This is a genomic window from Mycobacterium paraense (assembly GCF_002101815.1).
In the GTDB taxonomy this organism is placed as follows: Bacteria; Actinomycetota; Actinomycetes; order Mycobacteriales; family Mycobacteriaceae; genus Mycobacterium; species Mycobacterium paraense.
Window position 1 is genome coordinate 1 of the sequence record NZ_LQPM01000014.1, and the last position, 55968, is coordinate 55968.

The following is a 55968-nucleotide window of genomic DNA, read 5'->3' on the forward strand; positions in this document are numbered from 1 at the left end:
CCCCGACACCCCAGGCCCCGCCGCCCAACTCGGGTCCCTTCACGGGCGTCTACCGGGCCGACTTCGCGCGGATCACCAGCATCGAGGGCATGCCGCCGCCGGGTGCCGCGCCGACGACCGAGACGTGGGGCGTGAGCTCCGTGTGCCGCCCCACCGGGTGCGTCGCGACCGCGACGCGCCTCACCGGCGAGACCATGCAGGTACCGACGATGGTGCTGGACCAGGTCAACGGCAGCTGGCTGGCCGTGAGCGCCGGGTCGAGCACGTGCGGCAAGGCCGACGGTGAAATTTGGGAGACGTTCACGCTGCAACCGCGTCCCGACGGCACACTGGCCGGCGAGGCCACCGAAATGATGGCCAAGGGGTGCGCCAACAAACGAAGCGTGACCTTCACCCGCACCGGGGATGTCGACCTGAAGAGCGTGGCCGACCCGAACGCCCTGCCGCCGCGGGTGCCGTCGCCGGCGGAGGGGGTGCACGGCCACTACCAGGAGACGGGCACCCAGCCGAACGGTTACCACGAGCAGAACGACTTCGTGGTCCGCACGGACTGCCTCCGCACCGGCGACCGGTGCATGAGCTTCTTCCACAAGCCCCCGCTGTCGGCGATGGCGCTGGTATTCGACGGCGGCGCTTGGACTTACGACCGCGAGTTCGACATGCCGTGCACGCGGGGCGGCGCCATGGAGCACACCAGGATCATCGCGCACTTCCCGATGCCGCAGCCCCCGCAGGACCCGATCCCGGTGATCAGCGGGCGAGGCCACGAGGACGTGACGGGGCCGCCGTCGCCCTGCAAGAGCACCGACGTCGACGTCAAGTTCACGCGCACCGGCGACTAGGCCCGCGAGCTGCGCCGGGCAAGCTAGGGCCAATGGTCCCTACCCCCGTGGGGTATTTTGTGCCATCCTTCGAGCCATGACGGAAACACCCGAACCCACGATCGAACCGACCACCGTGACCGGGCCGCCCCGGCACGACTACCGATACGGCGCATCGAGCCGGTTAGGCCAGGCCGCGGCGTGGGTGGTCATCGTCGCCGGGACGCTGTTCGTCGTCTCGGTGATCCTGTTCTGGGGGCTGTTGTTCGGTTGGTCCTCGGGCAGCCACTATGGCTGGTACCGCGGGTATTACGGCGGCCACTCCGGGGGCTGCCCGATGATGGGGCCCGGCGGGATGGGCGGCATGATGGGCCCGGGCGGGATGATGGGCCCGGGCGGCATGATGCCGCCGCCGCAAACGCCCTCGGCGCCAACGCCTCCCACGCCGCGCCCCTAGCGCCGGGGGGCTAGCCGATCAGCTTCGTGAGCCAGGTCGGGTCCTGGTAGTTCACCGACTTGGTGCCGTCCCACACGAACGGGGTGCCCGTGGCATTGAGCCCGCTCAACGTCGCGTCCCCGGCCGCGGCCTTGGCCTTGGCGGTGGCGACATCGTCACCGGCCTTGATGCAGTCGATCACGCCGGCGTCGACGCCGACCGTCTTGGCCAGCTGGGCCAGCTCGCCGTCGGTGCGGTCCTCGGGGGCGTTCTCCGCTGGCTGGAAGTTGCTGGCGAACAGGCCGGAGTAGAAGTCGCTGTAGAGCTTCGGATCGTTCTGCGCCGCAACGCAATACGTGGCGGCCACCGCGCGCGTCGAGTAAGTTTTGCTGTGCGACTTGTCGTCGAGGAAGTTGAGCAGGTGATAGCGCACCGCCAGCTTCTTGTTGTTCACCGCGTTGTCGATGTCGCTCGCGTTCGACCGGATGAAGCTGCCGCACGGCGGGCAGATCGGTTCGTTGAAGACGTCGATCGTCGTCGGTGCGGTCGCGCTGCCGATGGACACGCCGTCGTCGAGCACTTTCAGCTCGACCGCGTCGGGCGGGGGAGGCGCCGGCGTCGGGGTGGACGTGGGCCGGGACGACGACGATTGCCAAGGATGGGCGGCAACGACGGCCAACACGCCGACGACGGCCACCACCACCGCCACGGCGGCGCCCACCCACAGCCACGGCTTGCGCCCGCCCCGGGGCGGCTGCGCCCATGGCGGTGCACCGGTGCTGCCGATATCGCCGGTGCCCCAAGGCGGAGTCCCGGGCCATCCCGTCGGCTGCGGCACCGGCCCACCACCGATGGCCGGCGACCCGGTAGCCGGGGTCGCGGGCCACACCGGGCCCTGGGGCGGCGCGTGGTTGGCCATGGCCGCCGGTACCGGCGCGTAGCCGCTGGGCTGCTGGCCGGCGAAGGCCGCGGGCAGCTTGGCTACCTGGCTGCGCTCCAGGATGTCGGTGGCGCGGTCCTGATCGGGCGTGGCCAGCGCCGCGTAGGCGGCGGCCGACAGGTCACCGCAGGTCGCGTAGCGCGCCGCGGGGTCCTTGGCCATACCCCGGGCGATCACGCCGTCGAAGGCCACCGGGATGCTCGGGCGCGCGACACTGGGCCGCGGGATCGCCTGGTTGAGGTGCCCCCCCATCACCCCGATCGTGTCGCCCGTGTACGGCGGGCTGCCCGTCAGGCACTCATAGAGCACGCAGGCCAGGGCGTAGATGTCGGCACGGTAGGTCACTTCGCCGTCGCTGAACCGCTCCGGCGCCATGTATTTGACGGTGCCCACCGTGGTGCCGAATGTGGTCAGCTTCTCGTCGGAGGTTGCGCTGGCGATGCCGAAGTCGACGAGGTAGGCGAAATCGTCGGCGCTGACGAGGATGTTCTCCGGCTTCACGTCGCGATGCATCACCCCGGCCGCGTGCGCGGCGTCGAGCGCCGAGCCGATCTGCCGCACGATCGCCACCGCGCGGGGCGGGGCCAGCGGCCCGAACCGGCTCAGCGTGGTGGCCAGGTTCTTGCCGTCGATGAGGCGCATGTCCACGTACAGCTGACCGTCGATCTCGCCGAAGTCGTGAATGGGCACGACGTGGGGTTCCTGCAGCCGCCCCGCGGTGCGGGCCTCGCGCTGCATCCGCGAGCGGAAGACCGGATCGCTGGAAAGCGTCTGCGACATCAGCTTGAGCGCCACGATGCGTTCGCGGACGGTGTCCTCGGCCTCGTAGACGTCGCCCATGCCGCCGCGACCCACCAGCCGCCGCAGCCGATACGGCCCGAACTGCGAACCCTCCCGCGAATCCGCGGTCGTGTCACTCATCGCCGACTCCTCACCCGGGGCCGCAATCACCTACCAGCGTGGCCTGCCAGGCATAAGGCTAATGGTTTCGGCAGCTTCCGGGCACGGTGAATACCGAGAAAGCCAGCGCATCGCGACTTTGCTGGGCGGGCCGCCCGCCGGCCGGACGGCGAGGGCAGCGGCTCAGCGGCATTCCTCGTCGCCGGCTTTGCGTTCGCTGAGACCCTCGCGGGACAGCGCCTGGACGAAGCCGTAGGCCTGCATCCCGGCGGGACCGGGATTCTTGACGATCCAGTCGTTGATCTTCCCCAGGGCGGTGGCCAAGTCGGCGCGCCGGACCCGGATCAGGTACGTCTTTCGGTCGTCGTGCGGATCGTCCAGGGATTCGGCGACGGCGACCGGGTTGCGGAACGCGTAGGCGATGCCGTGCACCGAGTCGTGGTTGAGCGCCCAGTGCAGCTCGCCGGGCCGCAGTCGGTTCACCGCCAGGTTGCGGTATTCGTCCTCGCCGTTTGATTCGCTCACGTGGCCGGTGATCCTCCGCTCCGGTGCCCGCGAGTGGTGGGACGACGATGGACTGAAGGTAGTGTCGCGCAGGCAAATCGATGAAAATATCCCAAGCTTTCATCATAGGAACCCGCGTGGCTCGCTGCATGCCGAGCGGCCCTCCAGCAATCGCGTCGGCACTGCCCTCCACCGCACCGGCCGACGTAGAGTTACCCGCAACGCTGTATCTGGCTATCTCCGCTGGCTGCGAGGACTCATGACCGAACGCATCGAGACCAGTCGCACTATCCCCGCACCCGCGGGCGACATCTTCGCGGTGCTGTGCGACCCGCAGGGCCACGTCGCGATCGACTCCTCGGGGATGCTCCAGGGCGCCGACGGCGACTCGGTGACGGGTGCCGGGGACAGCTTCGTCGTGCACATGGACCGCGAGGCGCTCAACGACTTCCCCCAATTGGGCAAGTACGACGTCACGGTCAGCATCGAAGACTTCGAGCGGGATCGCTTGATCTCCTGGACGGTGCTCGGCCAGATCCGCCCGCAGATCGGCCACGTCTACGGCTACCGGCTCGAACCCGCCGACGACGGCGCGTCCACCGTCGTGACGTCGTTCTACGACTGGTCGAACATCGACGCGAAGTGGCGCGACGCCGGGATCTTCCCGGTCCTGTCCGAGGGTGCGCTGCGGGCGACCCTGGGCATCCTGGACCGCACGGTCCGGCGGGGTTATCCCCGCGGCTGAGCCGTCAGCGGCGGTATTTCAGGAACAGGTAGTCGTCGTAGGCCAGTGCGTGCTCGAGGCGCATCGCCACCGGCACCGACAGCCGCGCGGGCGGCCGCACGCCGACCGGCTGGCTCCCGGCGAGCTTGGGCGCCAGGGTCACGCAGATTTCGGTGATGGCGTCGGCGTCCACCAGCTCGTCGAGCAGGGTCGGCCCGCCCTCGCACAGGATGCGGTGCATGCCGCGCTCGCGCAGCATCCCGACGGCGCGGCTGATGTCGACGGCGTCGTCGCCGGCCACCATGGCGTGCGGCCGTGGGCCGTCGCCGACGTCGTGCCGGGCGGGGGACCGTGCGCAGGTCACCAGGATCGGCGGCTGGTCGGGGTCGCCCAACAGCCTGGCCGGCAGCTCCCCGCTGCGGCTCACCACGGCGATCGGCGGCGGAATGGTCCGCCCTTCGGCGTGGCGTTGGAGGCGCTGCGCATCCGTGAGCCGCACGGGCCCATAGTTTTCGGCGCGCGCGGTGCCGGCGCCGACCAGGACGACATCGGCGAACCCGCGCAGGATTCTGAGCAGGTGCTGGTCGATGGGACACGACAGCGGGCCCGCGCGGCCACCGAAGGCGGCGGCGCCGTCGGCGGAAAAGATCATGTTGGCGCGCACCCCGTCGGGGGGATCGGCGTAGAACGACGCCAATTCGGTGATGTCGCCGACGGCGCCCACCCGAGCGGATTGGGTCACGTCAGGCCTCGTGGCCCGGTTCCAGGTGGCGCACGTCGCCGAATGACACCCACTCCTCCAGTTCCTGCGGCGGGCGGCCGTCCACCGGCTCCAGCAGATGCCCGACGTGGTCACCCAGGGAGAACCGATCCAGGATTTTGCCGGCGAACCAGGCGGCCGCGTCGTCGAGGATGGGCAGCTGCGCCGGTCCGCGATGCCACGAGCACCGCTCGAACTTGTCGACCGTGTCGCCGGTCTGGCTGCCGAAGAATTCCGCGACGTCGATGTGCTGGCGGTCGAACACGTGCACGGCCAGGTGGCTGGCCCCGGCGGCCACCCGGAATGTGTGGTTCCTCTTGGAAAGGCCGACCAGGAAACGCGGCGGGTGGATGCTGGTTTGGCTGGCGAAACCGACCAGGCAGCCGGCGTCGACGCCGTCGGCGCGCGTGGTCACCACGAACATCGGATAGTTCAGCAGCGCCACCAGCTTTTCGAATGCTTCGGTTCCGGACTCGGCCACCCGCTCAGTCTTCCCGTTCGGGTCGGTCCGGAATCGCCGCGGGGCACTTACGCCTGGCAGCAGGCCTCTTCGGCGTCGTCGGCGGCGGGTCCGAAGGTGTCGGAGTCGGCCAGCACGGTGTAGACCTCCCAGCGTTCGCCGCCGGGTCCGGTGACCCACACTTTGTCCTGGGTGGCGAAGCAGCAGGTGGTGTTGATCTCTTCCTCGGTGAAGAGTCCTTCTTCGCTCAGCCGGCCGATTTCGGCGTGCACCGCGTCGGTGGAGGGCACTTCGACGCCGAGGTGGTTGAGTGTGCCGCCGTGGCCCGGGTTCTCGAACAGCACCAGCTTGAGCGGGGGCTCGGCGACGGCGAAGTTGGCGTAGCCGGGCTTGACCTTGGTGGGTTCGGTGTTGAACAGCTTGGAGTAAAACGCGATCGCCTCGCCGAGGTCGTCGACGTTGAGGGCGAGCTGCACGCGGGACATGTTCATTCCTTTCTCCGGGTGGTCATGAGGGGGTGGGCAGGAGTTCGGTGACCAAGGCGTGGACACGTTCGGCGATCTCGTCGCGGATGGCGCGGACGGTGGCCAGCGGCTGGCCGGCGGGGTCGGGCAGTTTCCAGTCGCGGTAGGACACCCCGGGGAAATAGGGGCAGGCGTCGCCGCAGCCCATGGTGATCACGACGTCGCTGCGGCGCGCCGCGTCGGCGGTGAGGATCGCCGGGGTGGCGGACCTGATGTCGATTCCGATTTCGGCCATCGCTGCGATCGCGACGGGGTTGACCGCGTCGGCGGGTTCGGTTCCCGCCGAACGGATCTCGATGCGGTCGCCCGCGAGGTGCCTCAGCAGGCCGGCCGCCATCTGCGAGCGTCCGGCGTTGTGGACGCAGACGAACAGGACGCTGGGCTTGTCGGTCATCGGGATGGCTCCGCGAACAGCCGGTTTCGCAGCGCGAGGGACACGTACACGAGAGCGACGAGGACGGGCACTTCGATCAACGGCCCGACCACCCCGGCCAGCGCCTGCCCGGACGTGGCGCCATAGGTCGCGATCGCCACCGCGATGGCCAACTCGAAATTGTTGCCGGCGGCGGTGAACGCCAGGGCGGTGGTGCGGGCATAGCCGAGCCGCAGCAGCAATCCCAGGGCATAACCGCCGGCCCACATGATCGCGAAGTAGGCCAGCAGTGGGATCGCGATGCGCGCGACATCCCATGGCCGCGAGGTGATTTGGCGGCCCTGCAAGGCGAACAGGATGACGATGGTGAACAGCAAGCCGTACAGCGCCCACGGCCCGACGCGGGGCAGGAACCGGGTTTCGTACCAGTCGCGCCCCCTGGACCGTTCGCCCAGCCGGCGCGAGAGGTATCCGGCAAGCAGTGGGACGCCGAGGAAGACGAGCACGGATTGCGCGATCTGCCACGGGGAGACGGCGATGCCGGTTTGGGGCAAACCCAGCCAGCCGGGTAGCGCCGAGAGGTAGAACCAGCCCAGCGCGGCGAACATGGCAACCTGGAACAACGAGTTCAACGCGACCAGCACGGCCGCGGCTTCACGGTCCCCGCGCGCCAGGTCGTTCCAGATGATGACCATCGCGATGCAGCGCGCCAACCCGACGATGATCAGCCCCGTGCGGTACTCCGGTAGGTCCGCGAGCAGCAGCCACGCCAGCGCGAACATCACCGCGGGCCCGATCAGCCAATTGAGCGCCAGCGAGGTCACCAGCAGGCGGCGGTCGCCGGTGACCTCGTCGAGCCGGTCGTAGCGCACTTTGGCCAGCACCGGATACATCATGACGAGCAGGCCGACCGCGATGGGCAGTGAAATGCCTTGCAGGGCAACCGCGCCCAACGCCGATCCCAGGCCCGGTATGAGGCGGCCCAGCAGCAGCCCGGCGGCCATCGCCGCGGCGATCCACACCGGCAGGAACCGATCCAGCGTGGACAGGCGGGTGGTGACGGCGTCGGGAGCGGGCGCCGCGGTTTCGGTCACGAGCGGTCGTCCAGCCGGAGGACCGCCGAAAGCTGTTGTAACGCAGCGGGAATCACCCAGTAGTACACCCAGGTGCCGCGCCGTTCGCAGTCCAGCAGGCCGGCCGAGCGCAGCAGTTTGAGGTGATGTGAAATCGTCGGCTGCGAGACGTCGAACGTCGCCGATATTTCGCAGACGCAGGCCTCGCCGCCCGGGTGGCTGGCGACCAGGCTCAGCAGGCGCAGGCGCACCGGGTCGGCCAACGCCTTGAACATCGTCGCCAGGTCGACGGCCTGCGCCTCGTCCATGGCGACGGCACCGAGCGTCGGACAACATGCCTGCGTCTGATTCGACATTCTTCTATATAAACAGTCATCGAATCAGCTGGCAAGCCCCCGCGCCGAATCAGGCCCGATCTGCGGGCCGTGCCGCACGCCGAAGCGCGTACGCGACGACGCCGATGCCCAGCACGATCGCGCCCGCCAGCACCGAAGACAGCGGCATCGCGAATGCCAGGACCACGCAGCCGACCAGCCCGATCACCGGGATCGCGCGGGGCGGGCGGCCCTCGTCGGGCCGCAGGGTGAAGGCGGAGGCGTTGGCGACGGCGTAGTAGATCAACACGGCGAAGGAGGAAAAGCCGATCGCGCCCCGCAGGTCGACGAGGGCGGCCGACACCGCTACGACGGCGCCGATCAGCAGCTCGGCGCGGTGGGGCACCTGGAACCGCGGGTGCACAGCGGTCAGCGCGTGGGGGAGGTGGCGGTCGCGCGCCATCGCCAAGGTGGTGCGCGAGACCCCGAGGATCAGCGCGAGCAGCGAGCCCACCGCCGCGACCGTCGCCCCCACCTGGACCACGGGCGCCAGCCAGCCGATCCCCGCCACCCGCACCGCATCCGACAGCGGTGCCGCCGAACCGGCCAGCCGCCGCGGCCCCAACACGGCGAGTGCGGCGACGGCCACCAGCGCATACACGGCCAGGGCGATGCCGAGCGCGAGGGGGATCGCCCGCGGGATGGTGCGCGCCGGGTCGCGGACCTCCTCCCCCAAAGTGGCGATGCGCGCATACCCGGCGAACGCGAAGAACAACAGCCCCGCGGCCTGAATCACGCCGCCCACGGTGACTTCTGCGAGGCGCAGGTGGTCGGCGTCGACGCTGCGGGAGGTGAACGCGGCCGCCACCACCGCGGCCAGCACGGCCAGTACCACGGCGACGATGACGCGGGTCAGCCAGGCCGACTTCTGCACGCCGGCGTAGTTCACCGCCGTCAGTGCGACCACCGCGGCGACGGCCACCGCGTGCGCCTGTGCGGGCCACGCGTAGGCGCCGACGGTCAGGGCCATCGCCGCGCACGAGGCGGTCTTCCCGACGACGAAGCCCCAGCCCGCCAGATAGCCCCAGAACTCGCCGAGCCGCTGGCGGCCATACACATACGTCCCGCCGGAGGCCGGATACAGGGCGGCCAGCCGGGCCGACGAGGTGGCGTTGCAGTAGGCCACCACAGCCGCCAGCGCCAGGCCCACCAGCAGCCCCGAGCCGGCGGCGCGCGCGGCCGGGCCCAGCGCGGCGAAAATTCCGGCGCCGATCATCGAGCCGAGCCCGATGACCACCGCGTCGAACACGCCCAGGCTTCGCCGAAGCTGGGGGTTGGTGGCGTTCACAGTCGGTAACCTATCAAACTGATTTGATGTATTGTCCGAAGGGTGGCGGCGACGGATCCGGCGGTGGTTCCCCGGCTGATGCAGATGGCCTCGCATCCGGTGCGCTGGGCGCTGCTGACCGAACTGGCGGGCGGCGACCACCGGGTGCGCGAACTGGCCGCCGCGGTCGATGAACCGCAAAACCTCGTCTCGTATCACCTGCGGCTCTTGCGTTCGGCCGGCCTCATCGACGCGCGGCAAAGCAACTTCGACGGCCGCGACACGTATTACCGGCTGAACCTGACCCGGTGCGCGGGTGCGTTCGCGGACGCGGCGGCCGCACTTCATCCGTCGCTCGCGGCGGCTCCAGCGGCGGAGCCGGCGGGATCGGTGTTGTTCTTGTGCACCGGCAACAGCGCACGCTCACCGATGGCCGAGGCGCTGCTGCGCAGGAAGGGCGGGACCCGCGTCCGTGCCGCGAGCGCGGGCAGCCATCCCAAGCCCGCGCTGCACCCCAACGCGGTTCGGGTCATGCGCGACCAGTACGGCATCGACCTCGGCGACAGCCGGCCGCGACCGTTGACGACGGTCGCCCGGCGTCGCTTCGATCACGTGATCACGTTGTGCGACAAGGTCCGCGAATACGCCGACGAGCACGGCGTGGCCGCGACGATGCACTGGAGCCTGCCCGACCCGTCGGCCGCCGGCGGCGAACGGGCGAGCTACCCCGAATTCCGGCGCGTGGCAAGCGAACTGGACAGCCGCATCGAGTTCCTGCTGCCCGTTCTGGCCCGGGGGCGGTGAGCGTGGCGGTCGATCGACGTGGGTTCCTGAAGGGCGGTGGCCTGGCGCTGATCGCCGCGAGCGGCGGCGCCGGCCTCGCAACGGCCGCGTGCTCGCGGGGCGCGCCGCCGTCCCCGCCCAACGGCAAGCCGGACTACACCCTGCGGATCGGCACTTCGACCGTGGAGTTGGCACCGGATCACATCGCGTCGACCCTGACCTATAACGGTCAGTTCCCCGGCCCGCTGCTGCGGTTCAAGGAGGGCCAGCGGACGTGGGTGGACATCTTCAACGACACCGATTCCCCCGAGCAGCTGCACTGGCACGGCCAGCACGTGGGCGTCGACGTCGACGGCTCCGCCGAGGAGGGCACGCCCGACATCCCCGCCCACGGCATGCGCCGCATCTCCTTCGTCCCCGGTCCGGCGGGCTTCCGGTTCTATCACACCCACGTCGTCCCGCGCTCCGACCTGTCCCGCGGCCAATACAGCGGCCTGGTCGGCCCGGTCTACATCGAGCCCCGGCAGAACGCCGGCTCCTACGACCAAGAGATCTTCTTGACGCTCAAGGAATTCGACCCCACCTTCAGCCGGGGCGGCGACATGGCCAGCGACTTCCTCGCCGGCGAGCAGGATCCCGATCTCCGGGACAGGGGCGAATCGGCGATGAAGGCCTCGCTCGACCGCGGCGACCCGCGTGGCTACGAGGTCAGCTACGGGGCTTTCGCCATCAACGGGCGCATGCTCGGCCACGGCGACCCGATCCGCGTCCAAACGGGTCAGCGGGTGTTGCTGCATGTCCTCAACGGCAGCGCCACCGAGTCCCGCAGCCTGGCGTTGCCCGGGCATGCGTTCAATGTGGTGGCGCTGGACGGCAACCCGGTGCCGAACCCCGCGTCCGTCCCGGTGCTGTGGCTCGGTGCGGCCGAACGCATTTCGGCGGTGGTGACCATGAACAACCCGGGCGTGTGGGTGCTGGGCGACCTGTCCGACGACGACCGCGGCCACGGCATGGGCATCGTGGTGGAATACGCCGGGCGCGGCGGAGATCCGCAATGGGCGCCGCCGCCGCCGTTCAAGTGGGATTACCGCCTGTTCGCGCAGCCCAGTCCCATGCCGCCCCCGGCGCCCGACCGCACCATCGAGATGCTGATCGAGAAGCGCAACGCCGCCGACGGCGGCTTCAACCTCTGGACGTTCAACGGAACGCCCTTTTCCATGGACACCAACCGGCCCGTGCTCGACGTGCAACGCGGCAAGCGCCACCGGCTGCGCTTCCGCAACGCCAGCGACGACCTGCACCCGATGCACCTGCACCGGCACACTTTTGAAATCACCCGCATCGCGGGCACGCCGACCGCCGGCGTGCGTAAGGACGTCGCGATGCTGGGCGGCTATCAGAGCATGGAGATCGATTTCGTCGCCGATCAACCGGGGCTGTCCCTGCTGCACTGCCATCAGCAGATCCATATGGACTACGGGCTGATGCTGCTGCTCAACTGCAGCTGACCCGCGAGACTCTACGATTTGCCCATGGCGCTCGACGCCGGCCAGGTGTTTGCCGGATACACGATCCTGCGGGTGCTGGGTTCGGGCGGCATGGGCCGGGTCTATCTGGCCGCGCACCCGCGGCTGCCGCGGGAGGACGCGCTGAAGGTGTTGCCGCCCGAGGTGACCGCCGATCCGCAGTACCGGGAACGGTTCGAGCGCGAGGCGGAGCTGGCCGCCGGCCTGTCGCATCCCCACATCGTGGGCATCCACGACCGCGGTGAATTCGAGGGCCAGTTCTGGATCTCGATGGAATACGTGGCCGGCACCGACGTGGCCCGGCTGCTGCGCGAGCGGTTCCCGGGCGGCATGCCCGCCGACGAGGCGATGACGATCATCGCCGCGGTCGCCTCGGCGCTGGACTACGCGCACCATCGCGGACTGCTGCACCGCGACGTCAAGCCCGCGAACATTCTGGTCACCGACTCCGACCAACAGGGGCGCCGGATTTACTTGGCGGACTTCGGCATCGCGCGGCGCATCGACGATGCGGCGGGGCTGACGTCGACCAAGATGGCCGTGGGCACGGCGGCCTACGCGGCGCCGGAGCAGCTGATGGCCGGGCCGGTCGACGGCCGCGCGGATCAATACGCCTTGGCGTGCACGGCTTTTCACCTGCTGGCCGGCGTCCCGCCCTATGCGGGCCCCAACCTCGCGGTCGTGATCGGCCAGCAGGTCAGCGCCCCGCCGCCCTCGATCGGCGCGCACCGGCCGGAGCTGGCCGGGCTGGACCCGGTGTTCGCCACCGCGATGGCCAAGGACCCCGCCGGGCGCTACGGCAGCTGCGGGGAGTTCGCCGAGCGGCTGCGCCAGCACCTCGGCGCGGCCGGTTCGCATCCCCGACCGGCGCTGGAGCCGACCGCGCTCGCCTTGCCGTCAGAGGCCGTATCGAAGCGGCGGCGGGTCCGGCGCCCGGCGGTGGTGATCGGCGTCCTGGCCGGCGTGCTGCTGCTGGTCGCCGGTGGGGTGATCGCGGGCCTGAAGCTCACCGCGCAGCGCCACACCGACCCGGCGTCGGGCCCCTTCACCGGCACCTACCGGACCGACTTCGGACCGACCATCGCCCTCGACGACACTCCGGATTCGGCTGCGCCCCCGGCGCTGACGAGCACCTACGGCATCCGATCGGTGTGCCGTGGCCAAGGCTGTGTGATGACGGCGCAGCGCCTGGGCGGCGCGTCCGTGACGGTCCCGACCCTGGTGTTCGACCGGATCGGTGAGACCTGGGTGTCGGTCTCGCTCGGGTCCGACACGTGCCGCGACGCTCCCACCGAGTTCTGGCAGGTGTTCACGCTGCGAGCCGATGCCGGCGGAAATCTCTCCGGTGACTTCACCGCGACCGCCGCCAATGCCTGCGCGACCAAGCGCACCGTGACCTTCACCCGCACCGGCGACGTCGACATCAAGGCCATCCCCGACCCGGCCGGCGTCCCCCCGCGCGTCGTATCGCCGGCGCAGGCGCTGCGCGGGCACTACCACGTGACGTGGACCCTGACGAGCGGGGAACCACTGCAGCAGTTCGACACCGCCGTGACCACCCATTGCCTGCGCACCGGTGAGCGATGCATGAGCTACTTTCACGAACCGTCGAACGACCTGCCGCTGGTCTTCGCTGACGGCAAGTGGACGTGGAACGTCGACGCCACCAGCACGTGCCCGCGGTCGGGGGACACGACGCACATGAAATCCAGCGGCGAGTATCCACTGCCGCAACCGCCCACGGACCCCATCGCGAAGCTCACCGGGCGAGGTCACCAGGAACAGAGCGCGCCGTGCCCACTCAACGCCGACTTCGACGAGACGTTCACCCGCACCGGCGACTAGCGTGGCCCCGGCGGGTTTGCCGCCAGGCGCGGCGCGGCGTCCTGCGCGAATTGCATGTGCCGCTGCCGCTTCAGCATTTACGATCTGCCCATGTCGCTCGAAGTCGGCCAGGTGTTTGCCGGATACACGATCCTGCGGGTGCTGGGCTCGGGCGGCATGGGCCAGGTGTTTTTGGCGGCGCACCCGCGGCTGCCGCGCGAGGACGCGCTGAAGGTCCTCGCCGCCGACTCGACCGGTGATTCCGAGTTTCGGGCCCGGTTCCTGCGCGAGGCCGACCTGGCGGCCGGCCTGTCGCACCCGCACATCGTGGCGATCCATGACCGGGGCGAGGAAGACGGCAGGCTATGGATCTCAATGGATTACGTGGCCGGCGCGGACGCGGGCCGGCTGCTGGGCGAAAGCCACCCCGGTGGAATGCCGCCCGAGTTGGTGGTCGCCATCGCGACCGCCGTCGGCTCGGCGCTGGACTACGCCCATCAACGCGGGCTGCTGCATCGCGACGTCAAACCGGCCAACATCTTGTTGACCGATCCCGACGGGCAGCAGCGGCGGGTGTTTCTCGCCGACTTCGGCGTCGCACGGCGCGTCGACGACGCCACCGGGCTGACGGCGACCAACATGACGGTGGGCACGGCGGCCTACGCGGCGCCCGAGCAGCTCAAGGGCGAGCCGATCGACGGGCGCGCCGACCAATACGCGTTGGCGTGCACGGCTTTTCACCTGCTGACCGGGGCGGCGCCCTACGTCGATTCCAATCCCGCCGTGGTGATCAGCCAACACATCGGCGCGCCGCCGCCGTCGATCGCGGCCCGGCGGCCGGAGCTCGCCGCGCTGGATCCGGTGTTCGCCACCGCGCTGGCCAAGAGGCCGGACGAACGATTCGCCAGCTGCCGCGGATTCGCCGACCAGCTAGCCCGCGCGCTGGGGGCGGACCCCTCCGGGGGCGGTGCCGTTCCGTTCCCCGACACCCAACCCGCGATGGACGCCACCATCCCCGCCATGCGACCCGCGAGCAAGCGGCCCGGGGGGCGACCCCGCGCGCTGATCGGCGCCCTGGCCGGCGTCGGACTGCTCGTCGTGGCGGGTGGTGTGTTCGCCGGAGTGAAACTCCTGCACCACCACGATCCCGGACACGCGGCGGCGCCCACCGGCGCCCCGCCAAGGCAGCAACCGCCGCCCAACACCGGCCCGTTCACCGGTGTCTACCAGGCGCATTTCGGGCCGGGCGGCACCCTCGACGATGTCCCGGCGGCGGCCGCCAAGCCGACGACCGACACTTACGCGGTGCGCTCGGCGTGCGGGTCGACCGGCTGCCGGGCGACCGCGTCGCGCCTCAGCGGGGAGCTGAGGCTCGCCTCGAGCTCGGTGTTCGACGAGGTGGACGGGCGCTGGGTGGCCGTCAGCCTCGGCTCGGACAAATGCCGGGACGCCCCGGCCGAAGTCTGGCAGGTCTTGACGCTGCAGCCACAGCCCGACGGGACTTTCACCGGCGAATACCGCGGGGCCTCCGAAAACGCCTGCAACGAAAAGCGGACGGTGACCTTCACCCGCACCGGAGACGTCGACGTCAACACCCTGCCCGACCCGAACACGCTGCCGCCGCGGGTCGCGTCGCCGGCCGAAGCCCTGCACGGCCGCTACCACGTCACCCGAAAATTCAAGAAGGCCGTCGCGCCGCAGCAGGGGGATCAGGCGGTGGTCACCGACTGCCTGCGGGGCGGCGACCGGTGCATGAGCTATCTGCACTCCAAGACGATCGACACGCCGCTGGTCTTCGCCGGCGGAACCTGGAACCTGCACGTCGAGCACGACGACAACGACCCCGGCTGCGGCGGCCTGGTCTACGCGAAGGCCACCGGACAGTATCCGCTGCCGCAGCCGCCGCAGGATCCCATCAAGTCGCTCACCGGGCACGATCACCTCGACGAATCCGGCGGACCCAACTGCCAGTGGAGCCTGGATTACGACGAAACGCTAACGCGCACCGGCGATTAGCGGTTTCGGCCGCGCGACGGTCGCGGACGACACGAGCGGGAAGTCGGGTCGAGCCTTACAGTGAGGCATGTCGCATCCGCTGGACCCCGGCGCGCCGCCCCCGCACCCGGGTGCATATCCGCCCCCGTACCCCGTCGGTCCTTACCCCGCGCCGTACCCGTCGGGCGCTTATCCCCAGCCGTACCCGCCGGGCCCGTACCCGCCGCCGGTCTACCCTTACCCGCCGCCCCGCCCGACCACCAGCGGATTCGCGGTGGCGTCGCTCGTGTGCGGGATCGTGGGCGGCGTCCTGCTGAGCGTCATCTTCGGCATCATCGCCCTGGGCAAGACGAGACCCGGTCGGCAGCGCGGCCGGGGGATGGCGATCGCCGGTCTCGCGCTGTCCGCGCTGTGGGCGGTGGTGATCGCCGTCGCGATCGCTTTCGTGGCCCTGTCGCCGACCCACACCGTAAGCGCTCAAGACATCAAGGTCGGGGATTGCTTCGCCGAGCTGCCGACCGGAAACCGGATCGCCTCGGTGAACACCGTCAGCTGCGACCGGCCCCACGCGGCCGAGGTGGCCGGCGTCGTGACCATTCCCGACGGACCGTTTCCCGGGGACGCCGGATTCAGCGCGTACAACAAGGAATGCAAGGAGACGCTGGCGTCGTACTCGGCCACGGCGCTGCTGGACCCGGGCGTCGACTTGGCGGTCATGAAGCCCACGCAGGATTCGTGGCAGCACGGCGACCGGGCGATGGTGTGCGTCGCGACGTTCACGAACAAGCGAACCGGTTCGATCAGGAGCTGAGCCCGCTATCGCAGCGGCTGGTTCTCGCGCACCCCCCGATACATGCCCCACCGGACGATCCATGGCATCACCACCCGATCGACCGACCAGGACGGGAAGCGCAGCGACTGACCCGTGGGGAAGAAGACCTCGAGCCCGTTGGGCTGAATGCCCAACAACGAGCCCCACCGGCGCCCCGGGGTGCGGAAGGCGCGCAGGTCCCGGCCCGCGAACTCGGCGCGAATGTTGCGGGCTACCAACGCATCCCCGCGATTGCGGGCGGAGCTGCGCAGCGGGTCGGTGGCCGCGACGTCGCCGACGGCGAAGACGCCCCGGTGGCCCGGCACCCGCAGCTGCGGGGTCACGCGCACGAAACCGCGTTCGTCGAGCAGTTCAGGCGGCAGCCAATCGGTGTTGGGCCGCGCGCGGCCGATGGCCCAGAGCACGGCGTCGGCGGAACTCGGCGGCTGCCCGGTGCTCCAGTCGACCGGTTCGCCGGTGATCGCGTCGCCCGAGAAGCCGTCGGGAACCCGGGCGCGATGGCCGGCGTGCAAGCCCACCCCGAGGTCGGTCAGTCGGCCGCGGACGCGCTGCCAGGTGGCCGGGTGATATTCGCCCAGCGCGCGCTCCCCCGGGAAGTACAGGTCGATCCGCTTGCCCGGCCAGGTCGTGGCCAGGTTGACGGCGCTGCTCACCGCCGCCGCGCCGCCCCCGATGACCATCACCGACTCTGCGGCGGACAACCGGTCGTGGGCGGCGCGCAGGTCGGCGCCGATCTCGGCGGGTGACTGCAGCGTCGGCCGACGCCAGAATCCGTTGCTGACGCCGGTCGAGATGACGAGCGCGTCGTACTGCTCGGCGAGGGGGGCGCCGTCCGCGCGGCGGCCCAGCACGGTGCGAGCCGTCAGATCCAGGCCGGTCAACGTGGCCTGCTCCGTCCGCACCCCATCCAGGCGGCGGAACCTGTCGAACGGAATCCAGTAGTCGCGGGCCCAGTCCTCGGGGCGGGACAGCCGGACGCCGAGTTCTTGACCGCTCACCAGCGCGGGTTTGCTGGAAATCCCGACGACGTCGGCGTGCCGGGCGAGACGGATCGCGGCCAGGACGCCGACGTCGCCCAGCCCCGCGATGACGACGCGCTTGCGGTTCATGTCAAGGCCCTTCGCCCAGGTCGGCAAACTGTAACACGTTCTACCGGCGGGCCATTGGGCATGGCTCACCCGGAAGCCGCATCAGTAGCATTAGCCAGCGGCACCTCCGACCGTCGAAAACGTGCCAGCTGACGGGTATCGGCATACCGCAATGGCACCGAAAGGAACGGCTCACATGACGACACACGCCGACGCCCATCACCACACCCCGCAGCTCATTCCGCGCCGGCTGCTGCGGGCCGGTCAGGTCCACCACCCGGCGGTCCTGGGCGAGGCGAGGAGGCGCAGCGCGAGCGTCCAGCTGCGCCTGGCCGACCGGATCACCGCGTTTGCCGGATCGATGAACTTCGTGTGGCTGCATGCGGCTCTGTTCGGCGTGTGGATGGTGTTCCTGGAACGGAACCCGTGGCCGACGCTGACGCTCGCGGTGTCGCTCGAGGCGATCTTTCTGTCCACCTTCGTGATGATCGGTCAGAACCGGCAGGCCGCTTTCCAGCAGGCGCGGGCGGACCATGACTTCCAGACCCAGGAAGTGGAGCTCAAGACCGACCTCGAGCTGACCCGCCAGATTCATCTGCTCACCGAGGAGCTGCATAAGCGCATCATCGGGAAGCCCGGTCCGCACGGATAACCAAAGGCGTTGCGGGGCGGGCGGTTACGAAGCTGGCGGGGGAGCAGATGACGGAACTTCAGGCGACGGTGCGGCCACGGTTGGACGCCGCGCTGCGCGCGGCGGTGCGGGCGTCGGCCCCCCGCCCCGCCGCGGCCCGGCGGGCCGCCAGGGATCTGCGGCGAGGCCTGTGGCCGGCGGTCGGCGCCGAGATCCGTTGGGCGTTCACGCCGCCGCGCACCTGGCTGATGGGAGTGCTGGCCAACGTCGTCTTCGCCGCGACGTGGTTGTTGGTGCAGCCGCTCACGACCGGCCGTCACCACTCGGACTGGGTGATCCTGATCGGCACCTACTTCTCCTCGTGGGTGCTCGCCGATGTGACCACCACCAACCTGCTCGGCGCCGACCATTACCGCGTCCGGCAGGCGTTGTCCGACGGCGTGCCGTTCTGGCGGATCATGCTGATCAAGAACCTGGCCCTGCTGGCCATCGTCGGCCTGCCGACCCTGGTGGCGGCGATGGCGCTCACGCTCTGGTTGGAGACGCCGGGGCGCCTCGGGGTGACCATTCCCACCGTCGCGGTGCCCATTGTGTCCTGGCTGGGGGTCGGTAACCTCATCTCGGTGTTGCACCCGGTGAGCGTCGAGCCGCTGATCCGGCGGTGGCGCCAGCGCGGCGATCGTCTGCGCACCGGCTGCTGGCTGCTGGCCCTGTTGCTGCCGTATGCGCTGTATTACGTCGCCGACCCGATGAACGGGGTCGAGCACCGGGTGTTGTGGACACAGGTGCCGAAAATGATCTGGCCGGTGTTCGGACGGGACACGAAGAGCTTCGTGCACCTGGCGATCGCCACCGGGGTGTATCTCGTGGGAACCGCCGCCGCCCTGCTGTGGGTGCGTAAGCGGGGGTTGCAGATCAGGTGACGCTGAGCTGGCGAAGTCGGGCGCTGCCCACCGTCCTGCGCCTCACCCGGGGGCGGCCGTACCGAAGCGCCGAAAGCGCCCGCGAGCACATCGAGGCGCGGGCGTCGATGCCGCAGGCGTTCGGGCCGCCGCCCCGCTTGCGGTCCGACCTTGACGTGCACATGGAGATCCGTTCGGACTGGCCGATTTTCACCTTGACATCGAAGAACGGCGCCACGCCGCGTGGCACTGTCTATTACCTCCACGGCGGCGCCTGGGTCAACGAAATCGCCTCGCAGCATTGGCGATTGGCGGCACAGATCGCGGCGGAGGCCCGGTTGCAGCTGGTCGTGCCGATCTACCCGCTGGTGCCGTTCAGCACCGCGGCCGAGGTCATGCCGATGGTCGCCGAGCTGGTGGCCGAGAAGGCGGCCTCCGACCACAGCGTCTGTTTGGCAGGGGATTCCGCCGGGGGACAGATGGCCCTGTCCGCCGCGTTGATGCTGCGCGACGAGCGCGGCCTGGTGTTGCCGCGGACGGTGCTGATCTCGCCGGTCCTCGACGTCTCGCTGGCCAACCCGTTGATCGGCGCCGTCGACGATCCGTGGCTGACCCGCGCCGGCCTGCTGGAATTCGCGTCGCGCTGGCGCGGCGACCTGCCGACGACCGACCCGATGGTGAGCCCGCTGAACGGTGACCTGAGCGGCCTGGGGCCCTTGACCGTCTTCAGCGGCACGCGCGACATCCTCAACCCCGACGCGCGGCTCCTCGCCTCGAAGGCCGCGGCGGCCGGCGTCGACATCGAATATCACGAACGACAGGGCCTGGTGCACGTCTACCCGCTCACGCCGACTCCGGAAGGTCGCGCCGCGCGGGCCGTCATCGTCGAACGTTTAGGCGAGAACTGAAAATCCGCCGACGCGAAAGTCAATGCCCGCAGGGCGAATCGAAAGCTTTGGCCGCCGCCATCCGGCGCACCGACGCTTCGATGTTGGGCATGCTCAATTCCCCGGCGTTGAGCGCGGACACCAGCCGGTCGAGTACCGCCGGGACCGCGGTGGTGCTCACCCACAGCGCGGTGTCGTTGCCGGCCTGCAGGGCCTTGAGCACCGCCTCCGCGATCCCGTAGCGATCGGTGATCGCTCGCATGCTCGACAGGTCGTCGGTGAACACCGGCCCGTCGAATGGCGGCCCGCCGTAACCTTTTCCGTTGCGCAACAACGAGATCGCGGCCGCGCTGAGGCTGGCGGGGTCACTACCGGTCAGGCCCGGAACCTGCATGTGGCCGACCATCACACCGACCGGCGCCTGCGATACCAGCGTGCGATAGGGCGCCAGGTCGACGCCCTGCAAGTCGTCCAGCGGCGGGGTGACCACGCCCATCGCGTGTGAGTCACCCGACGCGTGGCCGTGCCCGGGAAAGTGCTTGAGCACCGGCAGCACGCCGGCGTCCCGCAGGCCGCGCGCGTACGCGCCCGCGTACTTCGTCACCACCGCGGGGTCGTCGCTGAATGACCTGTCGCCGATCACCGTGTGGTCGGGCGCATCGGTGACGTCGACGACCGGGGCGAAATCGATCGTGATGCCGAGTTGGCGCATCCTGCGGCCGCGGTCCAGCGCCAGTTGGTAGGCCTGATCGGCCGATTCACTGTGGGCCAGAGCGCGGGCCGACGGTGCCTGCCCGAGCAGGGCGGGCGCCGACAACCGCTCGACGCGCCCACCCTCCTCGTCGACGCTGACCGCCAGGTGCAGCGGGCCCGCCGAGCGGGCGATCTCGGCAAGCGAGCCGTCGGTCAGCATCGACAGGTTGGTCCAGCTGGCGATGAAGATGCCGCCGACGTGCTGGTTGGCGACGACCGCGCGGGCGTCGGCCGCGTCGGTCACGCCGACCATCAGCAGTTGGGCGAGCTTGTCCCGGTTCGACATCGACGCCAGCAACCGCGTCGTGTCGCAACCAGCCGGCGGGGCCGCGACGGGGCCGGGCGGGGCCGAAGCCGGCGAGGACGCGGGCCGGTGGGTCCGCTCCAGCCGCAGGCCCACGATCACGCCACCGGCCACCACGGCGATGGCGACCAGGCAGGCGACGACGACCGCGCGCGTGGACGGCCGGCGCGACCGGCCAGGCGCGGGCGCGCCATCGATTGCCGCGTCGGCCGAATCGGGGCGATCGTCGGTTCCTTCGGCGGGATCGGTTGGCCGATCAGTTGTCATCCAGGTCGCCCATCAGGTCCTATTCGCGGGTTTACGGCAGCGACTATTCTCGCTCTCACGGGTGCAGCTCGGTCAACCGGGAGGATCGGCCCATGACGACACCCCACCAGCCCGGCTGGTATGACGACCCACGGGATCCCGACGCCCAACGGTACTGGGACGGCCGGGGCTGGACGCCGCACCGCCGGCAGTGGTCCCCGCCCGGTCCGGAAAGCCCGGGCGTGGCGGGGCAGGTGGCGCACGACCGGCCCCCGGCGGTCGAGGGCTTCGCCGCCAGGATGTCCGTCGCCGCCTGGATTGTGGTCGCGGGGCTCGTCGTCACAGCGATGTCGACATTCCTGCCGTTTGCGACCGAGAGCGTCCGATTGTTCGGAGAAACGCTGGGCTCGCGCGAAATTCCCGCCAACGGCACGGCGAAGTTTGTCGTCATCGCGTTGGTCGCCGTCGCCGCCGCGTTGGCGTTTCCCGTTCTGCCGGGATCCCAAATGGTGGTGGGGCGACTGATCGGGCTCAGCGTCGTGGTGGGCCTGCTCGCCGGCCTGACGATCGTCTGGTTCAACACGGTGGCCGCGGAGAACGACAAGGGCTTGGGCGTCGTGCAGATCAAGCCGGCAGTGGGGGTGATGGTGTACGGGGCGGCGGTCATCGTCACCGCCGTGGGGGTCGTGCGGCTCTGGATCGAACGGGCAAAGACGTCCCGGTCAACGGTCCACAACCAGGGAGCCTGGCCCCCGGGTTGTTAATCTGGCGGAGTGGACGAGACCAGCGAAAACCCGGCCAAGGCCGCGCTTGCGGCCACAAGCTGGGCCCTGCTGGGGATGATGTCCTACGAAGAGGAAGTCTCCGGCTATGACCTCAAGAAGTGGATCGACTGGAGCGTCGACCTCTACTACTGGAGCCCGTCCTACAGCCAGATCTACACGGAGCTGAAGAAACTCGAGGGCCTTGGACTGGTCACGTCGCGCGTCGAGCACGACGAGGGCACCCGCAGCCGGCGGCTCTACAAGATCACCCCGGCCGGGATGGACGCCATCATCGAGTGGACCAACCATGCGCCGGTCGATCCACCGGTGCTCAAACACAGTGTGCTGCTTCGGGTTACGTTCGGCCACCTGAGCAATCCGGGCCGGCTGAAGGAAATACTGCAGGAGCACGTGGCGTACGCGGAAGCCAGGCACCGCAAGGCGGTGGAAGATGCGGACGGGGCCGAGGTCGAACCCGCCTGGGCGTACTCGGTGATCGCGTTGCGCTGGGCGGCGAAGTATTACGCCGCCGAGCGTGAGTTCGCCTTGGAATTGATGAAGGAAATCGACGAGGCGGACGGCATCCTGCAGAAGGCTGCGAAGGGCGGCTTGGGCAAACCGCGCCCGAAGCCCGGTTATTGGCGCGAGGTCGAGAAGCAGGTCCAGGCCAAGCGCGAATCCGAGTAGGGCCGCCTAGTCAACGCCCGCCGCGTCACGGGCCGCGACGTAGCCGTACACGAGTCCCTGGGCGATGGTGGCCCCCGCACCGGGATACGTGGTGCCAAAGGCGTTGGCGGCGGTGTTGCCGATGGCGTACAGCCCGGCGATAACCCCGCCGTCTTCACCAAGCACCCGTGCCCGCTCGTCGGCCTTGAGCCCGCCGCAGGTGCCCAGATCGCTGAGCACCATTTTCACCGCGTAGAAGGGGCCTTTCAGCAACGGGCGCAGGTTGGGATTCGGCCTGACCGTCGGGTCGCCGTAGTACCGGTCGTAGGCGCTGCGGCCGCGACCAAAGTCGGGATCCTGACCCGCGGAGGCGTTTTGGTTGAACCGCGTCATGGTCTCGACGAACTCCGCCACGGGAACCCCCATCCGGTCGCCCAGCTCACCGAGGCTGTCGGCGCGCACCGCGATGCCGGCGTCGTACCAGCGCTGCGGGATCCGCATCCGCGGAAACAGTTCGGCGCCAAAGACATAGCTGTTGCGGTACTGCTGGTCGAAGACGATCCACATCGCTTCGACGGGGTTGCCCGATCGCTCCATCGCCAACAAACCCTGGCCGAACGACATGTAGTCCGCCGACTCGTTGGCGAACCGGTGGCCCTGCTGGTTCACGATCAGGCAGCCGGGCAGCGACCTTTCGGCCAGCATCACCGCCGGTGCCTTCCCGGGCAGCGGCGCGATGGCCGGAAACCACCACGCCTGCTCCATCAAATCGATGTCGGCGCCGGCTTCTTGCCCCGCGCGGATCCCGTCGCCGGTGTTCGATTCGGCGCCCAGGCTCAGGTGTGCGCCGAGCGACTCCGACTGGAACTTCCACCGCATGTCCATGCTGTGGTCGAACCCGCCGGTGGCCAGCACCACGCCCCGCCGGGCCGTCACGGTCACTTCCCGTCCCCCATGGTCGACGACCGCTCCCGTCACCCGGTCGCCGTCGCGGTCCAGGCGCAACAGCTTGGTGTCCGTCCACACCGGGATGCCGGCGCGCAACACGCCGGCGAACAGCCCGGCCATCAGGCCCTGGCCGCCCGCCGCGTAGCGCCGGCCCAGCAGTCGGCCACCGAAGCCCTGCGCCACCCGTTTGCCGAACGTGGGAATGCCCTTGCGGGGGACCCGCGCTACCAAATTCATCCAGCGGTAGTCGGCGCCGGTGGTGGGTATCGAAACGCCCGCCTCCAACACGCCGGGCCGCAGCCGGGTGCGATATTCACCCAGCACCGAAGTGTCGAACGGGCGGCATTCGCAGGTGCGCCCCGCGGCGCTGCCGCCGGGCTCCTCCGGGTGGTAATCGGAATAGTCACGGGCCCAGAACAGCCTCAGCGGGGTGGTGCGACGGAGCAGCTCCACCACCGCGGGCACATGCGTGACGAAGGCGGCGGAGCGTTGCCGGGGGGCGGAGCCCGCCACCACCGAGTCCAGGTAGGTGGCGGCGCGCTGAGCGGTGTCGTCGGCGCCGGTATCCCGCAGCACCGGGGAGGCGGGTAACCAGAGGGCGCCGCCGGATCGGGCGGTCGAGCCGCCGACATAGGACGACTTCTCGACGATCAGCACCGACAGCCCCAGTTCGTGCGCCGCCAGTGCCGCGGCCATGCCGGTGCCCGACCCGACCACCAGCAGGTCCACGGTCGTGTCGGCCACGGGAAGCCCGGCCGGAATCGTCGTGCTGTGCGCGGTCACTCGAGAACGGTATGCCGGGGCGGCACGACAGCGGAAGAGCCGTCCTGATCAGTGGGAACATCCCGACCCACGAACCGGGTAGGGGAGTTCAATCGCGCGTATGACGGCGCAGTCCGATATCGACGAAATCCGGCTCATCGAAGCCGATGCCGCTCCCACCAGATTCGCCCGCGGCTGGCACTGCCTGGGCCTGATAAGGGATTTCGGGGACGGCAAGCCGCACGCGGTCAACGCGTTCGGGCGGAAGCTGGTCGTCTTTCGCGGCGGGGACGGAAACCTCAACGTCCTCGATGCCTACTGCCGCCACATGGGCGGCGACCTGTCACAGGGCACGGTAAAGGGCGACGCGATCGCATGCCCGTTCCACGATTGGCGCTGGGGCGGCGACGGGCGCTGTAAGCAGGTGCCGTACAGCCGGCGCACACCCAAGCTGGCCCGCACACAAGCGTGGACCACACTGCAGCAGGACGGCATGTTGTTCGTGTGGAACGACCCGGAGGGCAAGCCACCCCCGCCGGAGGTCACGATCCCCCGCATCGAGGGGGCGACGAGCGACGACTGGACCGACTGGCATTGGTACACCACCGTCGTTCAGAGCAACTGCCGCGAAATCATCGACAACGTCGTGGACATGGCGCACTTCTTCTACATTCATGGGTCGCTGCCGACGTATTTCAAGAACATCTTCGAAGGTCACGTGGCGACGCAGTACATGAACGGCGGCAGCCGGCCCGACCTGGGCGGCCCCGAGGAGACCACCATGCTGGGAACCACGTCGGTGGCGTCCTACTACGGCCCGTCCTTCATGATCGACGACCTGACCTACCACTACACCGACGGTGACGCCAAGACGATCCTGATCAACTGCCATTACCCCATCGACGCGAATTCCTTTGTGCTGCAATACGGCATCATCGTCCAGAAAGCCGGCAACCTGTCGGGCGAGCAGGCCATGCAGACCGCGATCAGTCTCGGCGACTTCGTGAAGCTCGGTTTCGAGCAGGACGTCGAGATCTGGCGGCACAAGGCGCGCATCGACAACCCCCTGCTGGTCGAGGAGGACGGCCCGGTATACCAACTTCGGCGCTGGTACCAGCAGTTCTACGTCGACGCCACCGACGTGCAACCGGACATGGTGGACCGCTTCGAGTTCGAGTTGGACACGACCCGGCCGTACGAGGCCTGGATGAAGGAGGTCGAGTCCAACGTGGCCGCCCGGGAAACCATCGCGGGCTCGGTGTGATGCCCGCGGACTCGAGGCGGGACAACCGGCTCGACGAGATGCCGATGGCGGCGGTGGTGTGCCGGACCTGCGGCGCGCACGTGCTGGCCCGCAAGAGCAGTTGGAATCAGACCAGCGTGCAATGGAACGCCGACGCGACGGCCCGGTGCCCCGAGCGCGCCGAGGCCCAGAAGATGTCCGATCACGGTAGGGGAGTATTCCTCGCGTGCACAGCGCTGAGCGAGTCCATCCTCGATGCGATCCGGCGCGGCGACTTGGTTATCGTCGACGAAATGGCGCGAGCGGCAACGTAATCGCCCGCGCGCGTGCTTCAGGCGTGCGCCCCGCCGTCGATCCGGATTTCGGTGCCGGTGATGAATGCGCCGTCGTCGGAGGCGACCATGGCGATGACCGATGCCACCGCGCCCGGGTCGCCCAGGATGTCGTTCTCCTCGCCGTGCAGCAGCGGCGTCTGCTTGGCCCACAAGCCCAGGTCGTATCCGTCGGGCATCTTGTCCAGGGTGCTCAGCGCCAGCGCGGTGGCCACCCCGCCGGGCTGAATGTTGACCGCGCGCAGCCCCCGCTTCGAGTACTCGAGCGCCAGCGAGTGGGTGAACGACAGCACCCCGCCCTTGCTGGCCGCGTAGGCCGCCATGTAGGGGTGCGCGAACGACGCCGCGGTGGAGGTGAAGTTGACCACCACGCCACGGCCGGAGTCCAGTAGCGCGGGAAGCGCCTGGCGGGTCATCAGGAAGGTGCCCGTGAGGTTGATCGCCAGGGTCGCGTTCCAGTCGGCCAGCGTGTGCTCGTGGGTGTTGGCGCAGCGCTGGATGGCGGCCGCGTTGATCAGCACTTCGAGGCCGCCGAGTTCGGCAACGGCGGGGTCCACGGCGGCCCTCACGGCGTCCTCGTCGGAGATGTCGAGGACAACGGTGGTGAGGCGGTTGCCGGTGCCGGCCGCGTCGGCCGCGGCTGCGGTGCGAGCCAGCCCATCCGCCGAGACGTCGTAGGCGATGACGGTGCCGCCCTCGTCGAGTAACCGGGCGACGGTGGCCTGTCCGATTCCGGAGCCGGCTCCGGTCACGATGGCACGCCTGTCCGCGAAACGATCCATCAGCAAAGCCATTTCGCTCATGCCACCTGGAAGGCGCTGATCGGGGCTTCCTCGGGGTAAACCGCCGGACCCCCGAGGTCGTAGGCGGCGTTCAGGGCGCTGATGAACGCCGGATCGTGCAGCGGTTCGCCGGGGATGTCGAGCTTGATGCCCCTGCGCCCGAGGTCGTCGACCATGATGTCGATGGCCTTCTCGATCGTCAGGTCGTCGGAGCCCTCCATGTTCTTCTTCAGCTCGTCGTGGTCGGCGAACACCTCCGCGGACCAGTGCACCAGGAACCGCAGTTCGTCGGTGTGGTGGCGCGCGATCACGTCGTCGCCGTTCTTCAGCAGCCAGTGCTCGCGATCGCCCGGGTCGCCGGCGAACACGGTGTCGAACGTCAGTCCGGCCGGAATCTGTTGGTCCAGAGGCCCATTCGCCTCGCCGCGGTGCACCATCATCTCGTTCTGTACGACGACTCCGCGGTTGTAGACGGGCGGCAGCACCCGCTTGGGCGCTTGCAGGGGGCCGTCGGGCCAGTAGGTGAAGCCGCTGCCCGCGTCCAGTGAGAACCAGGTGATCACCTGCGCCATCTTGATCAGGTAGTCCTGGAACAGGCCGGACTTACCCATCACGCTGGTCAGCCACGTGGGCGCGTTCTCGTGCCGCACGCCGCGAAAGCTCGGCGAATCCAGGTGCCCGGGATCGCGATTCGCGCACGGCCCGTTGATGTTGAACAGCATCAGTTGCGGCTTGGCGTACTGCGCCTTCCAGTAGTTCTTGGCCAACTCCACAAACTCGGCGTGGTAGAAGCAGTCGTGCAGTTCCGGGTACAGCACGGCGCCGTAGTTCGCCAGATAGCCGCGGAAGGTCGGGGTCAGAAACAGATCGAGCGACGGCGTAAAGCCCTCCGGGAAGACGCCGCTCATGGTGGCGATCAGCTCGTCGGCCGACGCGAAGTGCTGGGCGATGATCAGCCTCCACGGGCCCTGGGTGCGAACCACATCGAGCAGCCGCTCCCGCTGGTCGTCCGTATAGACGTCCTCGATCTCCCGGGGCGGTGCGGCCGGCCGCAACACGTCGGAAAGCTCCATCCGCCGCTCGTCGGTGAGCATCAGCTGTCTCCTTTGCAGTCCTGGATCGATTGATTGTGCGCAGGCTCAGCGCGACGCGGGCTGCGGCTGCCCGGTGATCGGGAGGTCAAAACGCAACGGATGGCTGAATTTGGCGCGCAGCAGCGCCCCGATCTCCGCAATGGCCAGCCGGCCGCGCGCGGTCGCGTCGGAGCGCATCAAAAAGCCGTGATACATGCCCGGATAGCGGGCGGTGATCGTCTGCACGCCGGCATCGCGCAACCGGTCCGCGTACCGCTCACCCCAGTCCCGGATGGGATCGCAGCCGCCGGTCACCACGATCGCCGGCGGCAACCCGGACAGGTCGGAGGCGTAGGCCGGGACCAGATAGGGATCGCTGGGCGCACCCGCGTCGCCGTCGGCCAGCGCGTGCAGGTAGTCGATGTCGTCGCGCGCGAGCAGCGGCGCATCCGCGAGCGCGGCAATGGAAGGAACGGACATGTCGCGATCCAGCCCCGGATACAGCAGCACCTGCACGCAGACCGCCGGCCCGCCTCGGTCACGGGCGGCGAGCGCGATCCCCGCCGCCAACGAGCCGCCCGCGCTGTCGCCGACCACCGCGAGCCGCTCGGGGTCGACGCCCAATTCGGCGGCGTTGCGCGAAACCCATGCGGTGGCCGCATAGGCGTCGTCGAACTGCGCCGGCGGCGGGAATTCGGGGGCCAGCCGGTAGTCGACCGCCACGACCGTGGCACCCGACGCCGCCGCCAGCTCACGAGCCAGCGGTTCGAACGAGTGGTTGGAACCCATCACGAGGCCCCCGCCGTGCAGATAAACCAGCACGGGGCCACCGGTATCGGTGGTGGGGCGGTAGATCCGAACTTCGATGTCGCCGCCGGGACCGGGAATGGCGGTCTCGGTGACCGCGGCCATGTCGGGCATCGCGCCGGGAAGCGGGGCGGATTCCAGCCCGGCGCGCACCGCGGACAGGCCCCGTTGCCGCATCGGCGCGATGGGACCGAACGAGGCCACCCGCGCCGCGGCGTCGGGATCCAGCGCGGGCGTCACCATCTCACGGCGTTCCCGTGTCGAAGCGGCTGTCGGTGCGCAACGCCGGGGCCTGTTGCGAGGCAAGCACGTTCGCGCGCTCGGCCATCGCCGCGCCGACCGCGCCGGGATGGGTGTGCAGATAGAAGCGGCCCTCGGCGGCCTGGTCGAACAGCATCTCGGCGGCTTGACGTGGATCCATGGCCGCGGCCTTGACGTCGAGCATGGCCGAGCGCTGCGCCTCGGCGGCGGTGACGTCACCCGAGCCGTGGGCGTCGACTCCGCCGGCCGACTCGAAGATGTTCGATGCCACCGGTCCGGGGAGCACGGCCTGCACGTGAATGTGATGACCGTGCCCGGTCGATTCGACCTCCAGATACAGGCACTCCGTCAACGCCAGCACCGCGTGCTTGCTCACGATGTAGGGGGCCTGCAACGGAATTGCCACCACCGCGCCGACCGATGCGATGTTCCACACCCATGCGCGCTGGCCGGCGGCCATCATCTTCGGCAGGAAAGCCCGCACGCCGTAGAAGACGCCGCTGACGTTGATGTCGATGACGCGCCGCCAGTTGGCCACCGGCGTGTCCCACAGGTAGCCGAACTGTTCGACGCCGGCGTTGTTGACCAGCAGCCGCACCGGGCCGACGTCCCGGTAGACCCGCTCGGCAAGCTCGTGCACGGCCTCGGGGTTGCGCACGTCGCAGGCGACGTCGACCGCCGATCCGCCCGCGGCGCGCAGTTCGTCGGCGACCGATGCGGCCGCCGCGTGGTCAATGTCGGCCAGCACCACCGTCATCCCGAGCGAGCCGGCGTGGCGCGCCAGGCCGGCACCCAGGCCGGAGCCGGCCCCGGTGACGACGGCGATCCCGCCGGAAAATGCGTCCCCGGCGCTCACGAACCCGCGGCGCTGTCGGCGGCCAACTCCGCCAGCGGCACCGAGTTGGTGGCATCCAGGACGACGTCCATCTCGGTGAACTGAAGCCCGTCGGCCCCGCGCCGGACGCCGACGTTGACGACCCCGCTGGACACCGCGAACGGCACGAAGTTGGCGATCTGGTTGACGAAGATGTAGAACCGCGCCCGGGTCACGTCACCGTCGCTGCCGGTGCGGTGCACGTTGGTGGCGTGGTGGCGCAGCGGGTACGGGCTTTGCTTGCGGTGTTCCGACAGCCATTCCATCACCTCGTCGCGGCCGTTGAGCTCCGGTGACATCAATTCCTCGAAAGGGCTTGCGCCGGAGTCGCTTCGGGTCAGGTAGTGCACGTTCTCGGCGTAGCTGGCCGCCATCTCGTCGTAGTGGGCCTCGTCGTAGTGGTACCAGAAGCCGGCGATGAACTCCTGCAATTCGGGCAGCGTGATGTCATGGGCCATGGCGCTAGTCAACGCCGGGGGTGGCCGGGCCGACAGGCCGATGCCCGGTCAGTGGAACATGGTCTGGTAGTCAGGCCCGTTCCGGCGCGAACACGCCGGATGCGAAGCGTTCACGCAACAGGCGTTTGAGCAGCTTGCCGCTCGGGTTTTTCGGCAACGAGTCGACGAAGAAGATGCGCTTGGGCGTCTTGAATCCCGCCAGGTGGGCCCGGCAATGCGCGACGAGGTCTTGTTCGGTCAGCGTGACGCTGTCGCGGGGAACGACGGCGGCCACCACGGCCTCCACCCACACCGGGTGCGCCAGGCCGAACACCGCGACCTCCTGGATGCCGGTGTGCCGGTACAGGACCTCCTCGACCTCCCGGCTGGCGACGTTCTCCCCACCGGTCTTGATCATGTCCTTCTTGCGGTCGACGACGTGTAACAGGCCGTGCTCGTCGTAGCAGCCCAGATCGCCGGAGTGGAACCAGCCGCCACGGAAGGCGTCGGCGGTGCGTTCCGAGTCGTCGAGGTAACCCAGCATCAGATGTGGGCTGCGGTGGGCGATTTCGCCGACGACACCGGCGCCGACCGGGATGTCGTCGGCGTCGAGGATCGCGGTTTCGACGTTGGCGACGGGGCGTCCGGCCGAACCGGCGTGTGCGTCCTGTTCCTCGGGGCCCAGTGCCGAGGCCAGCGGGGCCATCTCGGTCTGGCCGTAGAAGTTCCACAGCCTCAGATTCGGCAGCCGCCGCCGCATCTCCGCCAGGACCTCGACCGGCATCGCCGAGGCGCCGTAATAGCCCTTGCGCAGGCTAGAGAGGTCGACCGCGTCGAACACCGGCGAGCGCAGCAGCGAGATCCACACCGTCGGGGGAGCGAAGTAGTTGGTGACGCGGTATCGCTCGATCGTGCGCAGCACCGTTTGCGGGTCCGGTCCCCGCAGGATGATGCTGGTGGCGCCGAGGTAGATGTCGGTGGCCAGGAAGTTGTCCAGCTGCGCGCAGTGGTACAGCGGCAGCGAGTGGATTTCGACGTCGTCGTGGGTCATCTCGCCCGCGACGATGGTGCTCACGTACTGCCACATCAGGCTGCGGCTGGTATGCACGGCCGCCTTGGGGTGCGACTCGGTTCCGCTGGTGTACATCAGCCGGACCGGCTGGTCGTCGCCGATGTGCGGGCCGGGGGCCCGGGAGTCGGTGGAAAGCCAGTCCGCGAAGTCCGCCCAGCCGGGTGGGGCGCCGCGCCCGGCAGGCGCCAGCGCGACCCGGACTTCCACCACGCCACCGCGCCGCATCGCCTCTTCGGCCGTCGGCGCCAGCTCGGATTCGACGACAAAGCCGCGGACCCGGCTATGACCGAGGATGTAGGCGATCTCCTCGGCGGTCAGCATGAAGTTGATGGGGACCAGCACCACCCCGGCGCGCGCCGTGGCGAACGCCAGCACCGCATACTGCCAACAGTTGTGCGCCAGCAGCGCGATGCGGTCGCCGGGCCCAAAGCCGTTGTCGTGCAATGCCGCCGCGGCGCGGTCGACCAGGTGGTCGAACCCGGCGAAGCTCAGCGCCACGTCGCCGTCGATGACCGCGGTCTTGTTCGGGTGCCGGCGGGCCGAGCGGCGGGGGACATCGCCGAGCCCATGGCTGCGCGCCCGCGCGACGATCGCGTCCAGCTCGTGGGGCTGCATGCCCGCCACGGTAGGCGGCGGCAAGGAGTCGCCGGCCGCCGGTGTCCCGCTGAGTAGACACGGACCCGCACATCCGGGCCGACCGATTCGATACTCGTTGACATGAGCGCTGACGAACTGCGGGCGAACCTGCGCCAGGCGGATCCCGGCGTGCTGGTTGCGGTGCTGGCGCAACTGACCGGCGACGCGGCGGTGGTCGACCGCTTCGCACCGAAGATCTCGCATGTGCCGGACCCACCGGAGCAGGCCGGCGTGACCGATCCCGAGACCGCCGCGGCGCTCGTCGAGGCGGTCGTCGCCGCTCTGCAGTCGCCCCGCCGCAGCGACGCGGTGCCCGCCGACGACCTCGACCTCTTCGCGCGCATCGCGCCCGTCGGCCTGGGCGGCACCGTCGGCCCCGAGTATCTCGGATTGCTGCTCGAGCAGGGCGGGTTCCAGCCGTCGCAGCCCGTGCTGCCGCGCACCGCCAAGCTTCCCGACGGCTTCAAGGTCGTCATCATCGGGGCCGGTATCGCCGGGATCACCGCCGCCCTGGCCTGCGCGGACGCGGGCATCGAATACGAGATCATCGAGCGGCACGACGAGGTCGGCGGCACCTGGTACACCACAACGTATCCCGGTATCGGCGTGGACACCCCGTCGGCGTACTACTCCCTGTCGCGCGACATCAACGGCGATTGGTCGAGTTACTACCCGATGGGCGCGGAGTACCAGGCCTACCTGGTGTCGGTGGCCGACAAAAACGACGTGCGCACGCGCACCCGGTTCGGCACCGAGGCCGAAGCGCTGTGGTGGGACGAACAGCGGCAGCAGTGGCAGATCCATTCGGTGGGACCCGACGGCACCCGCGACGTGAGCTACGCCAACGTGGTGATTCCCGCCGCCGGTTATCTCAACCGTCCCCGCTGGCCGGATCTGCCTGGCCGCGAGGCGTTCTCGGGGATCTCGCTGCACTCCGCGCGGTGGGATCCCGATCTCGATCTGACGGGTAAAAGGGTTGCCGTCATCGGCGCCGGGTGCACCGCGGTGCAGATCGTCGACGCCTGCGTGGACAAGGTCGCGCACCTGACGGTGTTCCAGCGCCAGCCGCACTGGGTGGCCCCGCGGCGGCGCGCGTCCGACGCGGTACCGGAATACCAGCGGTGGCTGGGCACCAGGCTGCCGTACTACGCGAATTGGGTTCGACTCAAATCGTATTGGGGAACGGCGGACAACAACTACCCGGTGATTCTGCACGATCCCGACTGGGCGGCCGAGCACCTGTCGATCTCACCGGCCAACGACGTGCTGCTGCAGATCTGCCTGGGCTACATCGATCGGGTGTTCGGCGCCGGCAGCGACCTCGCGCGCAAGGTCACGCCGGACTTCGCCCCGTACGGCAAGCGGATCATCCGCGATCCCGGCGGCTATTACGCGGCGCTGGCGCGCGAGCATGTGGACGTTGAGGCCGGCGAGCCGGCCCGGGTCAACGAGGCGGGAATCGTGACGGCCGACGGCCGGCAGATCGACCTCGACGTCATCGTCTACGCGACCGGCTACTACCTGGATTTCCTTTCCACCGTTGATATCCGGGGCCGCAACGGGCGGCGGCTGACCGAGGAGTGGGGCGACATTCCGCGGGCCTACCGGGGCGGGATGGTGCCCGGCTTCCCGAACATGTTCATTTCCTCGGCACCCAACTACAGCCCGGGGCACGGGGCGGGCCACAACTTCGGTGTCGAGGTGATGGTCCACTTCGTCATGGAATGCCTGCAATTGATGGCGCTGCGCCAGGCGGCCACCATCGAGGTGACGCAGGACGCCTACGATCGCTACGTCGCCGACCTCGATGCGACCATGGCCGGTACCGTCTGGTGCCACACTCCCTCCGCGCACACCTACTACCGCTCGGGCGGAGGGCGGATCGTGACCGCCTTCCCGTATCGCCTGGTCGACTTCTGGCGCGACCATCGCGCCCCGGCCGAAGAGGATCTCGCCCTGCGATGAGCCGATTGCTCTCCGGTAAAACGGCTTTGGTGACGGGCAGTAGCCGGGGAATCGGCCGGGCGATCGCCCGGCGGCTGGCCGCCGAGGGCGCCACGGTGGCGGTCACCGCGCGCTCGCACACGCCGTCGGTGTCGACGCGGTCCGGAACGCGTTCCGCGCTGCCGGGCACCATCGGCGAGACGATCGGTCTGATCGAGGCCGCCGGGGGGCAGGCGTTCGGCGTCGCGGCCAACCTGGAGGACGCCGGGCAGCGTGACGGGTTGGTCGACACGGTGCTCGATCGCACCGGGCGCATCGACATCCTGGTCAACAACGCCGGTTTCGCCGACTACTCGCTGGTCGAGCAGATGAGCCTGGAAACGTTCGACCGCACAGTCGAGCACTACCTGCGCGTGCCGTTCGTCCTGACGAAATCCGCCGTGCCCCAGATGCGCAAGCAAGGCGCGGGCTGGATCGTCAACGTCGGCTCGGTCACCGGCCTGGCGCCGGTGCGGCCGTACCGGGAGTACAACAAGATTTCGGGCGACGTGATCTACGCGTCGATGAAGGCCGCCCTGCACCGGTTCACCCAGGGGGTGGCCGCGGAACTGCTGGACGCGAATATCGCGGTGAATTGCGTCGGGCCGTCGACGGCGGTCCGGACACCCGGTGCCGCGCAGCTGATTCCGGACACTTTCCCGACCGAGCCGGTGGAGTACCTGGCCGAGACGGTGCTGGCGATGTGCCACCTGCCCGCCGCGCAGCGCACCGGGTTGGTCGCGTTCAGCCTGCACTACCCCTGGTCGCAGCGGTTGCCGGTGCACAGTCTCGACGGCGCGAAGGTGTTGCCGCCGTTGCAGCCGCCGGCGACCGCCAACCCGAATATCTCGCCGACGGGAATCTGACCCGACGCCCGCGCCCGCGTGTATCGCCGATCAGGTTGCTCGGCGCTCGGCCGCTCTGGCCAAATCGGCCGCCATGCGGGGCATGCTTGCGCGCAGCAGCAACCACAGCGCCGGGCCCGCAAGGGCAATCCGCGACCGGAACGTCGCCCGCCAGACGATGAGCGATCCGCCGGCCCGCTCGTGGATGTGCACATCGGCGCGATGGTCGGTCACCGGGATGCCGGACACGATGCGATACGCGTGGTGGTGCGGCCCGTCGTCAACCAGGATCTCCTCCCGCATCGTCAAGCCGCTGACGGCGATTCGGCGGACGGCCCCGACGCGGGTCCCGGAATCGGCCGGCTTCTCCCAGCCCGCACTGCGCGCGCCGGAGAGCCACTCCGGCCACCGCTCGACGTCGATGAGAACGTCGTAGACCGCCTCGGGCGGCGCGGTGCATGCCCGTTCGAACCGAATGGAGTGACGCATTGCGGTTATCCGGCCAGCCGCAGGACGGCCGCGTCGCTCCGACAGAAACTGTGGCAGACGCGTTCGCGCACAACGACGTCGGGACATTCGGGATCGAACCAGCGATCCACCACCGCCCAGTGGATCGGATGCACCAGATAGGGCCCCATCAACCCCTCCTCGTCGGTGAAAAGTTGTTCGAACACGTGGGTCCACGCCGATGCGCCGGTGGACTCCTCGACCCTGCTCAGTTGCCAGTCGGTGATGGTGCGCACATACCGCGGCATGCGTCGCAGGTCGGCCTCGAAACGGGCGACGGTGGCCGGATCGGTGCCGGCCCGCACGCTCAACAGCAGCGCCCGGTACACGGTTCCCGGCTTTCGGGCCCGCTGCACGGGCAGTCCCGAGTAGGCGGCACCGTTGACGCGGCCGACCGCGGGGTCGTCCAGCGCCCGGCCGAAACCGGCCGCGGCACAATCCCATTGGCCCTTGGAGGCGAACCGGAGGTGGGCCAGGATGTCCCCGCCGTTGCGCGAACCGGGCAGCGTGGGTTCCACCACCCAACGCAGCGCGCCGGCCCCGGAAGCCGCGCCGCGCAGCGCAGCCACCATCCGGTCGCGGTCCGGCTCGGCGACGTCGATCAGCCGGGTCACGCTATACATCGCAGAGACCGTCCACGTCGGCGGCCGATGCCGCGAACGACCGGCACCGCTCGACCAGCAGGGCAGCGGCCCCGGTCCACCACCGGTCGAGCGCCGGATCCGTCCGGCCTTGCCACGTCATCTGCCACCACGCCTGTGCGCTCGCCAGTGTCCAGGTGATGGTGATGGTGTTGACAAGCTCTTCGGATTCGCCGAACCAGATGGGCGGGCTCACCAGGACGTCGCGCAGCGTCATGCCGCGTTCGCGCGCGCCGGGGGCGTACTCGGCGAGATAGGTGTCGACGAACCGCCGCGCACAGCCCGGCTTGGTGACCACGCGGTCGATCACGAAGACTTCGCCGTCAGCCATGACCCGACCGTATGCCACGCACGGGACGGCGCCCGCCCGGTTCCCGACCATCGGGAAGAGGCCGTCGAGATCCGCCCTGGCGCATCGATTCGCGCACCTCGACGCGCTATCGCCGCAGGACACCGGCCAGCGCGTCAGCAGCCTCCTGCCGCGCCCGGTGAGCGAGGTCGAGCATCGGCATCGTCATGAAGCCGTGGATGCCGCCGTCATAGCGCAGTTGCACGGTGGGCACACCGGCGGCCTCCAATGCCGCGCCGAACGCCAGTCCCTCGTCGCGCAGTGGATCGTGTCCGGCGATCACCATGACGGCCGGGGCCACGCCGCGTAGGTCGGCGTTCAGGGGTGTGGCATACGGGTGCGCGCGGTCGCTCACCGACGGCGCGTACTGCTCCCAATACCACTGCAGCGCCGGCGTCGGGTTGTAGAACCCGCGCCCGAACAGCCGATAGGACTCGGTGTGGAAGTTCGCCGCGATCACGGGATAGATCAGCAGTTGGGCGGCCAGCGCGGGGTCGCCCCGGTCGCGGGCCATCAACGCGGTCACGGCGGCCAGGTTCCCGCCTGCGCTGTCACCCCCGACGCTCAGGCGGTTCGGGTCGCCGCCGAAGCCTGAGGCGTTGCGCGCCGCCCATTGGGTCACGGTGTACACGTCCTCGGCGGCTGCCGGCCAGCGATGCTCGGGCGCCAGCCGGTAGGCCACCGAAACGACAACGGCCCGAAGGCGATTCGCCAGATCGCGGCACAGCGCGTCGTGGCTGTCGAGATCGCAGAATACGAAGCCCCCGCCGTGGGCGTAGACGAGGATCGGCAGGCGTGGGTCCTCGGCGTCGGGCCGGTAGAGGCGTATCGGGATGGCGCCGCCGGGTCCCTCGACGGTGTCGTCTCGGACCCGGGCGACGGGCTCGGGCCGGAACGCCGGCACGAACCGCGCCCGAATGACGGACCTGGCCTCCGCCCCGGTCATGGTGTGAACGGGCGGGAAGCCGGCGTCCAGCTCCCCGATCAGGGGAGCGATCTGCGGATCGAGGGTCACGCGTACTGCAGGGCGGGCCGCGTTGCGGGTCGCAGCGGGCGCAGCGGCTGCAGGGTCGGCGCGACCCGCTGCGGGCCGTCCTCGACGTTGCGCCAGATGCGCATCGCGGTCATGCGTACGGGGGCGGTCAGTCGCTGATCGAACATCATCCGATTCATCGGGCCGCACACCGAGACCGCGGCCATCGCCTGGGTCGCCTCGTCGGGACCCCCGATCGGCGCTGCGACGCAACCGAATCCGAGCAGCGACTCTTCCCGTTCGAACGCCACGCCGTGGGCCCGCACCTTGGCCAATTCGAGGGCCAGCTGGGTGCTACTGCAGATGGAATACTTCGTCTTGCGGACCTGCAAATCCAGCTCCGCATCTTCGCCGCGGTAGGCGAGGATCGCCTTGCCGACGGCGGTGCAATGCGCGGGTTGACGACCGCCCACGCGGGTCGGAATCCGCTGGTCGCCGATCTTGTCGAGGTAAACGACGTCCGGTCCGTCCAGGACCGCCAGGTGCACGGCAAGCCCTGTGGCGCGGTGCAATTCGCCCAGCAAGGGGCCGGCCGCCCGCACCAGGCGGTCCTGATGAACGGCCAGCGAGCCCAGCTCGACCAGCCGCATGCCGAGCTCGTAGTCGCGGCCGCTGCGGCGCAGCCAGCGCAGCTGGACCAGGCGCTCGAGCATGCGATGCGCCGAGGAGCGGGGCAGGCCGGTGCGCCGCACGATCTGCGCCAGCGTCAGCCGGCCCGGCCCGTCGAATGCGTCGAGCACCAGCGAGATTCGGTCGATGACTGCCGTGGGGGTTTCGGCGCTCTTAACGGCTGAAGTCATCGGTCCTCCGCTGTTATAACTGGCTGGCATATTCCTATTAGGAATAGTTTCTACCACACCGCTGTGGCTGATGTCACGCACCGCGTAGGGGTCGCCTGTCAGCCCCGGAAGACGTCGAGCGGGCCGACGTGCGCCCGATTGGTTTTGATCCGTTCTTTCAGGAGCCATGACCCGCCGGGGCGGCGCTGCCACGTGTCGGTGTAGTCACCCAGCGTGTAGAACCGCGACGAGGGGTCGCCGTCCGACCTCAGGTGGACATCGTGGACATAGGCACGACTGATCGCGATGTCGCCGTCGACGTCGATGACAACGTTGCCCAGCAGGTGCTGGGTCGGGCCGCAATTGTCGAGAAACCCACGGATCAGCTCGATGATCGCCCCGCTTCCACGCAGGCGTCCGGTTCCTAAGTCGCCTTCGGCGTCGTCGGCCAGGATCTCGGCCATGGCGGTCCAGTTGCGATCGTCCATCGCGCGGGCGAACTGCTTCAGCGTTCGCTCGATGTCTCGTTCATCGAGCAGGGCTTGTAGTCGGTCACCGTCCATGGCCCGTTCCTTCGGGAAATTGTCGGAAGCCCGCGCCCGGCACCGGAAAAGGGCTCAGCCCTTGGCGGCGGAGCGGCCCGCGCGGCGGCCGTAGAAGCTGCCGTCACCGAGCGAGACGCCGCTGGCATAACCCCACGCCGCAAGTCCCGCGGTCGAACGGCCGGCCGCGAACAGCCCCGGGATGGGTTCCCCGCTGACGTGCAGGACCGCCGCGTCCAACGTGGTGGCCAAGCCACCCAAAGTGAAACCGCCGGTGTTCTCGCGCAAGTCGATGGCGCCGACCGGGGAACCGATCGGCTTGACCCACTCGGGCTTCTTGTGCAGGAGCGGGTCCTCGCCGCGGGCGGCGGCCTCGTTGTAGGCGGCGACGGTGGCCTGCAACGAACCGGGCGCCAACCCCATGTCGTGCTCCAGGTCGGCCACGGTGTCGGCGACCCAGGTCGGTTGCCGCAGCATGAACTGGGGCGACCACGAGGCCAGCGCCTCCTGCTGCGCGTCGTCGTCGATGATCAGGTACGCGGTGTTGTCCTGCTGATAGAGGGTGAGCTGCCCGATCCGCCCCGGGTAGGTGTCCTCCGGGACGTAACGCTGGCCGCGGCCGTTGACCAGGATGCCCCGTACGAGTTGCTGCGGGTCGATGAAGATCGCGACCTCGGTGGCGTCCATGTGGGCCAGGTCGGCGCCCAGCGCCTGCGCCATCCGGATGGCCTGCCCGTCGTGCTGCTCGATGGACGCGGCGGGGCGTCCGGCGATCCGCGGCGCGTATCGCGCCACCATCGCGTCGTTGTAGGCGAAGCTGCCCGTCGCGAGCACGACGCCGGTGCGGGCCCGGACCGTCATCTCGCTGCCGTACTGGCGGGCGTGCATGCCGACGACCCTGCCGTCGGATTCGACGATCAGGCGCTGCACTCGCACGTCGTAGAGCGCCCGCGCGCCGGCCGCGGTGGCGGTCTCGACGAGCGGCTTCATCAGCATGTAGCCCGCGCTGGCCTCGCCCTGCTTCTTGTTCGACATCTGCGGGACGTGGCCGCGCGGGGCCGGCGTGGCAATCGTGTTGAACGGGTACGCGTTTTCGCCGCCGCTGTACATCAGGCCTTGGTCGCCCATCGGTTCCCAGCCCGGCTCGGAGAAGAACTCCGCCTTGAACGGCACGCCGCAGCCGACCAGCCAGTTGAAGTGGGCGACGCTGCCGGCGCAGTAGTCGGCGATCCGGTCCTCGTCGGCGCCCGGACCCATCGCGACATTGAGGAACGCCGCCATGTTCTCGACGGAATCGGTGAAACCACAGGCCTTTTGCAGGGGAGTGCCGCCGCCGAGATAGATGAAGCCGCCGGCCATCGCCGCCGCGCCGCCCCAGGACCCGGTGCGTTCCAGAACCAACACGTCGGCGCCGGATCGGGAGGCTTCCACCGCCGCTGCGGCGCCGGCGACCCCGTAGCCGGCTATCACGACGTCGGCCTCCTGATCCCATGACGAGATGGCGGACGCCGGGATGGGCGTCACGTCCCGCTCGGGTGTCATGGCTTCATCGCGGCAGGCATGTCGCCGGTCCACTGGTGGCCCCAGTAGCTGTCGGCGGTGATTTCCTCGGCGGTGTAATAGGTTTCGTCGACGCGCATGCCGTCGGTGCCGAACTCGATGTCCCAGTCGCCGGGGGCGCGGACGTAGAACGACACCATCTTGTCGTTGGTGTGGCGCCCCAGGGTGGACGACAGCTGGAAGCCCTCGGCGTTGACGCGGTCCAGGGCCTGCCCCACCGCATCGAGGCTGTCGACCTCCACCATGATGTGGACCAGCCGCGGGTCGCGCTGATGCATCGCGGGGACGATCGCCATGCTGTGGTGGCGTTCGTTGATGCCGAGGAAACGAACCCGGATCGGGCCGAACTCCTTGGGCAGCGGCACCCGGAACGCGCCGCGGGAACGGAACCCCAACACCTCGGTGTAGAAGTCGAACAGGCCGTTCGGATCCATCGCGGGCACCACGACATGGCCCAGGCCCTGGTCGCCGGTGACGAACCTCGCGCCGAACGGCGTGATCACCGGGCTGTGGTCGAGCACCGCGCTGTGGAACACCTCGACCGTCGTGCCGGCCGGGTCGTCGAAGGTGATCACCTCTTCCACCCGGCGGGTCTCGGCGTCCTCGGTGGACAGCTGCTTGAACGGCACGCCGGCCCCGTCGAGTGTCGCTTTGACGCGTTGCAGGGCCGGGCGGTCGCGGACCTCCCAGCCGATGGTGAGCACCCGGTCGGTCTCGCCGGGAACGACGATGAGCCGGGCCGCGCGCTCGTCCATCCGCAGGTACAGCGCCGACGGGTCGGGTCCCTTGCCCTCCGCGAAACCCAGGACGCCGAAGGCGAACTGGCGCCAGCGCTCGATGTCGTTGGTCGAAATGGTGATGTAGCCAAGGCTTTTCAGGTCGGTCATGGCTACTCCTAGATCAGGGCCCGCAGCGGACCCTCGGGCGGATCGATGCCCAGGGAACTGAGCGCCGACGCGTGGTAGGTGGTGCCGGGCACGTGAATGGCATGCAGATGGCCGACGTGCACATCGCGCCAGTAGCGCTGCAGCGGCTTGTCCATTCGCGCCGCGTTGCCGCCCGAGCGGGCGAAGATCTCGTCGACCGCCGCGACCGCGCGCCACACCGCGCGAACCTGCGTGCGGCGGCCCGCCGCGCGGTCGGCGAAGGACACCTCCTTGCCGGCCGCGACCATGTCGTAGATGCGATCGGCGTTGGCCAGCAGCTCCTGGCGGGCCGCGTTGATGTCGGCCGCGGCCTCGCCGATGGCGTGCATGACGTAGGGGTCGTCCTTGATCGCGGTACCGGTGGCGCCGACGCGCTCGCGCTGGTAGTCGAGGTGCGCGGCGAGCGCCCCCTCGGCGATGCCGATGGTGGCCGCCGAAATGCCCAGCGGGAACATCGTCGACCACGGCATCAGGTACAGCGGCTCCGTCATGCCGGCCTCGCGCTGGGCGGTGCCGTCCATCACCTTCGTCGCGTCCATGGTCCGGTAGGCCGGCACGAACGCGTCCTTGACGATGACGTCCTTGGAGCCGGTGCCGCGCAGCCCCACCACATTCCACGAGTCCTCGACGATCTCGTAGTCCTTGCGCGGCAGGATCATGTGCAGCATCTGCGGCGGCATGATCGGGATGCCTTTGTCGTCGCCGAGCATCGCGCCCAGGATGATCCAGTCGCAGTGGTCGGTGCCGGAGCTGAACTGCCAGCGGCCGTTGAAGATGTAGCCCCCGTCGACGGGCTTGGCCACGCCCTGGGGTGCGTACGGCGACGCCATCCAGGTGTCGACGTCGTCGGCCCAGATCTCGGCGGCCACCTTCGGGTCCGCGTAGGCCAATTGGTAGGGGTGCACGCCGACCACCCCGACGATCCAGCCGGCCGCCGGGTCCAGCGCCGCCGTGGCCATGGTCGTTTCGGCGAACTCGCGGGGGTGCACCTCGAACCCCTGGTACTGCTTGGTCTGCAGCATCCGGATCAGGCCGGCGCCCTTCATCAGCTTGACGCTGTCGTCGGTGAGCCGGCCGATCCTTTCGGCCTCGGCGGCCTGGTCACGCAGCTGGTCGGCCATGGCCACGACCCGATCGAGTACCCGCTCGGTCATTTTGTTCGTCCTTACGTGTGGGGGCTTAGTAATGGTCTACCGCAGTCGGCGCCAAAGTCGAAGGCGTTCCCGATGAGCGGACGCAAATGCGGCCGGAACTCGATGTGCGGATGATGGCCGGGAAAGTCGACCGGAGCGTCCGGTGACCGGGAACCCGGCCGGCGACCGGCGCGGCGAGCCCTACCGTCGTTGCTTGTGAGCAACGCCGACGCGCAACCCGTGGACGTCGTAGTGGTCGGCGCCGGGTTCGCCGGTCTGTACGCCCTCTACAAGCTGCGCGACCAGGGGCTGTCGGTGCGGGTGCTCGAGGCGGCGCCCGAGCTGGGCGGCACGTGGTACCACAACCGCTATCCCGGTGCGCGCTGCGACGTCGAGAGCGTCGACTACTGCTACTCCTTTTCCGAAGAGCTGCAGCGCGAGTGGACCTGGACCGAGAAGTACGCCACGCAGGCCGAGATCCTCGCGTACCTGAACTGGGTCGCCGACGAACTCGACCTGCGCCGCGACATCGCGTTCGACACTCGCGTCGTGTCCGCCACGCTCGACGAGACGACGCTGCGCTGGACGGTCGGCACCGACGGCGGCCAGGTGTTCTCGGCGCGGTTCTGCCTCATGGCAACGGGCCCGCTGTCGGCCGCCCTGACCCCCGACTTCGCCGGGCTCGATTCGTTCGCGGGCGAGATCTACCACACCGCCGCGTGGCCGCACGAGCACGTCGATTTCACCGGCAAGCGGGTGGCGGTGATCGGCACCGGATCCTCCGGCATCCAATCGATTCCGATCATCGCCGAGCGGGCCGCGCATCTCTACGTCTTCCAGCGCACCCCCAACTACAGCGTGCCGGCGGGTAACAAGCCGTTGTCTGCCGCGGAACTCGGCGAGATCAAGGCCGGCTACGCGGAGCGGCGCCGGGCGTCCTGGCGCAGCGGCGGCGGTTCACCGCACGTCACCGCGCCGAAGCCGACGCTGGATTTCACCCCGGAGGAGCGCCGCGCGGCCTTCGAGACGCGATGGCGGCTGGGCGGCGTGCTGTTCTCCAAAACCTTTCCCGACCAGATGACGGACCCGGCGGCCAACGAGGAGGCGCGCAGGTTCTATGAAGAGAAGGTCCGGGCCGTCATCGACGACCCGCGCCTGGCCGACCTGCTGATCCCCAACGATCACCCGATCGGGACCAAGCGGATCTGCACCGACAGCAACTACTTCCAGACGTACAACCGGCCCAACGTCTCGCTGATCAGCGTGCGCGCCACGCCGATCGTCTCCGTCGACGCGACCGGGATCAACACCACCGACGCGCACTATGACCTCGACATGATCGTATTGGCAACGGGTTTCGACGCGCTGACCGGCGCGCTCGCCAAGATCGACATCATCGGCCGCGGCGGTGTGCGATTGCGCGACGACTGGAGGCACGGGCCACGCACCTACCTGGGCCTGGGCGTCGACGGGTTCCCGAATCTCTTCCTCATTTCGGGCCCCGGGGCACCGGCGGTGCTGGCCAACATGGTCCTGCACGCGGAGGCGCAGGTGAACTGGATCGCCCAGGCCATCGAATACCTCGACCACCACGGCCACACAGCGATCGAAGCGACCCGCGACGCCGTCGACGGCTGGGGAGCCGAATGCGCCCGGCTGGCCGAGGCCACCTTGTTCACCAAGGCGAACTCCTGGTACATGGGCGCCAACGTGCCCGGAAAGCCAAGGGGCTTCATGCTGTTCATCGGCGGGTTCGCGACCTACAACGACGTCTGCGCCGAGGTCGCCGATGCCGGGTACAAGGGCTTCGAACTGGTCAAGATTCCCTCATGACGGGATTGCTCGGCAAGGTCGTGGTGGTGACCGGGGCTGCCCGCGGCACCGGACGGGTGCACTGTCAGCGATTCGCCGACGAGGGCGCCGACGTCATCGCGCTCGACGCCCCGGCCCTCGGCGCCGAATTACGCGATCTCTCAACGGAAGTCGAAAAAAGGGGCCGGCGTTGCGTGGCGCGCCTGGCTGACGTCAGCGACCTGGCGGCGCTGACGGCCGCGATCGACGACGGTGTCGCCGAGCTGGGGCGCCTCGACGTCGTCGTCGCCAACGCGGGAATCCACCTCCCGGGTGCGCCCTGCTGGGAACTCGACCCGGCGGACTGGCAGCGGACGCTCGACATCAACCTGACCGGGGTCTGGCACACGGTCAAAGCGGCCGTGCCGCACATCGGGGAGCGGGGCGGATCCGTCGTTATCATCAGCTCCACGAACGGTATTCGTGGCACCGCCAATACCGCTCATTACACGGCCAGCAAGCATGCCGTGGTGGGGCTGGCGCGCACCCTCGCCAACGAGCTGGGGCCGCGCGGCATTCGGGTCAACACGGTCCATCCCGGCGCCGTCGCGACCCCGATGGTGCTCAACGAGCAGACGTTCCGGCGCCTGCGCCCCGACCTGGACAACCCGACGGCCGCCGACGCCGCCGAGGTGCTCCGGGCGCGCAACCTGCTGCCGGTGCCGTGGGTGGAGCCCGTCGACGTGGCCAACGCCGTCGTCTTCCTCGCCTCCGACCAGGGTCGCTACATCACCGGCACGCAACTCGTCGTCGACGCCGGCCTCACCCAGAAGACGACATGAGCGGGCGGCTAACCGGGAAAGTCGCCCTCATCACCGGCGCGGCGCGGGGCATCGGGCGTGCGCAGGCCGTGCGCTTCGCGCAGGAGGGCGCCGACATCGTGGCGTTGGACGTGTGCGGCCCGGTCGACACCGTGGTGATCCCGCACAGCGCGCCGGCCGACCTCGACCGGACGGCGGCGTTGGTCGCCGACGCCGGCGCCCGGGTGCACACCGAGATCGTGGACGTGCGCGATCTCGCCGGCGTGCAGGCCGCGACCGACCGTGGCGTCGAGCGTTTCGGGGGACTGGACGTCGTTTGCGCAACCGCCGGAATCACCTCGCGCGGATCGGCGCTCGAGCTCGATGAAGACGCCTGGCGCACGATGTTGGAGGTGAACCTCACCGGCGTGTGGCACACCTGTCGCGCCGCGGCGCCACACCTGATCGCCCGGGGTGGCGGTGCGATGGTGCTGACGAATTCCATTGCGGGACTGCGCGGGCTGGTCGGCGTCGCGCATTACACGGCCGCCAAGCACGGCGTGCTCGGCCTGATGCGCAGCCTTGCCAACGAGCTTGCGCCACACAAGGTCCGGGTGAACTGTGTGCATCCGACCAACGTGGACACCCCGATGATCCAGAATGACGCGGTGCGCAGCGCGTTCCGTCCTGACCTGAATCGGACGCCGACTCGCGCCGAATTCGCCGAGGCGGCCCGCACCATGAACATGCTTGCCGTGCCGTGGATCGAGGCGGTGGACGTGGCCAACGCCGCGCTGTTTCTCGCCTCCGATGAAGCGCGGTACATCACCGCGGTGGCGTTGCCCGTCGACGCCGGCGCAACCCAACGTTGAGGAGGCGGCGGGCATGACTGACCGCAACGGCGACTCGGATCCGTACCAGTCGCTCGCCGAATCGGTGCGCCGGCTCATCGACGTCACCATCCGCACGGAGGCGGGGGCGGCCGCCGTCGCGGCGGCCAAGGCGAACGTGGATCGCGCGGTCGAGGAGCTGAGCGCAGACCTCATGCCGGGCTCGTTTGGTGTCCGCACGATCGTCGACGAGCAACCGCCGGCGTCGGGCAACGTGCTGATCGGCGTTCGAAACCCGGTCGCGCCCCCACTCGTCATCCGGCGCGGCGCCGACGGCGCCGTCTTCACCGAGGTCACGCTCGGTGCCGCCTACGAGGGGCCGCCCGGACACGTCCACGGCGGTGTGTGCGCCCTGATCCTCGATCACGTCCTCGGCGCAACGGCCCACCAGCCGGGGCGTCCCGCTTACACCGGCACCCTCACCCTCCGCTACCTCCGCGGAACGCCGCTCGGCCCGGTGCGCGTCGAGGCACACGTCGACCGCATCGACGGCCTGAAGACCTTCGCAAGAGGCCACATCGCCGACAGCGGCGGGATTACGGTGACGGCCGAAGGCGTGTTCATCTTTCCGAAGGCAGCGAAGGAGCGCGACGATGACCGAACTCGATGAACTGGCGGCCCGGCTGCGCCGGCTCGAGGACGACCGCGACATCCGGCAGTTGATCGCTTCGTACGGCCCGGCGGTGGACGCCGGGGACGCCGACGCTGCGGCGCTCCTATGGGCGTCCGACGGGGTCTACGACGTCGACGGGTGGCGCATGAACAGCCGGGCCGACGTCCACGCCATGATCGCCTCGGACGCCCACCAGAAGCTGGTGGCGAAGGGGTGCTGCCACTTCCTGGGCCCCTGCGTCGTCACCCTCGCCGGTGACGAGGCGGTGGCCGTTTGCGAATCCCTCGTCCTTGTCCGCGACGGCGACGGCTATCGCGTGTGGCGGGCCACCGCCCACCATTTCGCGCTGAAACGGATCGACGATCGCTGGCAGATCGCCACCCGCACCAGCCGGGTCCTCGACGGCAACCCCGACGCGCATGCGCTTTTGACGAAGGGCCTCTAGCGGGACAAGAACCCGAGGACCGTGCTGACGAACGCCTCCTTGGCCTCGATCATCGCCCAGTGCCCCGAGTTGGGGAAGATGTGCAGCTCGGCGTTGGGGATGGTGCGCATCGGGATGAGCGCCATGTCGGGCGGGCTCACCCGGTCGTCTCGGCCCCAGGTCAGCAGCGTCGGCGCCGCCAGCTTGTGCATGAGCGCCCACGGCTGCGGCCGGTCGGAGGCCGCCATCGCGGCGTTCATCCCGGCGAACGCCGCCTTGCCGTACATGCGGCGCGCGGCGGCCAGGGTCTCCGGGTCCGTCGCCAGCTGCCAGCGTTCCTCGACGAGTTCGTCGGTGACCAACGACTGGTCGTACACCATCGACTTGAGCCAGTCGACGAGGCGCTGGCGCGTCGGGTCCTCGACGAACTCCTGCAGCAGCCGGATGCCCTCGCTGGGGCTGGGGCTGAAGATGTTGGTGCCGATCCCGCCGATCGTCACCAGCCGGCCGACCCGGTCCGGATGGCGGATGGCGAAGTTGATGCCGACGCCGCCGCCCATCGAGTTGCCGACGATGTGCGTCTTGTCGACGCGGAGCGACTCCAACAACGGCGACACGGCGCCGAACGCGTCGACCATCGGGTGCCCACCGAAGTCGTCGCTGACCCCGAAACCCGGGAATTCCAGGACCAGGCAGCGGAAGTGCTCGGCGAAGGTCGGCAGGATGCCGCGAAAGTTGCGCCAACCGGTGACGCCGGGGCCGGAGCCGTGCAGGAACAGCAGCACCGGTCCGGAACTCGGGCCGCAGTCGTAGTAGCGCAGTGCTCCCTTCGGGGTGCTGATTTCGCGCAGGTCTTGCTCGACGAGTTCACGTGTGTCCGTCACGCATGTCACCCTGCCATGCCGCCGCGTCGAGCGGGAGCGGTGTTCCGCCCATCGGTCGGCCGGCCCTCGTCTACAGTCTTCGGACATGCGCTTGCTGGTCACCGGCGTTGACGAATCCGGGCGGTCGTGCGCCGCCCAGGACGGCACCGTCGCCATGCAGGGGGACTCCGGTCGCGGCGGCCTCCTTTATTCGGTGCTCTACGCGTCGCGGTCGCTGCCGTCGATTTCGGCCGGGGGCGGGAGGCTTGCGGACCTCCTCGACCTCGTCGTCGCGCCCGGCGCGCTGCGCTGGGCGGCGATCGAGTACGCGCCGGGTGCCGAATTCGCCATGCACCACACCGACACCGTCGATTTCGACGTGGTGCTCTCCGGCTCGGTGGACCTGATCCTGGACGACGGGGCGCACCGGCTGGCGGTCGGCGACGGCGTGGTGATCACCGGCGTCGACCACGCCTGGCTCGCCGGTCCGCAGGGCTGCCGGCTCAGCGTCCTGACGATCGGCGCCTCGCCGCCCGACGCGTGACCCTGCCCTCGAGCAGGCGGTCGACGGAGTAGGCGTTATGCCGGCGGAAGGCGATCACCGCGACCAGCAGACTGGCATGAATGAGCTGCTCGCCGATCACGTTGAAGTGCTCGATCGAGGTGGCGCCGAATACCAGCACGATCATCACCAAGCCACCGGCGACGGCGGCCGCGCGGGTCAGTGCACCGGCCACCAGCAGCACTCCGGTGACCAGTTCGGCGAACGGAAGCGCATAGCCGCAGACCGAGACGAGGCCGGCGGGCAACATCGACGTCGTGAACTCCGCCGCCAATTGGGCGTGGAAGGCGCCCAGTTTGGGCAGTCGCACCAATCCGTGTCCGAGCAGGCTCGTGCCAATCGTGAGCCGCAGCAACAGATACGCGACGGCGCCGTCGGTTTCGGCGCCTGCCCCGGGTGCACGCATCGTGTCCTCTCGCGAAAACCCCACGCAACGTTAATCTTTCGGCGACCCCGCCGCCCGCCTAGTTGTGCGGCTTTGCCATCGTCGAGTTCGGGGCCGCCCAGTCGGTCGACACCTTGCGGTGCCTGATCAGCCACGTGCCACCGTCGGGCACCAAAATGTCGCGATAACGTCCGAAATGGTCGAGCCCGATCTGCGTGACCACGGTGAAGTAGGACGACACCTCGGCCCGCTCCGGCGTGAGGCCGGTGAACAGCACGTTGGCGAGGTTGTGCCGGACGACGGGCCTGGCGTCGGCGCGGGCGGCGACGTTCCCGGCCACACCGGTGAGGAACGCCGCGATCTCGGTCCGGCCGCGCAGTGGTTCCGACCCGCGTATCTCGAGGACACCGTCCGCGCAGAACGTTTCGGCCAGGCCGTCGGGCCGGCCCGCGTCGCCCGACCAGTTGTACCGCGCGAGCGTGTCGCGGATCTGCTCGCGGGCGACCAATTCCCACATCTCCACCGGCGCGAGCCTAATCGCGGCGGGTCATTTGACGCGATATGGCCGGAAACTGCGCTGCACCGGCGCCGGCGCGACCCCGTTCAGGTCGAAAACTGCGATCAGGGCCCGCAACAGGGCGGGGGACCAGTCGTCGAATGGTTGGGCGTCCATCCGGTCGAGCACTTCACAGCGGAGGTATTCGATGCCGGTCGGCGGCTGATGATCGGTCATGTCGGTTACGACGCTAGGAGCGCCGGCCGAAGCTGTACAGCCGACTGGTCATATTCAAATCTGATTCAAGCGAGGGAATGAATCGCGGCGCGCGACCGTAGAACAACGCATGAAACTCAACGACGCCGCGCGCGAGCTCATCGGCAAGGGAGCCGACGCCACCTTGGTCACGGTCAACCCCGACGGCAGCCCCCAAGTGAGCCTGGTTTGGGTCGCACTGCAGTCGACTCCCGAGGGCGACGAACTCGTCACCGCCCACCTCGCCGAGCACAAGAAGGTGCGCAACATCCGCAAGGATCCGCGCGTCGCCGTCACGATCGTGTCGCTGGACAAGGCGGGGCTGGGGATGCGGCCCTACCTCTCCATCGCCGGGACCGCGCGAATCGTGGAGGGTGGGGCCCCGGAGCTGCTGAGGGAACTCAATCCGGTCCTGGGCGACCCGAACACGAAGTTCCCCCCGGACGACGCGCCGCCGGGGGTGCTCACCCGCATCCGCATCGACAGGGTCGGCGGCATCGGCCCCTGGGCCTCCTGACGAGGAATTTTTGCCACTTCCGCTACGGTGAGTAGCGGAATACAGTGGGTGGGTGGCGACCGGAGACGACGGCAGGCACCTGCGCACCTGTCCATTGTGTGAAGCCATGTGCGGCTTGGAAATTCAGGTCGACGGCGGCAAAGTGACCAGCATCCGCGGCAACCGCGACGACGTCTGGAGCAAAGGACACCTGTGCCCCAAGGGCGTATCACTGGGTCAGGTGCACGACGACCCGGACCGCATCCGCCGCCCGCTGATCAAACTCGACGGGCAATGGCACGAGGTCGGCTGGGACGCGGCATTTCGCCGCTGCACCGAGCTGCTGACGCCGGTGATCGAAAAGTACGGAATCGGCGCGGTCACCGCATACACCGGTAACCCGCTGGCGCATTCGTTTTCGCTTGCCCGGTATGCGGGCGTGCTGATGGGCATGTCCGGGATGCCGATCACCTACTCGCCAGGCACCGTCGACCAATGGCCGAAGAACCTGTCGTCGCACCTGATGTACGGCCTTTGGTGGAACTTCCCGGTGCCCGACATCGAGCGCACCGACCTGCTCGTCATCATGGGCGCCAACCCGGCCGCGTCGCAGGGTTCGCTGCTGGCGGCACCCGACGTGATGGGCCTGATCAACCAGATTCGCAAGCGCGGCAGGGTGATCGTGATCGATCCCGTGCGCACCCAGACCGCCGCCCAGGCCGACGAGTGGCTTCCGATCGTGCCGGGCACCGACGCGGCGCTGCTGCTGGCCGTGGCCCACACCCTGTTCGACGAGGGCCTGGTCAGTGCGGGACCGCACGTCGACGGCGTGGACACGATGCGCCGGGTGGCCGCGGAGTGGCCGCCGGAGCGGGTGAGCGCCGTCACCGGCATCGACGAGGACCGCATCCGCGCGCTGGCGCGCGAGCTGGCCGGCACCGAGAAGTCGGTGGTGTACGGCCGAATTGGCTTGTGCAATCAGGAGTTTGGCAGCCTGGCCAGCTGGCTGGTCGACGTCATCAACATCTTGACGGGCCATTTCGACACCCCGGGCGGCGCCATGTTCCCCAAGCCGGCGGCCTGGTCGATCACCACGCAGCCGCTGCCGGGACTGGAGGGAGGCCTTGCCGAGTTCGGTCGCTGGCGCACCCGGGTGCGCGGGGCCAAGGAGGTCCTCGGGCAGGCGCCGGTGTCGTGCATGGCCGAGGAGATCGCCACCCCGGGCGAGGGCCAATTGAAAGCGTTGATCACGGTCGCCGGCAACCCGGTGCTGTCCACCCCCGGCGGGGACAAGCTCGACGAGGTGCTTCCGATTCTGGAAGCGATGATTTCCGTTGACCTTTGGCTCAACGAGACGACCCGCCACGCCGACGTCATCCTGCCCGGCCTGTCCCCGCTCGAGCAGCCGCACCACGACGACCTGATCCTGCTGTTCGCCATCCACAGCATCGCGAACTACTCGGCGCCGGTGTTCGATCCGGGCGATCGCCCGCACGAATGGGAGATCCTGATCCGCTTGACCGGCCTGTGCACCGGCACCCCGGCCGAAGACGTGGACGTCGCCGCGATCGACGACGGCTTCTTCGATTACCTGGCCTTCACGCAGGGTCTCGACGGCGCCGAGATCCGCAAGCTCTACGAGCACGGCGGCCCGGAACGGATGCTCGACCTGACGCTGCGCACCGGGCCTTTCGGCGACCAGTACGGCAAGAACCCGGGCGGCCTCACCCTGGACATGCTCAAGGCCAACCCGAACGGAATCGACTTCGGGCCGATGGTCCCTCAGCTGCCCGACATCCTGGGCACCCTCGACAAGAAGATCCATCTCGCGCCGCAGTACCTGCTCGACGACCTGCCCCGGCTGGCGGCGCGGATGCAGCGCCCGGCCGAGCCGCTGGTGCTGGTCAGCCGCAGGCACCTGCGATCGAACAACACCTGGCTGCACAACGTTCCCGCGTTGATGAAGGGCAAGGATCGGTGCACGCTGCTGGTGCACCCCGAGGACGCCGCCCGCTTCGGCGTCGCGGACGCCGACATCGTCACCGTCAAGTCGGAGGCCGGCGAGATCAGGGTGCCCGTCGAGGTCACCGACGCCATCAAGCCGGGCGTGGTGTCGATGCCGCACGGTTGGGGACATGGCAAGCCGGGCACCCGCATGTCGGTGGCCAACGGCTCGCCCGGGGCCAACACCAACGCGCTCTCGCCGCCGACGTTCCTCGACGAGCCGTCCGGCAACGGCGCCCTCAATGGCATCCCGGTGACGATCATCGACGACCCGGCGCGCTTCCGGGCCAGCGGCCCGGCCCAATACGCCTGAGTTCACCGCAGCGACAACATGTAATTAAGTTCACGTTCCGCAGCGTCCGATGAACCCGCGGCCGGTCCGTACTCGTCGGCTGTGCATGACTGCAACAACGTATTTACCTTCAACGGACCGGTCCGCCGGTCATGCCGGGCGCGCCCCGCGCATCGCCGGCACGGCAGTGGCGTTCACCCGGAACCGCTATGACCAGGACGAGGTGGCGCGCGAGCTCACCGAATTCGCGGAGCCGGGCTTCATGCGGTTCGCGCACACCGCGGGCGTCGAGCATCGCAGCCTCGCACTGCCGCTGTCGCGGTACCCGAAGCTCTCCGGATTCACCGAATCGAACAACGCCTACCTCGAGGTCGCCGTCGACCTGGGTGAGCGGGCGGTGCGCTCCGCGCTGGCGGCCGCGAACGTCGAGCCGGACGAGGTCGACACCATCGTGATGGTGTCCAGCACCGGAATCGCGGTGCCGACCATCGACGCGCGGTTGATGTCACGAGTCGGGCTGCGGCCCAACGTCAAACGCGTCCCGTTGTTCGGGCTCGGCTGCGTGGCGGGGGCCGCGGGCATGGCACGGGTCTACGACTACCTGCACGGCTACCCGGGGGATGTGGCCGTGCTGCTGTCGGTCGAGTTGTGCTCGCTTACCCTGCAGCGCACCGACACCTCGATACCCGCCCTGATCGGAGTGTCGCTGTTCGGTGACGGGGCGGCGGCGGTCGTCGCCACCGGGGCCGACCGAATCCCGCTGGCAGACAAGGCGCATCACGCACCGAGCGTCCTGGCCACGCGCAGCCGCGTCGTCGCCGAGACGGTCGACGTCATGGGCTGGAAGGTCAGCTCCAGCGGATTCCAGTTGGTGATGTCGCGTGACGTCCCGAAGATGGCCGACGACTATCTGCGCGAAGAGGTCGACGGGTTCCTTGCCGAGCAAGGCCTGTCGATCGCCGACATCTCGACTTGGGTCTGCCATCCGGGCGGCCCGAAGGTGCTCGACTCGATCGAGAACGCACTGGGTCTGCCGGCGCAGGCACTGGCGCACAGCCGAAACTCGATGCGGGAGAACGGCAACATGTCCTCGGCATCCGTGTTGGACGTGCTGCGCCGAACGGTGGCCGAGCCGCCTCCGGCGGGGTCCTTCGGTGTGATGCTCGCGATGGGCCCGGGTTTCAGCTTCGAGCTCTTGCTCCTGCAGTGGTGAGGTGACAGGCCATGTATTACTACCTGTTCATCCTCGCCATCGGCGCGGAACGATTGGTCGAACTCGCGGTCGCCCAGCGAAACGCCAAGTGGTCGTTTGCGCACGGGGCCAAGGAGTTCGGTCGCGATCATTACCCGGCGATGGTCAGCATGCATGCGCTCCTGCTGATCTCGTGCATCGTGGAAGTGTGGTCGCTCGGCCGGCCGTTCATCGGTTGGCTGGGATGGCCGATGCTCGGCGTCGTGGCGCTCAGCACGGTGATCCGGTGGCGGTGTGTCGCCGTGCTCGGGAAGCGTTGGAACCCAAGGCTCATCGTCATCCCGGGTGTGCCGGTCGTCCGGAGCGGCCTGTACCGGTGGGTGCGCCACCCCAACTACACGGCGGTGGCCGCGGAGGTGGCCGCGCTGCCGCTGGTGCACTCGGCGTGGCTGACGGCACTCGTGTTCAGCGCGGCCAACGCCATGGTGCTGGGCGTGCGGATCCGCGCGGAGAACGCCGCGCTGGGTTACGCCTGACGATCAGAGCGAGCGATCAGGGCGCGAGGGGGCGATTCGTCCACTCCCGGCCGGGCCGGCGCGACGAGCGGAACCAGCCGCCCGCCGCGCCGGTGCCGCCGTCGGTGGGGATGGTGTGGCCGGTGACGAACGCCGACAGGTCCGAGGCCAGAAACAGGATCACGCGGGCCTGGTCCTCGGGCAGGCCCATCCGGCCGACCGGCACCCATTGCGGCCACTGCGTCTGCTCGTCGGCCGACAGCCACTGCGAGTAGGGCACCTGCAGCGATTCGGTGACGTCGGGGCCGATCGCGTTGACCCGCACGCCGTCCTGCCCCACCTGCACGGCCAGGCTCCGGGTGAAGTGGATGACGGCGGCTTTGAAGGCGGCGTAGACGGGGTCCTCGGGGTAGCCGCGCAGCCCCTCGACCGATGAGACGTTGACGATCGCACCGGCCCCCCGATCGATCATCGCGGGCAGAAAAGCGTGGCTGACCAGGAAAACGTGGTGCAGGTTGATGCGGTACAGGTCGTCCCACAGTTCGGGGTCGGTGTCGACGAAGTTGCCCGGATGGCGCAGCCAGTGGCCCACGTTGTTGACCAGCACGTCTATCCGGCCGTGGCGCTCGAGCACCGAGCGCGCCAGGCCGGCCACCTGGTCCGCGTCGCGGACGTCGGTCGTGATCGCGAGTGCGGAGCCCCCCGACGCGGTGATCCCGTCGGCGGTGCGTCGGGCCAGCTCGCCGTCGATATCGGCGATGACCACCCGCGCGCCGTGCTGGGCGAACAGCCGCGCTGTCGCCGCGCCGATGCCCCCGCCGCCTCCGGTCACCACCGCGACCCGATCGGCCAGCAGCGCGGTCCCGGGAGTTGCCTGTTCCATGCCCAATATCTTGTGCCACCGGCGTGAGTGCGCGCCGTACCCACCCTGTTAGCGCCTCAAACAGTGATGAAGGCGACATTTGCCAGGGATTCACCCGCCGTTTTCCGTCGGCGGGGGCGGGTACTCGGTTGACCTCGACGGAGGTGAAAGCGAATGGTGATGAGCGCGAACCCTTATCACATATTGCCAAGCCAGGCAATGAACCGGCGAGTTCACCATCGCCACAGCCCGCAGTCCTTTGCTGTATCGATGGCCAGCCGGTTGCTGGTGAAAAATGTGGTGCGCGCTTGGGCCTTTCAGCCCAATCTGCACTGGCCTTTCCAATATGTGGACGGTTTGGCGGGGTTGATGCCGCGATTCAACCACTCGGCACGGATCGAACCGATAAGGCTGGACAACTGTGCCGCCGAGTGGGTGCACGCGCCCGGCGTGTCCGGCAAGCGCGCGATCCTTTACCTCCACGGCGGCGCGTTTCTTACCTGTGGCCTCAACACGCACCGGTCCCTGGTGACCCGGCTGTCGCGGGCGGCGGACGCCGGCGTGCTGACCGTCGGCTACCGGAAGTTGCCGACACATCAGATCTCCGACGCGATCGAAGACGGCATGAACGGCCTGCGCTGGCTGCAGGAGCGCGGCTACGGCGGGGACCAGATCGTCGTGGCGGGCGACTCGGCCGGGGGGTACCTCGCCTTCATGATCACGCTGGCGGCCATGCGCACGCATTTCGTCCGGCCCGCCGGCATCGCGGCGATCTCGCCGTTCACCGACGCCGACCCGGCACGCAAATTGCGGCACCGCAACGCCCGCAGGTGCTCCATGTTCACCAAGGCCGCGCTGTCGATGTTCGCCCGCTATCTCGGCGAGGTGCGGCTTCCGCACGACGGGGAAAAGACTGCGCGCATCGAATCCCCGGTGGACGCGGATCTCACGTCGCTGCCGCCGGTGGCCATTCACGCCAGTTCCGACGAGCTGTTACTCCCGGACGCCGAGCTGATGGCTGAACGGTTGCAATTCAGCGGAGTTCGCTGCGATCTGCACCTGTGGGACCGCCAAATACATGACTTTCCGATTGCCGCCGACATCCTGCCGGAAGGAAGGCGCGCCATTCGATACATCGGGGACTTCATCAAAGAAGTCACCGCCGCGGCGGGCGGTTTGCCGAGCGCCCGCAAACACCGGGTAGCCGGGCGGGCGCCGCAGTTCGCCGCGGCAGCGGGATAACGGATTTCGGGCGCTAAATTCCCACGGCGGTCCTTGTCTTTGCCCGGGTTAACCGGCGTCGGGGTCGATCGCGACGATGGCCCGGGGACGGCAAACCGCGTCGACGACTTGGGTCGCAATCGGCGCCGCTGCCGATACAGTTGGTCCTCGTGAGCCCACCAGTCCCACCTGTGCTGACCGTGCGGTACGAGGGATCCGAGCGCACCTTCGCAGCAGGCACCGACGTCGTGATCGGGCGCGATCTCCGCGCGGACGTCCGCGTCGCACACCCGCTGATCTCCAGGACGCATCTCATCGTGCGGTTCGATCAGGGGAGATGGATCGCGATCGACAACGGCAGCCTCAACGGGCTCTACGTCCAGAATCGTCGCGTGCCCGCCGTCGACATCCAGGACGGCATGCGG

At 69.1% G+C, this 55968-nt stretch carries 57 protein-coding genes and 3 pseudogenes (1 of these 60 only partly in view); 29 read left to right on the forward strand and 31 right to left on the reverse strand.

All coding sequences use genetic code 11. The features are described 5' to 3' along the window. Both AWB89_RS27285 and AWB89_RS14570 read left to right on the forward strand, forming a co-directional pair. A pseudogene (locus AWB89_RS27285) lies at positions 1-842 on the forward strand (serine/threonine-protein kinase); the annotation flags it as partial. 76 nt (positions 843-918) lie between these two features. Further along, positions 919-1278, forward strand: a complete 360-nt coding sequence (locus tag AWB89_RS14570; protein ID WP_085174582.1) for a hypothetical protein — start codon at positions 919-921, stop codon at positions 1276-1278. A gap of 10 nt (positions 1279-1288) precedes the next feature. On the opposite strand, the gene AWB89_RS14575 is transcribed toward AWB89_RS14570, so the two are convergent. Continuing rightward, positions 1289-3118, reverse strand: a complete 1830-nt coding sequence (locus AWB89_RS14575; RefSeq protein ID WP_085174584.1) for a serine/threonine protein kinase PknE — start codon at positions 3116-3118, stop codon at positions 1289-1291. Between the two features lie 162 nt (positions 3119-3280). Then, the gene (locus tag AWB89_RS14580; protein WP_372515254.1) at positions 3281-3580 is read right to left on the reverse strand and encodes a hypothetical protein; all 300 of its coding nucleotides are present in this window, start codon (positions 3578-3580) and stop codon (positions 3281-3283) included. Positions 3581-3860: 280 nt separating this feature from the next. Between AWB89_RS14580 and AWB89_RS14585 the strand changes: the two genes are divergently transcribed. Next, positions 3861-4346 (forward strand): SRPBCC family protein, encoded by a 486-nt coding sequence (locus tag AWB89_RS14585; RefSeq protein WP_085101169.1) that lies wholly within the window; start codon positions 3861-3863, stop codon positions 4344-4346. Between the two features lie 4 nt (positions 4347-4350). On the opposite strand, the gene AWB89_RS14590 is transcribed toward AWB89_RS14585, so the two are convergent. The 6 genes and pseudogenes from AWB89_RS14590 to AWB89_RS14620 all read right to left on the reverse strand — a co-directional run bounded on the left by AWB89_RS14590 (position 4351) and on the right by AWB89_RS14620 (position 9177). After that, positions 4351-5067, reverse strand: coding sequence for a pyrimidine reductase family protein (locus tag AWB89_RS14590; RefSeq protein ID WP_085101164.1), 717 nt, complete (start codon positions 5065-5067; stop codon positions 4351-4353). A gap of 1 nt (position 5068) precedes the next feature. Further along, the gene (locus AWB89_RS14595; protein WP_276074018.1) at positions 5069-5509 is read right to left on the reverse strand and encodes a flavin reductase family protein; all 441 of its coding nucleotides are present in this window, start codon (positions 5507-5509) and stop codon (positions 5069-5071) included. Positions 5510-5613: 104 nt separating this feature from the next. After that, a complete protein-coding gene (locus AWB89_RS14600) occupies positions 5614-6030 on the reverse strand; it encodes an ArsI/CadI family heavy metal resistance metalloenzyme (protein ID WP_085174703.1) in 417 nt (138 codons plus the stop codon). Positions 6031-6052: 22 nt separating this feature from the next. Then, positions 6053-7536, reverse strand: a pseudogene (arsB, locus tag AWB89_RS14610) (ACR3 family arsenite efflux transporter). Further along, positions 7533-7871 (reverse strand): ArsR/SmtB family transcription factor, encoded by a 339-nt coding sequence (locus tag AWB89_RS14615; protein ID WP_085174592.1) that lies wholly within the window; start codon positions 7869-7871, stop codon positions 7533-7535. The pseudogene arsB and the gene AWB89_RS14615 overlap by 4 nt, the downstream one beginning before the upstream one ends. A 49-nt stretch (positions 7872-7920) precedes the next feature. Further along, on the reverse strand, positions 7921-9177 hold the full coding sequence (locus AWB89_RS14620; protein WP_263992993.1) for an APC family permease: 1257 nt from the start codon (positions 9175-9177) through the stop codon (positions 7921-7923). A 42-nt stretch (positions 9178-9219) separates the two neighbouring features. On the opposite strand from AWB89_RS14620, the gene AWB89_RS14625 reads away from it, so the two are divergent. From AWB89_RS14625 to AWB89_RS14645, 5 genes are all read left to right on the forward strand, one after another. After that, positions 9220-9960, forward strand: a complete 741-nt coding sequence (locus tag AWB89_RS14625) for an arsenate reductase/protein-tyrosine-phosphatase family protein (RefSeq protein WP_241520499.1) — start codon at positions 9220-9222, stop codon at positions 9958-9960. Continuing rightward, positions 9957-11447, forward strand: coding sequence for a multicopper oxidase family protein (locus tag AWB89_RS14630; RefSeq protein WP_085174597.1), 1491 nt, complete (start codon positions 9957-9959; stop codon positions 11445-11447). The genes AWB89_RS14625 and AWB89_RS14630 overlap by 4 nt, the downstream gene beginning before the upstream one ends. A 24-nt stretch (positions 11448-11471) precedes the next feature. Beyond that, a complete protein-coding gene (locus AWB89_RS14635; protein WP_085174599.1) occupies positions 11472-13310 on the forward strand; it encodes a serine/threonine-protein kinase in 1839 nt (612 codons plus the stop codon). Between the two features lie 90 nt (positions 13311-13400). Beyond that, positions 13401-15305, forward strand: a complete 1905-nt coding sequence (locus AWB89_RS28295; protein WP_085174705.1) for a protein kinase domain-containing protein — start codon at positions 13401-13403, stop codon at positions 15303-15305. 67 nt (positions 15306-15372) lie between these two features. Beyond that, the gene (locus AWB89_RS14645; RefSeq protein ID WP_085174601.1) at positions 15373-16095 is read left to right on the forward strand and encodes a DUF4190 domain-containing protein; all 723 of its coding nucleotides are present in this window, start codon (positions 15373-15375) and stop codon (positions 16093-16095) included. A gap of 5 nt (positions 16096-16100) precedes the next feature. Here AWB89_RS14645 and AWB89_RS14650 read toward each other — a convergent pair whose 3' ends face one another. Next, a complete protein-coding gene (locus AWB89_RS14650; protein WP_085174602.1) occupies positions 16101-17225 on the reverse strand; it encodes an FAD-dependent oxidoreductase in 1125 nt (374 codons plus the stop codon). 175 nt (positions 17226-17400) lie between these two features. Between AWB89_RS14650 and AWB89_RS14655 the strand changes: the two genes are divergently transcribed. The 3 genes from AWB89_RS14655 to AWB89_RS14665 are packed head-to-tail and all read left to right on the forward strand — an operon-like array spanning position 17401 to position 19645. Further along, complete coding sequence (locus AWB89_RS14655; RefSeq protein WP_085174605.1) at positions 17401-17856, forward strand: DUF1003 domain-containing protein; 456 nt, start codon at positions 17401-17403, stop codon at positions 17854-17856. Positions 17857-17903: 47 nt separating this feature from the next. Next, on the forward strand, positions 17904-18758 hold the full coding sequence (locus AWB89_RS14660) for a hypothetical protein (RefSeq protein WP_172405450.1): 855 nt from the start codon (positions 17904-17906) through the stop codon (positions 18756-18758). After that, positions 18755-19645, forward strand: a complete 891-nt coding sequence (locus AWB89_RS14665) for an alpha/beta hydrolase fold domain-containing protein (RefSeq protein WP_241520501.1) — start codon at positions 18755-18757, stop codon at positions 19643-19645. Before AWB89_RS14660 ends, AWB89_RS14665 begins: the two co-directional genes overlap by 4 nt. Before the next feature lie 19 nt (positions 19646-19664). Here the strand turns inward: AWB89_RS14665 and AWB89_RS14670 are convergent, their stop codons facing one another. After that, positions 19665-20948, reverse strand: a complete 1284-nt coding sequence (locus AWB89_RS14670) for a glycoside hydrolase family 3 N-terminal domain-containing protein (protein ID WP_085174606.1) — start codon at positions 20946-20948, stop codon at positions 19665-19667. Positions 20949-21040: 92 nt separating this feature from the next. Between AWB89_RS14670 and AWB89_RS28460 the strand changes: the two are divergent. Beyond that, positions 21041-21145: pseudogene (locus AWB89_RS28460) on the forward strand (DUF2510 domain-containing protein); the annotation flags it as partial. A 621-nt stretch (positions 21146-21766) separates the two neighbouring features. Continuing rightward, positions 21767-22378 (forward strand): PadR family transcriptional regulator, encoded by a 612-nt coding sequence (locus AWB89_RS14680; protein ID WP_241519428.1) that lies wholly within the window; start codon positions 21767-21769, stop codon positions 22376-22378. Positions 22379-22384: 6 nt separating this feature from the next. Here the strand turns inward: AWB89_RS14680 and AWB89_RS14685 are convergent, their stop codons facing one another. Further along, positions 22385-24088, reverse strand: a complete 1704-nt coding sequence (locus AWB89_RS14685) for a 3-ketosteroid-delta-1-dehydrogenase (protein WP_085174608.1) — start codon at positions 24086-24088, stop codon at positions 22385-22387. Positions 24089-24188: 100 nt separating this feature from the next. Here AWB89_RS14685 and AWB89_RS14690 point away from each other — a divergent pair, with 100 nt between their 5' ends. After that, a complete protein-coding gene (locus AWB89_RS14690) occupies positions 24189-25331 on the forward strand; it encodes a 3-ketosteroid-9-alpha-monooxygenase, oxygenase component (protein ID WP_085174610.1) in 1143 nt (380 codons plus the stop codon). Continuing rightward, the gene (locus tag AWB89_RS14695; RefSeq protein WP_085174612.1) at positions 25331-25624 is read left to right on the forward strand and encodes a ferredoxin; all 294 of its coding nucleotides are present in this window, start codon (positions 25331-25333) and stop codon (positions 25622-25624) included. The genes AWB89_RS14690 and AWB89_RS14695 overlap by 1 nt, the downstream gene beginning before the upstream one ends. Positions 25625-25641: 17 nt before the next feature. Here AWB89_RS14695 and AWB89_RS14700 read toward each other — a convergent pair whose 3' ends face one another. The 6 genes from AWB89_RS14700 to AWB89_RS14725 form a co-directional block, all read right to left on the reverse strand. Next, positions 25642-26424 carry an SDR family NAD(P)-dependent oxidoreductase gene (locus tag AWB89_RS14700; RefSeq protein WP_085174709.1) on the reverse strand — a complete coding sequence of 261 codons (783 nt, stop codon included), beginning with the start codon at positions 26422-26424 and terminating at the stop codon, positions 25642-25644. A gap of 17 nt (positions 26425-26441) precedes the next feature. Next, positions 26442-27518 (reverse strand): hypothetical protein, encoded by a 1077-nt coding sequence (locus tag AWB89_RS14705; protein WP_085174614.1) that lies wholly within the window; start codon positions 27516-27518, stop codon positions 26442-26444. Positions 27519-27563: 45 nt separating this feature from the next. Next, complete coding sequence (locus AWB89_RS14710) at positions 27564-28547, reverse strand: alpha/beta hydrolase (protein ID WP_085174616.1); 984 nt, start codon at positions 28545-28547, stop codon at positions 27564-27566. A gap of 1 nt (position 28548) precedes the next feature. Next, positions 28549-29421: an SDR family NAD(P)-dependent oxidoreductase gene (locus AWB89_RS14715; protein ID WP_085101104.1), complete on the reverse strand. Its 873-nt coding sequence runs from the start codon at positions 29419-29421 to the stop codon at positions 28549-28551. Beyond that, positions 29418-29897 carry a nuclear transport factor 2 family protein gene (locus AWB89_RS14720; protein ID WP_085101101.1) on the reverse strand — a complete coding sequence of 160 codons (480 nt, stop codon included), beginning with the start codon at positions 29895-29897 and terminating at the stop codon, positions 29418-29420. The genes AWB89_RS14715 and AWB89_RS14720 overlap by 4 nt, the downstream gene beginning before the upstream one ends. A 70-nt stretch (positions 29898-29967) precedes the next feature. Then, entirely contained in the window at positions 29968-31572 is a 1605-nt protein-coding gene (locus AWB89_RS14725) for an acyl-CoA synthetase (protein ID WP_174627838.1), read from the reverse strand. A 93-nt stretch (positions 31573-31665) separates the two neighbouring features. Between AWB89_RS14725 and AWB89_RS14730 the strand changes: the two genes are divergently transcribed. Both AWB89_RS14730 and AWB89_RS14735 read left to right on the forward strand, forming a co-directional pair. Further along, positions 31666-33549 (forward strand): flavin-containing monooxygenase, encoded by a 1884-nt coding sequence (locus tag AWB89_RS14730; protein ID WP_085174618.1) that lies wholly within the window; start codon positions 31666-31668, stop codon positions 33547-33549. Continuing rightward, positions 33546-34433, forward strand: a complete 888-nt coding sequence (locus tag AWB89_RS14735; protein WP_085174620.1) for an SDR family NAD(P)-dependent oxidoreductase — start codon at positions 33546-33548, stop codon at positions 34431-34433. Before AWB89_RS14730 ends, AWB89_RS14735 begins: the two co-directional genes overlap by 4 nt. Before the next feature lie 30 nt (positions 34434-34463). Here the strand turns inward: AWB89_RS14735 and AWB89_RS14740 are convergent, their stop codons facing one another. The 9 genes from AWB89_RS14740 to AWB89_RS14780 all read right to left on the reverse strand — a co-directional run bounded on the left by AWB89_RS14740 (position 34464) and on the right by AWB89_RS14780 (position 41903). Beyond that, positions 34464-34901: an SRPBCC family protein gene (locus AWB89_RS14740; RefSeq protein ID WP_158089828.1), complete on the reverse strand. Its 438-nt coding sequence runs from the start codon at positions 34899-34901 to the stop codon at positions 34464-34466. A 5-nt stretch (positions 34902-34906) separates the two neighbouring features. Continuing rightward, positions 34907-35542, reverse strand: a complete 636-nt coding sequence (locus AWB89_RS14745; protein WP_085174624.1) for a Dabb family protein — start codon at positions 35540-35542, stop codon at positions 34907-34909. Then, positions 35535-35891: a hypothetical protein gene (locus tag AWB89_RS14750; protein WP_085174713.1), complete on the reverse strand. Its 357-nt coding sequence runs from the start codon at positions 35889-35891 to the stop codon at positions 35535-35537. The genes AWB89_RS14745 and AWB89_RS14750 overlap by 8 nt, the downstream gene beginning before the upstream one ends. Before the next feature lie 106 nt (positions 35892-35997). Continuing rightward, a complete protein-coding gene (locus AWB89_RS14755; RefSeq protein WP_085174626.1) occupies positions 35998-36924 on the reverse strand; it encodes an alpha/beta hydrolase in 927 nt (308 codons plus the stop codon). Then, a complete protein-coding gene (locus AWB89_RS14760) occupies positions 36921-37742 on the reverse strand; it encodes an IclR family transcriptional regulator (RefSeq protein WP_085174628.1) in 822 nt (273 codons plus the stop codon). The genes AWB89_RS14755 and AWB89_RS14760 overlap by 4 nt, the downstream gene beginning before the upstream one ends. Before the next feature lie 98 nt (positions 37743-37840). Further along, positions 37841-38284 carry a nuclear transport factor 2 family protein gene (locus tag AWB89_RS14765; protein ID WP_085174630.1) on the reverse strand — a complete coding sequence of 148 codons (444 nt, stop codon included), beginning with the start codon at positions 38282-38284 and terminating at the stop codon, positions 37841-37843. A gap of 54 nt (positions 38285-38338) precedes the next feature. Further along, positions 38339-39805 (reverse strand): FAD-dependent oxidoreductase, encoded by a 1467-nt coding sequence (locus tag AWB89_RS14770; protein ID WP_085174633.1) that lies wholly within the window; start codon positions 39803-39805, stop codon positions 38339-38341. Beyond that, complete coding sequence (gene bphC / locus AWB89_RS14775; protein ID WP_085174636.1) at positions 39802-40710, reverse strand: biphenyl-2,3-diol 1,2-dioxygenase; 909 nt, start codon at positions 40708-40710, stop codon at positions 39802-39804. Before bphC ends, AWB89_RS14770 begins: the two co-directional genes overlap by 4 nt. 8 nt (positions 40711-40718) lie before the next feature. Then, positions 40719-41903 carry an acyl-CoA dehydrogenase family protein gene (locus AWB89_RS14780; RefSeq protein ID WP_085174638.1) on the reverse strand — a complete coding sequence of 395 codons (1185 nt, stop codon included), beginning with the start codon at positions 41901-41903 and terminating at the stop codon, positions 40719-40721. Positions 41904-42098: 195 nt separating this feature from the next. Here AWB89_RS14780 and AWB89_RS14785 point away from each other — a divergent pair, with 195 nt between their 5' ends. Genes AWB89_RS14785 through AWB89_RS14805 form a run of 5 tightly spaced genes read left to right on the forward strand, consistent with a single transcriptional unit; the run spans position 42099 to position 46421 of the window. Continuing rightward, positions 42099-43715 (forward strand): flavin-containing monooxygenase, encoded by a 1617-nt coding sequence (locus tag AWB89_RS14785; RefSeq protein WP_085174640.1) that lies wholly within the window; start codon positions 42099-42101, stop codon positions 43713-43715. Next, positions 43712-44515 (forward strand): mycofactocin-coupled SDR family oxidoreductase, encoded by an 804-nt coding sequence (locus AWB89_RS14790; protein ID WP_085174642.1) that lies wholly within the window; start codon positions 43712-43714, stop codon positions 44513-44515. Before AWB89_RS14785 ends, AWB89_RS14790 begins: the two co-directional genes overlap by 4 nt. Further along, entirely contained in the window at positions 44512-45345 is an 834-nt protein-coding gene (locus tag AWB89_RS14795; protein ID WP_085174644.1) for a mycofactocin-coupled SDR family oxidoreductase, read from the forward strand. The genes AWB89_RS14790 and AWB89_RS14795 overlap by 4 nt, the downstream gene beginning before the upstream one ends. Positions 45346-45358: 13 nt before the next feature. After that, complete coding sequence (locus AWB89_RS14800) at positions 45359-45973, forward strand: PaaI family thioesterase (RefSeq protein WP_085174645.1); 615 nt, start codon at positions 45359-45361, stop codon at positions 45971-45973. Beyond that, on the forward strand, positions 45957-46421 hold the full coding sequence (locus AWB89_RS14805) for a nuclear transport factor 2 family protein (RefSeq protein ID WP_085101053.1): 465 nt from the start codon (positions 45957-45959) through the stop codon (positions 46419-46421). Before AWB89_RS14800 ends, AWB89_RS14805 begins: the two co-directional genes overlap by 17 nt. On the opposite strand, the gene AWB89_RS14810 is transcribed toward AWB89_RS14805, so the two are convergent. After that, entirely contained in the window at positions 46418-47284 is an 867-nt protein-coding gene (locus AWB89_RS14810; RefSeq protein WP_241520502.1) for an alpha/beta fold hydrolase, read from the reverse strand. The genes AWB89_RS14805 and AWB89_RS14810 overlap by 4 nt on opposite strands. A gap of 85 nt (positions 47285-47369) precedes the next feature. Between AWB89_RS14810 and AWB89_RS14815 the strand changes: the two genes are divergently transcribed. Beyond that, entirely contained in the window at positions 47370-47807 is a 438-nt protein-coding gene (locus AWB89_RS14815) for a cupin domain-containing protein (RefSeq protein WP_085101050.1), read from the forward strand. Here AWB89_RS14815 and AWB89_RS14820 read toward each other — a convergent pair. Genes AWB89_RS14820 through AWB89_RS14830 form a run of 3 tightly spaced genes read right to left on the reverse strand, consistent with a single transcriptional unit; the run spans position 47767 to position 48943 of the window. After that, positions 47767-48231, reverse strand: a complete 465-nt coding sequence (locus AWB89_RS14820; protein ID WP_085101047.1) for a DoxX family protein — start codon at positions 48229-48231, stop codon at positions 47767-47769. The genes AWB89_RS14815 and AWB89_RS14820 overlap by 41 nt on opposite strands. A gap of 58 nt (positions 48232-48289) precedes the next feature. After that, on the reverse strand, positions 48290-48733 hold the full coding sequence (locus AWB89_RS14825; RefSeq protein WP_085101044.1) for a nuclear transport factor 2 family protein: 444 nt from the start codon (positions 48731-48733) through the stop codon (positions 48290-48292). A 24-nt stretch (positions 48734-48757) separates the two neighbouring features. After that, positions 48758-48943, reverse strand: coding sequence for a hypothetical protein (locus AWB89_RS14830; RefSeq protein WP_085101042.1), 186 nt, complete (start codon positions 48941-48943; stop codon positions 48758-48760). 109 nt (positions 48944-49052) lie between these two features. Here AWB89_RS14830 and AWB89_RS14835 point away from each other — a divergent pair, with 109 nt between their 5' ends. From AWB89_RS14835 to AWB89_RS14850, 4 genes are all read left to right on the forward strand, one after another. Then, complete coding sequence (locus AWB89_RS14835; protein ID WP_085101039.1) at positions 49053-49478, forward strand: PPOX class F420-dependent oxidoreductase; 426 nt, start codon at positions 49053-49055, stop codon at positions 49476-49478. A 52-nt stretch (positions 49479-49530) separates the two neighbouring features. Next, positions 49531-51774 carry a molybdopterin-dependent oxidoreductase gene (locus AWB89_RS14840; protein WP_085101037.1) on the forward strand — a complete coding sequence of 748 codons (2244 nt, stop codon included), beginning with the start codon at positions 49531-49533 and terminating at the stop codon, positions 51772-51774. 85 nt (positions 51775-51859) lie between these two features. Further along, entirely contained in the window at positions 51860-52966 is a 1107-nt protein-coding gene (locus AWB89_RS14845) for a type III polyketide synthase (RefSeq protein ID WP_085174646.1), read from the forward strand. An 11-nt stretch (positions 52967-52977) separates the two neighbouring features. Next, on the forward strand, positions 52978-53481 hold the full coding sequence (locus tag AWB89_RS14850; RefSeq protein WP_085101031.1) for an isoprenylcysteine carboxyl methyltransferase family protein: 504 nt from the start codon (positions 52978-52980) through the stop codon (positions 53479-53481). Positions 53482-53497: 16 nt separating this feature from the next. Here the strand turns inward: AWB89_RS14850 and AWB89_RS14855 are convergent, their stop codons facing one another. After that, positions 53498-54343, reverse strand: coding sequence for an SDR family NAD(P)-dependent oxidoreductase (locus AWB89_RS14855; protein ID WP_085101028.1), 846 nt, complete (start codon positions 54341-54343; stop codon positions 53498-53500). Positions 54344-54496: 153 nt separating this feature from the next. Here AWB89_RS14855 and AWB89_RS14860 point away from each other — a divergent pair, with 153 nt between their 5' ends. Together AWB89_RS14860 and AWB89_RS14865 are read left to right on the forward strand one after the other, a co-directional pair. Beyond that, positions 54497-55564, forward strand: coding sequence for an alpha/beta hydrolase (locus tag AWB89_RS14860; RefSeq protein ID WP_085174648.1), 1068 nt, complete (start codon positions 54497-54499; stop codon positions 55562-55564). Positions 55565-55704: 140 nt separating this feature from the next. Continuing rightward, a protein-coding gene (locus AWB89_RS14865; RefSeq protein ID WP_162293317.1) for an FHA domain-containing protein crosses the window boundary here: on the forward strand, positions 55705-55968 show its 5' portion. The gene runs 2418 nt beyond the window's last position; 264 of the gene's 2682 nt are visible here — the first part of the coding sequence; its start codon is at positions 55705-55707; its stop codon lies beyond the right edge, outside the window.

Coding starts and splice junctions, on each gene's coding strand:
- AWB89_RS14570 (WP_085174582.1), top strand. CDS start 919: ATGACGGAAACACCCGAACCCACGATCGAACCGACCACCGTGACCGGG.
- AWB89_RS14575 (WP_085174584.1), bottom strand. CDS start 3,118: ATGAGTGACACGACCGCGGATTCGCGGGAGGGTTCGCAGTTCGGGCCG.
- AWB89_RS14585 (WP_085101169.1), top strand. CDS start 3,861: ATGACCGAACGCATCGAGACCAGTCGCACTATCCCCGCACCCGCGGGC.
- AWB89_RS14595 (WP_276074018.1), bottom strand. CDS start 5,509: ATGTTCGTGGTGACCACGCGCGCCGACGGCGTCGACGCCGGCTGCCTG.
- AWB89_RS14600 (WP_085174703.1), bottom strand. CDS start 6,030: ATGTCCCGCGTGCAGCTCGCCCTCAACGTCGACGACCTCGGCGAGGCG.
- AWB89_RS14615 (WP_085174592.1), bottom strand. CDS start 7,871: ATGTCGAATCAGACGCAGGCATGTTGTCCGACGCTCGGTGCCGTCGCC.
- AWB89_RS14635 (WP_085174599.1), top strand. CDS start 11,472: ATGGCGCTCGACGCCGGCCAGGTGTTTGCCGGATACACGATCCTGCGG.
- AWB89_RS28295 (WP_085174705.1), top strand. CDS start 13,401: ATGTCGCTCGAAGTCGGCCAGGTGTTTGCCGGATACACGATCCTGCGG.
- AWB89_RS14645 (WP_085174601.1), top strand. CDS start 15,373: ATGTCGCATCCGCTGGACCCCGGCGCGCCGCCCCCGCACCCGGGTGCA.
- AWB89_RS14650 (WP_085174602.1), bottom strand. CDS start 17,225: ATGAACCGCAAGCGCGTCGTCATCGCGGGGCTGGGCGACGTCGGCGTC.
- AWB89_RS14655 (WP_085174605.1), top strand. CDS start 17,401: ATGACGACACACGCCGACGCCCATCACCACACCCCGCAGCTCATTCCG.
- AWB89_RS14660 (WP_172405450.1), top strand. CDS start 17,904: ATGACGGAACTTCAGGCGACGGTGCGGCCACGGTTGGACGCCGCGCTG.
- AWB89_RS14670 (WP_085174606.1), bottom strand. CDS start 20,948: ATGACAACTGATCGGCCAACCGATCCCGCCGAAGGAACCGACGATCGC.
- AWB89_RS14680 (WP_241519428.1), top strand. CDS start 21,767: ATGATGTCCTACGAAGAGGAAGTCTCCGGCTATGACCTCAAGAAGTGG.
- AWB89_RS14690 (WP_085174610.1), top strand. CDS start 24,189: ATGACGGCGCAGTCCGATATCGACGAAATCCGGCTCATCGAAGCCGAT.
- AWB89_RS14695 (WP_085174612.1), top strand. CDS start 25,331: ATGCCCGCGGACTCGAGGCGGGACAACCGGCTCGACGAGATGCCGATG.
- AWB89_RS14700 (WP_085174709.1), bottom strand. CDS start 26,424: ATGGATCGTTTCGCGGACAGGCGTGCCATCGTGACCGGAGCCGGCTCC.
- AWB89_RS14705 (WP_085174614.1), bottom strand. CDS start 27,518: ATGCTCACCGACGAGCGGCGGATGGAGCTTTCCGACGTGTTGCGGCCG.
- AWB89_RS14710 (WP_085174616.1), bottom strand. CDS start 28,547: ATGGTGACGCCCGCGCTGGATCCCGACGCCGCGGCGCGGGTGGCCTCG.
- AWB89_RS14720 (WP_085101101.1), bottom strand. CDS start 29,897: ATGGCCCATGACATCACGCTGCCCGAATTGCAGGAGTTCATCGCCGGC.
- AWB89_RS14730 (WP_085174618.1), top strand. CDS start 31,666: ATGAGCGCTGACGAACTGCGGGCGAACCTGCGCCAGGCGGATCCCGGC.
- AWB89_RS14735 (WP_085174620.1), top strand. CDS start 33,546: ATGAGCCGATTGCTCTCCGGTAAAACGGCTTTGGTGACGGGCAGTAGC.
- AWB89_RS14740 (WP_158089828.1), bottom strand. CDS start 34,901: ATGCGTCACTCCATTCGGTTCGAACGGGCATGCACCGCGCCGCCCGAG.
- AWB89_RS14745 (WP_085174624.1), bottom strand. CDS start 35,542: ATGTATAGCGTGACCCGGCTGATCGACGTCGCCGAGCCGGACCGCGAC.
- AWB89_RS14750 (WP_085174713.1), bottom strand. CDS start 35,891: ATGGCTGACGGCGAAGTCTTCGTGATCGACCGCGTGGTCACCAAGCCG.
- AWB89_RS14760 (WP_085174628.1), bottom strand. CDS start 37,742: ATGACTTCAGCCGTTAAGAGCGCCGAAACCCCCACGGCAGTCATCGAC.
- AWB89_RS14765 (WP_085174630.1), bottom strand. CDS start 38,284: ATGGACGGTGACCGACTACAAGCCCTGCTCGATGAACGAGACATCGAG.
- AWB89_RS14770 (WP_085174633.1), bottom strand. CDS start 39,805: ATGACACCCGAGCGGGACGTGACGCCCATCCCGGCGTCCGCCATCTCG.
- bphC (WP_085174636.1), bottom strand. CDS start 40,710: ATGACCGACCTGAAAAGCCTTGGCTACATCACCATTTCGACCAACGAC.
- AWB89_RS14780 (WP_085174638.1), bottom strand. CDS start 41,903: ATGACCGAGCGGGTACTCGATCGGGTCGTGGCCATGGCCGACCAGCTG.
- AWB89_RS14790 (WP_085174642.1), top strand. CDS start 43,712: ATGACGGGATTGCTCGGCAAGGTCGTGGTGGTGACCGGGGCTGCCCGC.
- AWB89_RS14795 (WP_085174644.1), top strand. CDS start 44,512: ATGAGCGGGCGGCTAACCGGGAAAGTCGCCCTCATCACCGGCGCGGCG.
- AWB89_RS14800 (WP_085174645.1), top strand. CDS start 45,359: ATGACTGACCGCAACGGCGACTCGGATCCGTACCAGTCGCTCGCCGAA.
- AWB89_RS14805 (WP_085101053.1), top strand. CDS start 45,957: ATGACCGAACTCGATGAACTGGCGGCCCGGCTGCGCCGGCTCGAGGAC.
- AWB89_RS14815 (WP_085101050.1), top strand. CDS start 47,370: ATGCGCTTGCTGGTCACCGGCGTTGACGAATCCGGGCGGTCGTGCGCC.
- AWB89_RS14820 (WP_085101047.1), bottom strand. CDS start 48,231: ATGCGTGCACCCGGGGCAGGCGCCGAAACCGACGGCGCCGTCGCGTAT.
- AWB89_RS14830 (WP_085101042.1), bottom strand. CDS start 48,943: ATGACCGATCATCAGCCGCCGACCGGCATCGAATACCTCCGCTGTGAA.
- AWB89_RS14835 (WP_085101039.1), top strand. CDS start 49,053: ATGAAACTCAACGACGCCGCGCGCGAGCTCATCGGCAAGGGAGCCGAC.
- AWB89_RS14845 (WP_085174646.1), top strand. CDS start 51,860: ATGACTGCAACAACGTATTTACCTTCAACGGACCGGTCCGCCGGTCAT.
- AWB89_RS14850 (WP_085101031.1), top strand. CDS start 52,978: ATGTATTACTACCTGTTCATCCTCGCCATCGGCGCGGAACGATTGGTC.
- AWB89_RS14855 (WP_085101028.1), bottom strand. CDS start 54,343: ATGGAACAGGCAACTCCCGGGACCGCGCTGCTGGCCGATCGGGTCGCG.
- AWB89_RS14860 (WP_085174648.1), top strand. CDS start 54,497: ATGGTGATGAGCGCGAACCCTTATCACATATTGCCAAGCCAGGCAATG.